The following is a 56,066-nucleotide window of genomic DNA, read 5'->3' as shown; positions in this document are numbered from 1 at the left end:
AACCGCCGGGCGACATGAGATCGGCCACGGCCTTCAGGCAATATGTCACCGGATCATACCAATCGCAGTCGATGTGGACGAGCGCCGCAGAGGTCACCGTGGCAAGCGGCCAGCTGTCCTCAAAGAGGCCCTTGTGGAGGGCCACCGTCTTTCCATCGAGCGGAACCCCGAACCGCTCAAAAGCGGCCGACACCTCGCCAAACAAATCGTCCTTATAGCCATAATATTCGTCGCCGCGGATGCCCCGCGATGCCCCGGACGTGATCGTCTCATAACGCCGCCGCGACTTGTCATCGTCCTTGGTCGACGTAGGCGGCGGAATGGTCGCGAACACGTCGAAGCCGTGAAAGCGCCGGCCGAAATCGCGGGCGTGTCGGGCAAGCAAGATCGAGGACCCGCCGAGCGCCACTCCGAATTCGATGAAATCTCCAACCACCTTACGGTCTTCCACTTGCCGCATGGCCTTTTCCATACGCCGGAGCTTCAGCGGATTAAGGTAGGTGAGCCGTTGCTGACGGACCTGCCGAGCGAGCGGCGACAAGCCTACCTCGAGCACCCCGGCAATCAATTGAACTGCTTTCTGCATCATATCCCCCCGGGACGACCTTCGAACGATCGCCTGATCAACCAGTCACTCTGATAGCCGCTGCCGAAGATCGAACACCATTCGCTCCCACGCTTCCGTCAGGCGCGGTCCAGCCACCTCGATTCTCCGCCAGAAGGCGGAGCTGTTGGTCGCTAGTCCCCGGACCTGTTCCGCTACCATCGCCGGATCAAAGCTTCGCGCATCGTGCACATACTCGCCAAGACCAAGGTCCTGGTAAGCGCCCCACCCCTTGCGTTCGTACGCCAGATGGATGGCCGGCCTGCCTTCCAGCAGCGCGCCTAAAGCTCCATGCAGGCGAACCGATACCACCGGGCCACCCGGTTCGGCGAGCAGAGACCCTAGTGGGCCGGCGTCGGCATAGCCCTGCCGGAGGTAAAAGGCGCGGTCGCTACGCGGACCAGCCGTGTCGGCCTGGTAAGCCCACCTGGCGCCGGGCAGCGCATCCGCGAGCGCGCGCAACCGACGGTGATAGTCCCCACGATTGGGAAGGTCGCGCCCCACCAGCACGGGCGGTTCCGACAGATGTTGAGGCCTGATGGTGCCGAGTTCGCGGCCGAGTTTCATCACGGCCAGATCCGGACATCTGCACTGGTTGCGCAGCTCAAGCTCCTGCGCGGACACATCATCGCGCAGCCAGACTCGATCCATTCGGGCCAGCGCCTTGCGCGTCCAATGGCCGACGATTCCGTTCAAGGGACCGATGCTCTGCGGAAGATACACGGTCGGCCCGGGATGCCGTGCGGCCGCGTGCAGTTGCGTAAGGTGGTTTGCGAACACTCCGCCTTTACGGACCACCCCGTCGGCCACCAGATAGCCGCCGCCGACCGCGACCACGGCGTCGGCCTCAGCAAGTTCGTTGCGTAATCGCCCCTTGCCGGCAAAGCTCAACAATGTCTCGATTCCCGCGCTGACCAGCTTCGCGCTCGGGCGAGCGGCCGGCTCACCGGGTGCGCGCCGAACGTTGGGCATGTCGGGAAAGCTGTCCGGATCGAGGGCCAGCAGCATGCATTCTTCGCTGCGGACGCCGGCCTCGCGCAACGCCTCGTACGTCAGGTCGACCAGCAGCCCGTCGCCCGAATTCGCGCGGCTGAAGGCATGGATGATGGCGACGCGGTATCTAGCCAAGATCGGTGCCGTTGTTCTTCGGTGCAGTGCCGGTCAGGACATAGCCGAACGCCATCAGGAGGTTCATGCCGAAGCCGACCAGGCGGCTGAGGGCGGCGGCAAGAAAGGCGGCCGCGGGAGCAACGCCGGCCGGTTGCGCGATGAGCGCTGACAACGCTTCGCTGACGCCTAGCCCGGCCGGAATCAGGCTGGCCGCGCTGCCCAGGATGACCGCAAAGCCGAACGACATGGTATCGACCCACGGCATCAGGACGCCGATGACCGCGAAGGCCAGCACGAAGCGCCAGGCTACCAGCAGCACGCCGGCGATCCGAAGCAACAGGGCGGCGGACGCGATCAGCCCTCCGAACCGGACGCCAAGCCAGATGCACAGGCCAAGTGAAGCGGCGCCGCCGCCAAGGGCCAGCAGATGGGCCGGCAAGCCGACCTCGCGCAGCGCTATCCCGGCACCGGTCGCACCGCAGGCGATCCACAGCAAGGAGAAGGCAATGACCAGTTCGGCGCTCGTACCCGTGGAACTGCCCGCCCGCATGAGCGCCGCGCCCCTGACGATGGCGCCGCCGGGTATCGGCAGGATTTCTGCCAACTGGGCGAAGACACTGACCTTGATGCCTTGGGCGAAACCCATCGGCACCCGCGCGGCGCGGCCCATCAGCATCATGTTGAGGGCGCTGTAGGCAACCGACAGCGGAACCACGATCGCTGAGATCACCAGCAAGGGCAACAGGTGGAGGTCGGACCATCGAAGGTCCAGCCTGGCAAACGAAAAAACGCAACCGGCGATGACCGCCAGCAGCGCGATCAGCAGCAGCGGCCGCTGCCACCGGCTACGAAAGGCGCGCGTCCGGACCGCCAGAGCCAGCAGCCGGTTGCCATGAGCCTCAGTCTCGACAGGGCCTGTCCTCGACGCGATCATGACGCTTTCTCTGGAGTGCCTGGAAGGCCCGGTAAAGATCATGGTTAAGCACGGTTGAACTTAACGCGCGGTAAAACGCGATTACGATCGAGCGGTTTGCCGGCGCATCGGCAGCTACAGCAATCGCATCTGGGCGCCGTCGGGCGGGCGGAAGAGGTCTCGGCGGAGGACGGTCTTGCTCGTTCCCAGGCCATAGCGCTTCACCGCTTTGTCGAACCGCGTCTTCAACAGGTCCGCCCAAGGGCCGCTGCCCCGCATTCGAGTGAAGTAATCCGGATCGTTGTCACGGCCGCCGCGCATGCTTTGGATGGTGGCCATCACCTTGGCGGCGCGTTCGGGATAATGCTCGTCGAGCCAGGCCCGGAACAGCGGAGCGACTTCGTGCGGCAAACGGACCGGCAGGAAGAAGCCGGCCCGCGCCCCGGCGTTGGCGCCGGCCTCCACAATCGTCTCGAGTTCGTGATCAGTGATCTGCGGCACGATCGGTGCGACGGCGAGAAGGGTGGGAACGCCTGCCTCATTGAGCTGGCGAATTGCTTCCAATCGCTTTCGGCCCGCGGGGGCCCGCGGTTCGAGTGTTCGGCTGATGCCAGGATCCAGAGATGTCACCGATAGCGCAACCGCTGCCAACCCTTCGTGCGCGGCAGGGGCGATGAGGTCGAGATCGCGCAGCACGCGATTGCTTTTGGTAGTGATGGTGAAGGGATGTTTGGTCTCTACCAGGACTTCCAGCACCGACCGGGTGATCTGCCAGTGTTCCTCGATCGGCTGATAGGGATCGGTATTGGTTCCAAGCGCGATCGGGGCGCAATCATAGCCCGGGCGCGACAGCGCGGCGTGAAGCAGCTTGGCCGCATCGGGCTTGGCGAACAGCCGGCTTTCAAAATCCACCCCCGGCGACAGGTCATGATAGGCATGGGTCGGGCGTGCAAAGCAATAGATGCAGCCATGCTCGCACCCGCGATACGGGTTGACCGAGCGATCGAAGCCGATGTCCGGCGACGTGTTGCGGGTCAGGATGGACTTGGGTTTCTCAATCGTGACTACCGTCCGGCGGACGGATCGCCCATCGAGCGCATCGACCTGGTCCAGCCAGTCGCCCTCGACCAGCTTCTCCTGGAGGTTGAAGCGGGTCGGGCTATTGTTGCGGGTAGCTCCGCGTCCTGATGTCGACTCGACAGGCACCTGGCGCTTTTACGCGTAACCCAAGAACATAACAAGAACGGCAAGCTGGGCTGCGGTCGTTGAAGCGGTTGCGGACGGCCTGCCGCCTCATCTCCGCGCAGGGACCGCCGGCCACTTGTGCTGCGCCATTTGGGTGAGGGTCGGCGTCTGCGCACCGTTCATGCCCTGGTACACCCACATGTTCCGAAGAACGATCGGCACATAAAACCGCGTTTCCCAGTAGGGTACGCTTTCGATCCACAGCAGCGGATCCCCACGGTCGTTGATGTTCCACCGTCCGACCGGAAGAGGGCCGGCGTTGTAGCTGGCGATGACCTTGGGCAGATGCCCCTGAGTGTATTGATTGGTTCGCATCAGCTCGATCCAGCGCTGGCCGAATTCCATGTTGGTTGCAGGATCACGCAGGTCGCCGACCGGAACGCCCCCATTGCGCGCCAGCAGGTTCATGGTGCTTGGCAACACCTGCATCAGCCCGACCGCGCCCGCCGGGCTCACCGCTTCCGCCCGAAAATTCGATTCTTGCAGCGCATGGGCAAGACCCAAAGCGGGGTCGATCCGCCAACCTTGGCGAGGACCCCAGCTCGGCTTGGGGTAACGGGCGGCCGCCGGCAACTGAACCCCCCGCTGCCCGAAGTGAGCGAGGTAATGTTGCGTCGCGGACAGCTCGAGCCTCGCCGCCAACTGAATGAGCGCCAGATGGTCCGCCGCGTTTCCAACCCGGGCCTGGTGGCGAAGATACTGGCCGGCAAGGTCGCGCTCGCCGATCCGGAAGAGCTCCAACGCCCGCTGGACGTTCGGCAATTGCTCGACCCGCGCTGTGGACGAAGCCGGCAACGGAGCGATCCGCGTATCCATGCCCAGCGTCCGGCGGGCAAGCATGCCGTAGAATGTCTCGGGCAGGCTGGCCGCATTGCGGAGAAGTCCGTTGACCGCTTCCGGGCGGCGGCAGGCCATTTCCGCCCGGGCCGCCCAGTACCAGCCAGCAGCCCGGGTCGATTGGTCGTACACGCCTTGCGCCGTCTGTTTGAAGGCGGGGGCCGCCGCACGGCAATCATTCTGCCGCCACGAGGCCATTCCCACGACCCATGCCAGGTGCGACGCCCATTCTCCCGTCGCGCCCACACGCGCATATTCTGCGACCCGCCGCGCGTTGGCATCGTCACCCCGCACGTAATAGATCCACGCGACCCGATATGCCGCCTCCAGCCGAGCATCCGGTGTCAGCAGCAACGGCAGCCGCTCCAGCATCAGCAGTTCCGCCGCGGCAGCATCGTCGGCCTTGATGGAGGCGTCCATGTCGGTCCGCAGCCGATCGGCTTCCGGGTCGCCCGTCACCGGTCGCGGGCGACCGCGGCGGGGAGAGGCAGCCAGCGGAACCAATGGATAACGCGGCGTGATCCGGATCGGGGAAAGCTGACCGCGACTTTGCGCCAGACGGGCCAGCTGATCCGCTTCAGGGATCTCGGGGGCCTCGTTCAGCAGCCCGAGAATGGCATCGAGGCCAACCGCCGGCGATCCTTTGGCCGTATAAAGTTCGGCCTGTGCGACCGCCCTCAGTGGGGACGCCGGCAGCGCTGCGATCCCTGCCTGGGCGCTTGCCCATTGACCAGCCCGAATGGCGTCGAATACGCCGCGCCAGTCGCGCGGAACCCGGACCACGGCGGTCGGCTGAGGCGGTTGGGCGGGTGGCTGGGACGTGGTTTCCACCGGCTCGCTGTCCGATACCGGCGCAAGCGGATCGACCGGTTGGGATTGAGCAACAAGAGCGGCAACCAAGCCAACGTAAACGCTCATGAAACCTCTTCACTCATCAACAGCAACAGATCGCGCCAGGCATGCGCCTTGTCGGCCGGCCGGTCGAGCAGCTTGCGCGGATGAAATGTCGCCACCGCGGGAACCTGCCCAATGCGGTGGATCCGGCCGCGTGCCTGAACCAAAGATTGACCAAGCATCGCCCGGGTGGTGCCGTCGCCTAGCAGCAACAGGCGCTTGGGCGCGACCAGTTCGATGTGCTCACGCATAGTGTCGGCGCAGCGCCGAAGGTCCTCGAGCGCGAGCCGCGCACCAAGGGCCGGAAAGCAAGCGAGCGAGGCAACATAGGCCTCGTCGGGCCTGAGGCCGATGGCGGCCAGCATCCGCACCGTAAGCTCCCATGCCTGCGCACCGATTGGACGGCCTTCCTCGGCATGCTCCCGGTCCGGCAGATCGCTGACCAGCATGATCGGCGCCTGGGCTGGCCCGTGGGGCAGGGCGCGGTTGGTGCCGGCTTTGAAGAGCGGCAGGTCGACCGTTTCGCGCAGCCAAGCATGAAATGCCTCGAGCGTGGCCGCTTTTTCCCGGTCAATCGGTGCAGATGGCGCAGGGTCGTGGTGCACCGAAGCGGGCGGCGCGGATGTCTTCAGCCAGTTCCGCGGGTCGTCGGCGACGGATACGTCGACACCCGCGTCGACCCACCAGCCGAGCAGGCTGGCGACCTCCGCCGGGTTCAACTGCCGTTCGTCCCCTCCCATATCCGCTCTTCATACCCGCTGCTGCCATTGACGCCAGAGGCGATGGGAGGGCAGGGACTTTGCACACATCTGAATAAGGCCGAGCGAGAAGTATGAGCGACCGGGAGTCGATGGAATATGATGTCGTGGTCGTCGGTGCCGGCCCGGCCGGACTGTCTGCAGCAATCCGGCTCAAACAATTGGCGAACGAAGCCGGCCGCGACCTGTCGGTTTGCATCCTGGAAAAGGGGTCCGAGGTCGGCGCGCACATCCTGTCGGGGGCGGTGATCGATCCCAAGGGCCTCGACGAGTTGCTGCCCGACTGGCGCGAGGACAGCAGCTGCCTCCTGAACCGAGTACCGGTGACGTCGAACCAGCACTGGGTGCTTACGAAGAACAGGCATTTTAACTTTCCGCACCTGATGATGCCCAGTTTCATGGACAACAAGGGCACGTTCACCGGCAGCCTCGGCAACCTGTGCCGCTGGCTGGCCGGCAAGGCCGAGGAGCTTGGGGTCGAGATCTTTCCCGGCTTCCCGGCAGCCGAAGTGCTCTACCATGCGGATGGCTCGGTGAAGGGCGTCGCCACGGGCGATATGGGTATCGCCCGCGATGGATCGCACCGGGCCGACTACCAGCCGGGAATGGAAATCCATGCCCGCTACACCTTCTTCGCCGAAGGCGCGCGCGGCAGCCTGACAAAGCAACTGAAAAAGCAGTTCGACCTGGAGAAGGACTGCCAGCCGCAAGTCTACGGCATCGGCATCAAGGAACTATGGGATATCGATCCGAAGAAGCATCAGCCCGGGACCGTGATCCATACCCAGGGCTGGCCGCTGGACGATGCCTGGGGCGGCGGCTGGATCTACCACCAGGACAACAACCAGCTGTCGATCGGCTTCGTGGTCGCGCTCTCGTACAAGAACCCTCATCTGTCTCCCTTCAGCGAGATGCAGCGCTGGAAGCATCACCCGGCGATCGCTTCACTGCTCGAAGGCGGACGACGCGTGTCGTACGGCGCACGGGCGATCAACGAGGGCGGCTATCAGTCGATTCCTCGGCTTGCCTTCCCTGGCGGCGCGCTGATCGGCTGCTCGGCCGGCTTCGTGAACGTGCCGCGTATCAAGGGCACGCACACCGCGATGAAAAGCGGCATGCTGGCCGCGGAAGCCGCATTCGAGGCGGTCGCGGCCGATCGCAAGGGCGACGTACTGGAGGGATATGAACCGTCCGTCCGCAACGGCTGGATCGGCGAGGAGCTTCGCAAGGTGAAAAATGTCGAGCCGGCGGTCGCCAAGCTCGGCTCGACCATCGGCACGCTGGTTGCCGGGACCGACATGTGGATGCGGCAGCTGGGGATCGGGTTGCCTTTCACGATGAAGCACCATGCGGACCACACGACCCTGTGGCGCCGGGATATTGCCCCGCCGATTGACTACCCGAAACCCGACGGCGTCATCAGCTTCGACAAGCTGTCCTCGGTGTTCATCTCGAACACCAATCATGAGGAGGATCAGCCAAGTCACCTGACACTTAAGGATCCGACCATCCCGACCCGGGTGAACCTCCCCGAATATGACGGGCCGGAGCAGCGCTATTGCCCGGCCGGCGTGTACGAATATGTCGAGGAGAATGGCGCGCCCCGACTGCAGATCAACGCGCAGAACTGCGTCCACTGCAAGACCTGCGACATCAAGGACCCGTGCCAGAACATCAACTGGGTGACTCCGGAGGGCGGCGGTGGGCCAAACTACCCCAACATGTAGCCTGGTCCTTGCTGCCGGCGCGGCAGTATTCGCCGCCATGCCGGCGGATGCCTCGACCCGATTGCAGGCGGGTCCGAGCAGCGCGACCACGTTTGTTGGCGCGCGGGCGGCGGAACTTACCGGCGATGCCCGGCGCGCAGCGTTATTGTACGCGACCCTGTCGCAAGCCTACCCCGCCAACGCGCTGATTGCCAACCGCGCCATCAGTCAGGCGATTGCGGCCGGCAATATCGGACTGGCCCTGCGGCTGTCCGCCAGCCGTCCCGTTCCGACGCTGTTGGTGGATGCGCGCCTGCTGCTGGCGGCGGATCGGCTTGCAAGGCGCGAGGGTGGAAAAGCGCTCGAATTCCTTCGCTCTGACTCCGACAGCGGCACGCTCTCCTTCATGGCCCCGCTGGTCCAGGCTTGGCTGCTGGCGGAACGTCGCGACGCCCGCGCGCTGGACGTTTTGGCGCAGATTCCCGCAGGCAGCATGGTCGCCCCCTATGCGGAAGATCACCGAGGTCTTATCCTGCTCCGCTTGGGCCGGACCGCGGAAGCCATGCCGCTGCTCCAAAAGGCGCTTGCCCGCGCCGGCGGGCGCCAGGCCCGCTTGAAGATCGCGTTCGCCGACGGTCTCATGCGGGTGGGAGACCGCAGTGCGGCCTTGGCCATGGTTGCCGGCAAGGAACCCGCGCTCAGCCAGGCCCGCCTCCTTATCGAGCAAAATCGGCGCCCCGGCGGTGGTATCGAGAGCGCGGCGGCGGCATATGCCGAGCTGCTGAGTGGCATCGCCATCGACCTTAGCCGGTCGGACTCGCGCGCCCTGCCCGTCGCGATGGTGCAGGTCGCGCGGGTCGCCGACCCGTCCCACCCGACCTTGCCGCTGCTGCTGGGCTTGCTGTTGGGCGAAGGCGAACGGCAGGACGATGCGGTCTCCGTGCTTCGGGCCGTGCCGGAAACCAGCCTGTTCGCCGACTCCGCGCGTGAAGCCGAGATCCGGGTACTGACGAGGGCCGGCCGGCTCGACGAGGCGCTGGCGCGTGCGCAGGCATTCGCCGCGTCGTCACAAGCGTCTGCGGGGGACTGGGCGCGGCTGGGCGACTTGCTTGACGAAATGGACCGCTTTGGTCCGGCCGCCGACGCCTTTGCCCGTGCTATCTCCTTGGTTGATGCGGGACGACCGGGACCCGAGGCGTGGCAGCTTCACCTCCTTCGCGGGGCGATGCTGGAGCGGGCGGACCGCTGGGACGACGCCAAGACTGCGTTGGCGAAGGCCCGCGCGCTGGCCCCGGACAACGCCCTGGTGCTGAACTTCTTAGGCTATGCTCAACTGGAACGGGGCGAAAACCTCGATACCGCCGAAGCCCTCATCGGCGAGGCGAGCCGACGCGCGCCGGACGACGCTTCGATCACCGATTCCCTCGGTTGGGCGCAGTTCAAGCGAGGCCGGGTCGAGCAAGCGATCGAAACGCTTCAGCGCGCCGCCGCCAGCGATCCCAGCCAGGCCGAAATCCACGAACACCTCGGCGACGCGCTGTACACCGCCGGCCGCAAGTTCGAGGCGCGCCACGCCTGGAACGCGGCGTTGATCACTGCCGAGGACGACGCCAAGCGCCGGGTCGAGGCCAAGATCAAGGGCGGGCTCCAGCCGGCCAACGCCGCGCCTTGAGCGGATCCCACACACGGCACGCAATCGAAATCGCGCCGGCCAAGCTCAACCTGGCGCTTCATGTGCGCGGCCGTTTGCCAGACGGACGGCATGCGCTGGAAACGATCTTCGCCTTCTGCGTCGACGGCGACCGGCTGGAAGGCTGGTGGGCACCCGAGGGCGAAGGCATGTCACTTGAGGTCGGGGGTCCGTTTGCCGAGGACTTGGGTGACGGGACCAATCTGGTCGAGCGCGCCTGGGAGGTCATGCAGGCGCGGGCCGGCGGTGGCGGGCATACGATTTTCCGCCTCACCAAGAATCTGCCGGTCGCATCGGGGATCGGCGGGGGATCGGCCGACGCGGCCGCGGCGTTGCGCCTGATGACCACCTTGTGGAGGATCGATCCCGACAATGCTTCCGCCGTCGCGCCGTCGCTCGGATCCGACGTGCCTGTCTGCCTGCTCAGCATGACTGCGCGTGGCACGGATGCCGGCGACCGGCTGGAGTTTGTCGACGCGGGTGTGTCGGGATCGCCGGTGCTGCTGGTGAATCCCCGCCTGCCACTTTCGACGCGGGCGGTGTTTGCCGGTTGGGATGGGACCGACCGTGGGCCACTTGGTGACTGGCGAGACGGCCGCAACGACCTGCAGGACCCGGCGGTCGCGCAAGTGCCCGAAATCGCCGAGGTGCTCGATTGGCTGAGGGGCTGTGCCGATGTCGGCCTCGTGCGGATGTCGGGCTCCGGCGCGACCTGCTTTGCGCTGTTCGACAATGAAAGAGCGCGAGACCAGGCCGCCGCCTGCTGCCCGTCACGTTGGTGGCACCTCGCGACCAGCCTGCGCTAGGGGGTCGCGATGCGTCCCATCCTGACTGCTGCGCAAATGCGTCGTGCCGAAGAGGAAGCAATCGCTGGCGGCACCAGTGTCGAAACGTTGATGGAGCGCGCAGGGGCCAGCCTTGCGGAAGCCGCCTTGCGTTACGCCGGTCCGCTCGACGCCCTCATGTTATGCGGTCCGGGCAATAATGGCGGAGATGGCTATGTTGCAGCGCGCCACCTTCGTCGGATGGGCTCCTCGGTTCGTGTCGCAGCGTTCGGCGAGCCCGCGAGCGTCGCCTGTCGCTGGGCCCGGGGTGAGTGGGACGGTCCGGTGGAACGGCTGGACGAGGTCGCTTCAGCGCCGCTGCTTGTCGATTGTCTGTTCGGTACCGGTCTCAAGCGTGGGCTGGAAGCCACGGTATCGACAAGACTTTGTGAGCTCGTGGACGCCGCACGTGTCGCGGTGGCCTGCGATCTTCCCAGCGGGGCCGACAGTGATACTGGCGCTCTTCTGTCGCCCGTTCCCGGCTTCGATCTGACGGTAACCTTCGGCGCCTTGAAGCCATCGCATCGCCTGATGCCTTCGTTGCCACTCATGGGGCGGCTGATCCTTGCCGACATCGGGGTCGAGGCCGAGGCGAACTGGAACGAAATCGGCCGCCCCGACCTCCCGCCGCTCGATCCTGCCGGGCACAAGTACAGTCGCGGGCTGGTGCTTGCACTGGCCGGTGAGATGCCGGGAGCAATTGCGCTGTCGGCTACGGCGGCGGCCCGCAGCGGAGCAGGTTATATTCGGGTCAGCAGTTCCACGGCGATCGCGGGCCTGCCACTGTCGGTCGTCCGGACCGATCGCGCGGCCCTGAACGATCAGCGGATCGGTTGCCTGCTGGTGGGGCCCGGCCTCGGAAATTTGCCGCAATTGCTCACCCTGGCGCTGACCAGTAGCGCGCCCAAGGTTCTGGACGCTGACGCCATCGGTCACGTCGGCGAACCGGAGCGCCTTCGCGGTCAGGACGCGATCATTACTCCTCACGAAGGCGAATTTGCCAAGCTCTTCGGCAAACCGCCCGGGAGCAAGCCGGACCGCGCCCTGGAGGCTGCGCGTCGTTCGGGCGCGGTGGTCGTCTACAAGGGGCCGGACACGCTGGTCGCCGCACCCGATGGACGCCTGGGCTTCGCGCCACCCGCGCCCGCATGGTTGGCGAGCGCTGGCACCGGCGACGTTCTTGCCGGGATCATTGCCGCGCTCCGCGCGCGCGGCATGCCGGCGTTCGAAGCGGCGTGCGCCGGTGTGTGGCTGCATGGCCGCGCCGCCGAAGCGGCTGGACCGTCCATGATAGCCGACGATCTGCTCGACGCGCTTCCGGTTGTCCGATGAGCGAACCGATCGTTCGCATTGCCGCCCGCGGCGACGGGGTCACTGCGACCGGCCGCCACGCGCCACTCGCCGCGCCGGGCGATCTGCTGCTCGAGGACGGCAGCGTGACGCGCGGGCCGCACTACCAGCAAGCGCCGTGCCGCCATTTCCCGGAGTGCGGCGGCTGCCAACTTCAGCATCTGGATGATGCGGCATACCGGCAATATCTGGTCGACCGGGTGAGGGGTGCGCTGGATCAGCATGGTCTGACGACCGATGTGCGGGATCCCCATCTGTCGCCTCCGCGCAGCCGCCGCCGCGCTACCCTGCGCGCACTTCGGGTCGGGAAGGGAGTTGCCCTCGGCTTCAACGAGGAACGATCGCACCGCATCGTGGACATGCGCGAATGCCACGTGCTGCGGCCTGAGCTGTTCGCGCTGGTGGCTCCGCTGCGGACGTTGCTGACCGTGCTGCTCGCGCCCCGGCGACCGGGCGAGGTCCGGATGACCCTATGCGATCAAGGTGTCGACGTCGGGCTAAGTGGCATCACGGTGGACGGCCTCGAAGCCACGGAGGCGTTGACGGCGTTTGCCGAACGGTATCGGCTCGCCCGGCTGAGCGTCGACGAAGGGTTCGGCGCGGAGGTCCGCTACGAACCGCGGCCTGCGACCATCTCCCTGTCCGGGACCGCCGTACCGCTGCCTCCCGGCGCCTTCCTCCAAGCGACGGCTGACGGCGAGCAAGCGTTGCTCGGCGGGGTTGGGGAAGCGGTTGGCGGCGCGGAAAGGACCGTTGACCTGTTCGCAGGGCTGGGCACCTTCGCTCTTGGACTGACGGGTGATGTCGTCGCGGCTGAAGCAGCGCGCGACGCCGTGCTGTCGCTGAAGCGCGCGCGACCGAACCTGACGGTCGAACATCGCGACCTTTATCGGCGGCCGTTCAACAGCGCGGAGTTGGCCCGGTTCGATGCCGTAGTGCTGGATCCGCCCCGCTCGGGCGCGGCCGAGCAGATTCAGGAGATCGCTACCTCGTCCGTGGGGCGGGTCGCCTACGTCAGCTGCAATCCCGCCACCTTCGCACGCGATGCGCGAGTTCTAGCCGACGGCGGGTACAGCCTAGAATGGGTCCGGCCGGTTGGCCAGTTCCGCTGGTCGACCCACATCGAATTGGTATCGGCCCTCGTCCGCTAGTGCCACAGCCGGACGGCGGCATGGATGGTGAGCGCGAGAAGGCACAGGGTCGACAGTGCGAACCACAGCCCGCGTGACTTGCCCAGGATCTGCGCAATGCTGTGGAAAACGCGTAGCGCGACATAGGCCCAGGCCAGCCAGAGGTTCATGTCGAATCGATCGCCCATTGCCACCAGCGCCAGCACGATCGCGTAAAAGACCGTCGGCTGTTCCACCAGATGCTCGTAGTTGCGGCGCGGATAGGCGTGTGCGTCTGGCAGGCGCCCCTCGAAATCGCGGCCTCGCGGGTTGGGTGGCAGGCCCTCCAGCTTGCCAGCTCGCCGGGCGCCGCTGACGATCCGGAATACGGACAGGAACAGCATGGCGATGGTCCAGCCGACCAGCGCGATCAGCGGCCCGAGAAGCGGATTGTGATCCATGTCAGATCCTCGCGTTCAGGATGAAGGCGAGCGCATGCACCGTGAGGCCGAGCAGGCAGAAGCTGGACAGCAAGAACAGCCCGAAACGCACTGCCACGACGTTCACCGTCGCCTGCCAGATCGAATGCAGGATGCGGAAGATGACATAGCCCCAGGCCAGTGCCCATGTGATCGGCATGCTGGCGCCCATCAGGATCAGGCAGACGACGAGCGCATAGAAAATCGTCGGCTGCTCCATGAGGTGCTGGTAATTGTGCGCCTTCCAGCTGACCTCGTCCGGCAGCACGCCTTCAAGATTCTGGCCGCGCCCGCCGCGCTGGCCTTTCAGCGGAATTCCGTGCCTTCTCATGGCACCGAAGCGCGTGGCCGCCATCCAGAACATGACGAATAACGTCCAGGCGACCAGAACGACCACCGGGACGATCAGTGGATCGATCCCCATTCGACTTCCCCCCACATATCAGCGGCGGGACAGTGCCTCACCTTCGGGACACCCACAAGCGTTCCGCGCGTTCGTTTGGCGAACCGGTCCGGCGCGGGAGATCGATATGAAGATGAGCGGCAATACCATCCTGATTACCGGGGGTGGTTCGGGGATCGGCCAGGCGCTTGCTCACCGCTTTCATGATGCGGGCAACGAGGTCATCATTTCCGGGCGGCGGCGGGACGCGCTCGAACAAACGGCGGCGGGCCGTCCAGCGATCCACGCCATGCCGCTGGACGTGGGAGATCCCGCGGACGTGGAGCGGTTCACGGCCGAACTGCTCGCCAGGCATCCGGGACTCAACATACTCATCAACAATGCCGGCGTGATGCGGTTCGAGGAACTCGATCAGCGGCGCGACCTCCGCGATGCGGACATCACTGTAGCGACCAATCTGCTGGGACCCATCCGCCTGATCGATGCGCTGGTCGAGCAGCTGATTTCACAGCCCGATGGGATGATCGTCAACGTAAGTTCGGGACTGGCGTTCGTCCCGCTGGTCGCGACCCCGACCTACGCGGCGACGAAGGCCGCGATCCACGCCTATACGGTTGCCCTGCGGCAAGCACTGAAGGGCAGGGTAGAAGTGCTTGAACTGGTACCGCCGGCGGTTCAGACGGAGCTAACGCCGGGGCAGTCGACCCGCCCCGGCTACCAGCCGCTTAACGAATTCATCGACGAGGTGATGACGCTGCTAGCTGCAGACCCATCGCCCGCGGAGATACTCGTGGATCGGGTCAAGTTCCTGCGGAATGCAGAACGCGAGGACCGGTTCGAGCAAACCCTTGCGCAGCTGAACGAAATGGCAACCAAGGCGCGCGCGGCCCAGTAGTGATTTGCCTTCCGACACGAACGGCGCCCGGCGTGGGCCGAGCGCCGCCTGTGGTCTATTCGAACAGCTTGGCGAAGCGGCGCTTCTCGCGGTTCTTCCAGGCGCCCTTGTGGTAGGCGGCCGACGCCATCAGCGGCAGCACCGAAGTCGCCTCGGCAAACACCATCTGCTCGAGGGCAGTACTCACCTTGCCCCAGCTTGCCGCCTCCTGCAGCGTCGAGGAGGAGCAGGCGCCGTCGCGCACGTCGGCGACGGTGATTTGGACCGCGTACTTGTGCACCTCGACATCCTCGTGGCCCAGGATCTCGGCGCAGACCACCGTGTCCTGCGTGAAGTTCTTGGGCACGCCGCCACCAATCATCAGCAGACCAGTGGTGCCGGCCTTGATCTTGATGTCGGTCAGCTCACGGAAGTCGGCGATCGAGTCCATCGTCATGTAGCGCCGGCCGGCCTTCATGGCATCGACCTGGTGTTTGACGAGGCCGAAGCCGGCCGAACTGTCGGTGAACGCCGGGCAGAAGATCGGCACGTCATGCTCGTAGGCGAGCTTGACCAGGCTGTTGTCCTTCTTGCCATTCTCCAGCAGCCACTTGCCCATCTCCTTGATGAACTCGCGGCTGGAATAGGGGCGCGGCTCCAGCATGTCGGCGATCTTGCCGATGGTGAAATCGGTATCCTGAAGCTGCTGCTCGTCGATGTAGGTGTCGTAGATGCGGTCGATGTAGAGCGACCGCAGCGTGTCGTCGTCCGGGATTTCCAACGCCTGATAGTGCTTGTGGCCAAGCGCCTCGAAGAAATCCATGTCGACGATGCTGGCGCCGGTCGCCACGATCGCGTCGACCATGTTGGAGCGGACCAACTCGGCATAAAGGTCCATGCAACCGCCAGCCGAGGTCGAGCCGGCAATCACCAGGATGACCGAGCAGTCCGGATCCTCCAGCATCTGATTGTAGATGCCGGTCGCGCGCGCGAGGTCGCGGCTGGTAAAGCTCATCTTGCCCATCGCATCAATGATCGGACGGGCATCGAAACTGGTGATGTCGATATGCTCGACGGTGGTGGACAGCAGTTCGGCCTTGCGGGAATCGTTGATCCGCGTGGGCTCCTGAACCTTGGTCAGCGTATCGGTGGTCATTTCTCAACTCCAATGGCCGCCGGCCCCGACGAGCGGGGGCGCCAGCACAAAAGGCGTGTCATTGCTTGGGAGGGGACAGCCTCACCCTCCGGCCGCTTGCCGCCTTAGCGGCAAGCGGAAGGGAGTTACAGCTTCACGACGTTGGAGCGGCGCTCTTCCGTCGCGTGGTAGAGGCTGGCCATCGGCTCGTCCTCCACGACCACGCGCCATTCGGAACCGAACCCGTTGAAACCGGTCCGCATGGCACAACCATAGGCGCCCAGCATGCCGATCTCGACATAGTCGCCGGCGTGCACATCGCCGGGCAACTCGAACGGTCCCGTCATGTGATCGAGATCATCGCAAGTCGGCCCGTAGAAGCTGAAGGGCATGTCGCGGACGTCGGATTCCGGCTCACGGACCAGACTAACCGGATAGCGCCAGCCGATGTGCGCCGCGTCGAACAGCGCGCCGTAGGCACCATCGTTGATGTAAAGCTCATCACCACGGCGCTTCTCGACCCGAACCAGCACGGAGGCATATTCCGCACACAGCGCCCTGCCGGGCTCGCACCACAGTTCCGCCGAATAGCTGATCGGCAGCTTCTCGAACGCGTCGTGAATAACCGCGAAGTAAGCTTCCAGGGGAGGCGGCTCCATGCCCGGATAGGACGAAGGGAAACCTCCGCCGACGTCGACGATATCGACGGTGACCGCGGCCTCGACGATCGCGTCGCGGACGCGGGTCATGGCTTCGGCATAGGCCGCCGGGGTCATCGCCTGGCTGCCGACATGGAAGCAGACGCCCATTGCATCGGCCGCCTGGCGGGTGGCGAACAACAACTGCTTGAGTTCGTCGGCCGCCGCGCCGAACTTGGAGGCAAGGCTCAGTTTCGCATGTTCCGACGACACGCGCAGACGGACCAGCAGGTTGAGGTCGCTCGCTGCAACGCCACCAGTCGCCGTCGCGCGGACGATCTTCTCCAACTCGTCGAGCGTATCGAGGCTGAAGGTGCGCACACCATGCTCGAAATACGCCTCGGCAATCGCTTCCTCGGCCTTCACCGGGTGCATGAAGCACAGGGTCGCGCCGGGAAGAGTTTGCGCGACCAACCGCACCTCTCCGATCGACGCCACGTCATAATGCGTGACTCCGCCATCCCACAGCACCTTCAGCAGGTCGGGGGAAGGATTCGCCTTGACCGCATAGAGCGACCGGCCCGGAAACTTCTCCACAAAGAAGCGGGCGGCACGGCGGGCGGCATGCGGACGAAGAAGCGTAACCGGCTGAACCGGCTTCAGCTTCGCGATCTCGGCAGCACTAGAAACAGGGGTGCCGGACGGGGCGGTCGCTAGCCCCAGCGCGCGATGATGCTTGTGCAACTCAAGGGACCTCCAAGTGCCTGACGGCAAACATTGACGAAAGCTGCCTTGCGGTTGGAAGTCCCATGGGGCAGCGGAGGCGCATATATGAACGAGGGGGCGTTAACGCAACATTTTTTGGACCACCGGCAGCAGACGATTTTTCAACTCGCCGCTGACCTGCAACAGTTGAGCTAAGCCTATGGCCTTCCACGAAAAGTCTGATGTTTCATCGTTGACGATCGACGACGTGCGCGCCGCGGCCGAGCGGATCGCGGGTCATGTGATCCGCACGCCTCTCATCGAAGCGACCTTGCCGGGGGGCCGAGTCTGGCTGAAAGCCGAGTGCCTCCAGTCCGGCGGCGCATTCAAGCTGCGCGGTGCGACCAACCGGCTGCTGCAGCTCGACGAGGCGGAGCAACGGGCGGGGGTTGTTGCCTTCTCCTCCGGCAATCACGCCCAAGGGGTGGCAATCGCGGCCCGTCGGCTCGGTATCCCCGCGGCGATCGTCATGCCCAGGGACGCGCCTGCACTGAAAGTCGAGGGGACGCGCGCGGAAGGCGCCGAGATACTGTTCTATGATCGTGCGACCGAAGACCGGGTGGAACTGGCCGCGTCCCTTGCCGCCGAGCGCGGCGCGGTGCTCGTGCCGAGCTTCGATGATCCCCACATCGTGGCCGGCCAGGGAACGGTCGGGCTGGAGATCGTCGAGCACTGCCCCGAACCGGTCCGGCACATTCTGGTCTGTACCGGCGGAGGCGGGCTCGCGGCAGGCATCGCTCTCGCCGCTCCCGAGGCGGAGATCATCTGCGTTGAGCCCCAGGGCTGGGACGACATGGGCCGGTCCCTGCAGTTGGGCCATATCGTGCCGGTGGAAATGCCAGCACCGCCCACACTCTGCGATGCGCTCCAGACACCGCGTGTATCCCCAATCACCTTCGGCATCCTGGCGAGACGGGACGCGCGCGGCGTGTCGGTCAGCGAGAACGAGGTCCGGGAGGCGATCCGCTGGGCATGGCGGGAGCTTCAGCTGACGCTCGAGCCGGGCGGCGCGGTCGCCCTTGCCGCGCTATTGTCCGCTAAAGTGCCGATAAGCCCGGGTACCGTCGCGACCCTGTCCGGTGGCAATATCGATCCGGCGTTACACGCCCGACTGGTCGCTTAAGCCGCGACCGTCCGATACTGGCCAGGTCCCAGATGCACCGGCGAGGAGCGCTCGACCGCACGGGTCAGCTCTTCAAGCTCCGCTGCAAGGATCTGCAATTCGGCGGCAAGGGCCTTCGGGTCAGTTTCGGCAAGGTTCGCGGACGCATCGAGCAGCGTGTCCAGCATCATGGCGATGCAGGGCAGGATCGTTTCCTCGATCCGGTCAAAGGCTTCACATAGCTTTTGCTGCTGCTCATCCGGGCTCATAGGGGCACGTCATTAAACGAGACCGGTTAAGTTAGTCTGAAAGGCAGATCATGACGGGCATCGCCGCACTCACTTTTTCGATCGCGATGCTGGCGGCCGCCGTCCTGATCGGCTTCGGTATCCGCTTCGCCCGGACCCGCGAGCACCCCAGGAACGGCTGGCTGATGATCGCCGTCGGCGCGATCATTGTCGGCAATGTCCTGATCTGGACGACCTGACCGCTTAGCGCTTGCCCGGAGGACTCGCCGGCAGCGGTTGCGACAGCCGCATGTCGAGATATTCGTCCACGCTCTTCATCAGCAGGTCGAGCTCGTTCGCGAAGAAGTGGTTCGCGCCCGGAATCGAGTCGTGGTGGATGGTGATGTGCCGCTGGGTCCGAAGCTTGTCGACCAGCTTCTGCACCGCGCCGGGCGTCACAACTTCATCAGCCTCGCCCTGGATGATGATGCCCGATGAGGGGCAGGGGGCCAGGAAGCTGAAATCATACATGTTGGCCGGCGGGGCGATCGAGATGAAGCCGCGGATCTCCGGTCGACGCATCAATAGCTGCATGCCGATCCAGGCGCCGAAGCTGACGCCGGCGACCCAGGTCTGCTCCGCTTCCGGATGGATCTGCTGCACCCAATCGAGCGCGCTTGCCGCATCGGACAACTCGCCGATGCCGTTGTCGAACGTCCCCTGGCTCTTGCCGACCCCGCGGAAGTTGAAGCGCAAGGTGGCAAAGCCGCGCTTCACGAACGTCTGGTAGAGCAGCTGCACGATCTTATTGTTCATCGTGCCACCCGCCTGCGGGTGCGAATGGAGAATCAGCGCAACAGGCGCCCGCGGACGCGAGCCCGGATGAAAGCGGCCTTCAAGACGGCCCTCGGGACCGGGAAAGATGACTTCGGGCATGGGCCCCCTTGCGGGTAGTGTTGGTCGACGAACGAGGCGCCTATATAGGCCAGGGTGGACAACAGGCAATCGGCGCAATCGCAGGGCTGGCAGTGAAGCAGCGTATCTATCTCGATCATGCGGCGACCACGCCCGTGCTTCCGCAAGCGCGCGCCGCGGTCATGGAGGCGCTGGATGGCTGGGCCAATCCTTCCTCGCCCCATGCCGAGGGCCGGGCGGCGCGGCAGCGATTGGAAGACGCGCGCCGTCGGGTCGGCGAAGCGCTGAACTGGCGGCATGACGTCATTTTCACCTCCGGCGCCAGCGAAGCCATCGGCATCGTCGCGAACAGGGCAAAAGTCGGCGGCCGGCTCGTAGGCGCCACGGAACATGAGGTTGTCCCTGCAGCAATGGGCGCGGCCGCAGCGGTCCTGTCGGTCGACGGCGGCGGGTTGATCGACTTCGACGACCTCGACCGCAAACTGGAGAGGGGCCCCGCGCTGGTCGCTGTTCAGCACGTCAACAACGAGACCGGCGTTATCCAACCGATCGCGGACATCGCCGTCCGAGTGTGCAGCGCAGGGTCACTGCTATTAGTCGACTGCGCCCAAAGCGCCGGCAAACTTCCGCTGCCCGACGCAGACTTCATCGCGATTTCAGGACATAAATTCGGCGGCCCGCCCGGTATCGGCGCGCTGCTCGTCAAGGATTTGGCCACGCTCTCGCCCACCGGGGGACAGGAGAAGGGCTATCGTCGCGGCACGCAGGACCTGGCCGGTGCGGCCGGGATGGCGGCTGCACTGACGTCCGGGGTCTTTCGCGAGGCGATGCCGCGGCTGGAGGAATTGCGCCGCCGGCTTGACCGCGGAGTGTGCGAGCGCGGCGGAACCATCGTCGCGGCCGGTACGCACCGGATCCCCAACATCGGTTCGCTCGCACTGCCCGGCATCGCTGCTTCGAGCATGCTGATCCATTTGGACCTGGCCGGCATCGCAGTCAGCGCCGGGGCGGCTTGCTCCAGTGGAACGATGAAGGAAAGTCGTGTTCTGAAGGCGATGGAAGTCGATCCTGAGATCGCATCGGCAACGATTCGGGTCAGCTTCGGGCCAGGCACAACAGTAGGGCAGGTCGAGATTTTTCTGACCGAGTTCGGCCGGATCGCCGAAAAAAGGCGGGCGGCATGATCTACCTGGACTATCAGGCGACAACCCCGCTTGCGCCGGAAGTTCGGGCAGCGATGGAGCCGTGGCTCGACAAATATGCGAACCCGCATTCGCCGAGCCGCTGGGGCCGGGAAGCCGCCGCCGCGATCGAGGTCGCGCGCGAACATCTGGCGTCGTGCCATCCGGCAGGCGGTGACCTCGTCTTCACCTCCGGGGCAACCGAGGCGATCAATCTCGCGATCAAAGGTTCGGCGGCGCTTGCTCCGGGCCGGATCGTGACGATCGCGACAGAACATGCCGCGGTGCTGGACAGCTGCGCCTGGTTGCAGACCCAGGGGCATGAAGTGATGACCCTTCCGGTCGGAGCCGACGGCGTCGTTTCCCTAGATGACGTCAAGGTAGCCGTGACGCAGGGCACGACGCTGGTTGCCGCAATGCTTGTCAACAATGAGATCGGGGTCGTTCAACCCATCTCAGAGATTGCGGCGATCGCGCACGAGGCCGGCGCGTTGATGCTGTGCGACGCGGTGCAGGGATTTGGCCGGATACCCATGCCAGACGGCCCTGATATGATCGCGGTCTGCGCCCACAAGATCCATGGCCCCAAGATGATCGGTGCCTTGTGGATTCGGACCGGAACCCGCCTGCAGCCGCTGATCCATGGGGGTGGTCAGGAAAAAGAGCTTCGGTCCGGCACGCTGTCACCGATGCTTTGCGTCGGCTTCGGCGCAGCGGCGACCTTGGCGGCACGATCGCGCGATGCCGACATTGCGCATGTCGATCGACTCTGGAAAGTCGCACTTGAGGCTTTGGGACCGGGCTGGACCGTGAACGGCAGCATCAACCGGCGCTACCGGGGGAACCTCAATGTCCGCAAGGACGGTCTCGACGGGGCGCGGCTGATCTCGGACCTGCGTGACATCGCGTTCAGCCTCGGCAGCGCCTGTGCCAGCGGCTCGGGCCGACCGAGCCATGTCCTTCGGGCCCTGGGCCTCACCGACCGCGAAGCGCGCTCATCGATCCGTCTTGGCTTCGGGCGTTATACGGCGGAAGCGGAACTGGTCGACGCGTGCCGACGGATCGCTGCGGCTGCCGAGGCGCAGAAGCGGTTTGCGGCGTGATCACCGTGCGCTTCCTGAAGTCCGACGGTTCAGTGGACCGGGTGGTCGAGGTCGAGGCTGGTGCCCGGCTGCTTGACGTCGCGCAGGCGGCCGGTCAGCCGCTCGAAGGCACTTGCGAGGGGCAGATGAGCTGCTCGACCTGCCATGTCGTAGTCGCCTCGGACGACTTTCCGCGCCTCCCGCGAGCATCGGATGAGGAGGACGACCTGCTCGATCTCGCCTGGAAGGTGACTCGCACCAGCCGCCTGGCCTGTCAGATCGTCCTGACCGACGAGGTCGGCGAACTGACGGTCAGCATGCCGGGTGGATCGGTCGACTGGAGCTGACCAGGCTTCACGGACATAAGCGCCGTGTCGTACATTCTCACGCACGGGTCGCAGACCGGCAGCCGTTTCGCATCGCGCCGCTGCGCATGGTCCTTTAGGGGTGGGAGCCGGGACGACCCGGGACGAAATCGTTGTGGCTGCTTCCTTCCGGACCTGACCAGGTTGGCGACAGCCCCGTCCGCCCGACTCCCGCGGCGCATATGGCGGCGACCTCCGGCGAGCGCAAGCATGGCTTGCCCAAGCTTGATACTCGAGATGCTCCCTGCTCGCAAAGCAAAGCAGCCCGGCCTAAACCGTCGCTAATGACCGACGACGAATCGCCCGCAGAGGAGCCGACCCTCGGCCTCGACCTACCCGCGCAGCCCTTGGAACAGAGCGCCGCCGCGTCGCCCTACCGGGTGCTGGCCCGCAAATACCGGCCGCAGAGCTTTGCCGAACTGATCGGCCAGGATGCGATGGTGCGGACGCTGGGCAACGCCATTGCCAGCGGGCGGCTCGCTCATGCCTTCCTGCTGACCGGGGTTCGCGGGGTGGGCAAGACGTCGACGGCAAGGCTTGTTGCCAAGGCCCTCAATTGCATCGGTCCGGACGGGCAGGGCGGCCCGACGATCGATCCCTGTGGGGTGTGCGAACCGTGCCGGGCGATCGCCGAGGGCCGGCATATCGACGTGGTCGAGATGGACGCCGCCAGCCACACGGGCGTCGACGACGTGCGGGAGATCATCGACGCAGTCCGCTACTCCGCCGTCAGCGCGCGCTTCAAGATCTACATCATCGACGAAGTCCACATGCTGTCGAAGAACGCTTTCAACGCGCTCTTGAAGACGCTGGAAGAGCCGCCGGCGCATGTGAAGTTCCTGTTCGCAACCACCGAAGTCAACAAGGTTCCGGTGACGGTCCTGTCCCGCTGCCAGCGCTTCGACCTGCGCCGGATCCCGGCCGAGAAGCTGGCCGAACATTTCGCCCGCGTGGCTCAGGCGGAACAGGTCGAGGTGGACGAGGAAGCGCTCGCGGTGATTGCCCGAGCGGCCGAGGGTTCGGCGCGCGACGGCCTGTCGCTGCTCGACCAGGCGATTGCGCATGGCGAGGGCAGGGTCGATGCGGCGCAGGTTCGCGAAATGCTTGGCCTCGCCGATCGCGGACGGGTGCGGCAATTGCTCACCACCTTGCTCGGCGGGGACGCGACAGCCGCCTTGGCGCAGCTGGACGAAGCTCACGCGCTCGGAATTGAGCCCGCCGCGCTACTTCGCGGACTCATGGAATCGATTCATGCCGTCACCCGTGCAAAGGCAGGGGCAGGCAGCGATATCCTCGCCTCTGTCGAAGAGCGCGAGGCCGCGGCGGGCCTCGCCGAGAAACTTGGCTGGGGTAACCTGCATCGTTTGTGGCAATTACTGGTGAAGGGACTGTCCGACGTCGGCCAGGCGCCCGACCCGCATGAGGCGGCCACCATGGCGCTGCTGCGGATTGTCCACGCCGCCGAACTGCCGGATCCGGCAGTTGTCATCGCGCAACTGCGGAACGGCGGCGCTGTGACGATCGGTGCATCAGCCCCGAATGCCCCCCCCCCACCGCCGCCGGGGGCCGCTGCCGCCACGGCCTCGACCCAGCCGCCGACCTTCCCGGACCTGCTCCAGGCCTTGCAGGCTGGCGGCAAGGCGTTGCTTGCGCACCAGCTGCACGATCAGGTCGGCCTCGTCCGCTACGAGCCCGGCACGCTGGTCATCCGGCCGCTTCAACCGCTGGGCACGGACTTCCCGCGCGAACTTGCCGCGCATTTAAAGGCGGTCACTGGCGCGACCTGGAACGTGACCCTGTCCGACGAGGACGCTCAGCCCTCGCTCAAGCAACAGGAGGAAATGGCGGAGGAGCGCGCTCGTGCGGCGGTGCTGGCGGACCCGAACGTCGCCGCCGTGCTTTCCGCCTTTCCAAACGCCGAACTTCAATCCGTCTCCGCAAAGGAAGCCTGATATGCCCGAAATGCCCGATCTCAATGCTATCCTCGAGATGGCTCAGAACGCTCAGGCGGAGCTGCAGAAAGCCCAGGACAAGCTCGACACGATCGAGGTCGAGGGTCTCGCCGGTGGCGGTCTGGTCAAGGTGCGCGCCTCCGCGAAGGGCCGGATCATCGGGGTCGACATCGATGAAAGCCTCCTCCAGCCGTCGGAAAAGACGATGGTCGAGGACCTCGTCGCCGCAGCGCTGAACGACGCGCGCAGCAAGGCCGATCAGGCCGCCGCTGTCGAGATGCAGAAGATGCAATCCAGCCTGCCGTTGCCGCCGGGTTTCCAGATGCCGATGTAAGCGCCTGCATTCCCTTGCAGGACCGAGGTAAAACCGCCAATCTCGCACATAGCTTTTCCAAGAGGAGGCGACGATGAAGCTCGGCGCGATGCAGGACTGGGATCTGCTGGTCACGAAGCTGGTGGATCATGCGGAGCGCGAGCATGGCGGACGCGAGATCGTCTCCGCCTGGAGCGACGGCTCGGTCACCCGGACCTGCTGGCGCGACGTTGCAGCCAATGCCCGCCGAATGGCCAAGGCGCTGGAAAGGCTCGGCATCGGCAAGGGCGAGCGGGTGGCTACGCTGGCGATGAACCACGCCAATCACCTGACGTCATGGTACGGGGCCATCGGCATGGGCGGCGTGCTTCACACCATCAACCCGCGCCTGTTCGCCGATCAGCTCGCCTATATCGCCAACCATGCCGAGGATCGGGTCCTCTTCTATGACAAGGCGTTCGCGCCGCTGGTCGAGAAGCTGAAGCCCGAGTGGAATACGATCGAGCATTATGTGTGCTTCGATGACGGCGAATTCGCGCAATGGCTATCGGCCGAAGACGATGACTACCGCTGGGCCGACGCTGACGAGCGTGATCCGGTCGGCCTTTGCTATACCAGCGGCACCACCGGCAATCCCAAGGGCGTGCTCTACGAACATCGCTCGACCATGCTCCATGCGATGATGGAGGTGTCGCCCGATATCTTCGACCTGTCCGCCAAGTCGGTGGTGCTGCCGATCGTCCCGATGTTCCATGCCAACGCCTGGGGCGTGCCCTGGGCAGCGCCTCTGGTTGGCTGCAAGCTCGTGCTGTCCGCCGACTACCGCCCGCAGCAGATGTGCGACCTGTTCCGCGAGGAAGGAGTCACGCACTCGGCCGGCGTACCGACCATCTGGCTCGGCATGATCGAATATATCGAGCGCACCGGCGCGAGCCTTGGCGAGCTGGAAAGCGTGACCATCGGCGGTTCCGCCGCGCCCCGGGCGATGATCGAATGGTTCCGCAAGCGGGGCATCAAGGTCGGTCACGCCTGGGGCATGACCGAAACCTCCCCGATCGGCACGGTCGGCGCACCGCCCTTCGGCTGGGAGAAGATGACCGATACGGAACAGGTCGACTTCATCGCCCGGCAGGGGCGGGTGCCGTTCGGGGTCGAGCTCCGGACCGTCGACGATGAAGACCGCGAGCTGCCGCGCGACGGCATGGCGTCGGGCCGCCTGCAGGCGCGCGGTCCCTGGGTGGTGAAGCGCTACTTCAAGGAAACGACGGACGCCGTCGACCAGGACAATTGGTTCGACACCGGCGACGTCGCCGCGCTTCATCCCGACGGAACCATGCAGATCACCGATCGCGCCAAGGACGTGATCAAGTCGGGCGGCGAGTGGATCAGCTCCATCGACCTCGAAAACTGCGCGGTCGGGGTGCCGGGGGTGGCGGAGGCGGCGGCCATCGGCATTCCCCATCCGAAATGGGACGAACGGCCGCTGCTGCTCGTCGTGCGCGGCGAGGGCTCATCCGTCGGCGAAGACGACATCCGCGCGCACCTGTCGCAGCATATCGCCAAATGGTGGCAGCCCGACGCGATCGAGTTCGTCGATGAGCTGCCTCATACCGCGACCGGCAAGCTCAGCAAAAAGACGCTCCGCGAGCAATTCAAGGACTATCGGCTGCCGACAGCGGTCGAGATGGTCGGGCGCGACTAGCCAGCGCCCAGCATCGCACCGCTGGAAATCGGCCGCGCCATCCCCTAAGTGGCGCGGCAACTCTCCATACTGCTAGCGATAAGGACCCGCGACCCGATGGCCGCTCAATACGCGTTCGTGATGAAGAACCTCACGAAGACCTTCCCCGGCGCCGCCAAACCGACGCTTAACAACATCAACCTGCAATTCTACCAGGGCGCCAAGATCGGCATCGTCGGCCCCAACGGCGCGGGCAAGTCCACGCTCATCAAGATCATGGCCGGCCTCGACACGGAATATACCGGCGAGGCCTGGCCGGGCGAGAATATCACGGTCGGCTACCTCCCGCAGGAGCCGGAGCTGGATTCGACCAAGACGGTGCTGGAAAACGTCAAGGACGGCGCGCGCGAAGTTGCCGACATGGTCGACCGCTTCAACGCGATCAGCGCGGAAATGGGCGATCCCAAGGACGACACCGACTTCGACGCCTTGATGGCCGAGATGGGCGAGCTTCAGGAAAAGATTGACGCGGTCGATGGCTGGACGCTCGACAACCAGCTCGAGATCGCGATGGAAGCGCTCCGCTGCCCGCCGAGCGACTGGGGCGTTGCCGAACTTTCGGGCGGTGAAAAGCGCCGCGTCGCGCTCACCCGCCTGCTGATCCAGAAGCCCAGCATCCTGCTGCTGGACGAGCCGACCAACCATCTGGACGCCGAAAGCGTGCAGTGGCTGGAAAACCATCTCAAGGAATATGCCGGCGCGGTGCTGATGATCACCCACGACCGCTACTTCCTCGACAATGTGGTGGAATGGATCCTGGAGCTCGATCGCGGAAGCTATTATCCGTACGAAGGAAACTACTCCACCTATCTGGAAAAGAAGGCAAAACGCCTCGAACAGGAGTCGCGGGAGGAAAGCGGCAAGCAGAAGGCGCTTCAGCGCGAACTGGAATGGATCCGGCAGACGCCGGCCGCTCGCCAGTCCAAGTCCAAGGCCCGTATCCGCAAATTCGAACAGCTTCAGGACGCGCAGGACGACCGTCGCATCGGCAAGGCGCAGATCGTCATCCAGGTACCGGAGCGCCTCGGCGGCAAGGTGATCGAGGTCGAGGGGCTGACCAAGGCTTATGGCGACAAGCTGCTGTTCGAGGATCTGAGCTTCACCCTGCCGCCCGGTGGCATTGTCGGCGTCATCGGCCCCAACGGCGCCGGCAAGTCGACGCTGTTCAAGCTGCTGACCGGCAAGGAGCAGCCCGACGCCGGCAAGATCGAAGTCGGTGAAACCGTCCGGCTCGGCTTCGTCGACCAAAGCCGCGATCATCTCGATCCCAAGAAGAATGTCTGGGAAGAGATTTCCGACGGCCTCGATTACATGAAGGTCAATGGCCAGGACGCCTCGACCCGCGCCTACGTCGGTGCGTTCAACTTTAAGGGCCAGGACCAGCAGAAGAACGTCGGCAAGCTGTCCGGTGGTGAGCGCAACCGCGTGCACATGGCCAAGATGCTCAAGACCGGTGGCAACGTCCTGCTACTCGACGAACCGACCAACGACCTCGACGTCGAAACATTGGGCGCGCTTGAAGAAGCGATCGAGAATTTCGCCGGTTGCGCCGTGGTCATCAGCCACGACCGCTTCTTCCTCGACCGCCTGGCGACGCACATCCTGGCATTCGAGGGCGACAGCCACGTCGAATGGTTCGAGGGCAATTTCGAAGCCTACGAGGAAGACAAGCGGCGGCGGCTTGGCCCCGAAGCGGACCGCCCGCACCGGACGAGCTACAAGAAGCTGGCGCGGTAGGGCATTCCCTGCGCCTAATCGTCACCCCGGCCTTGCGCCGGGGTCCGCCTTCTTTCTGGTCGTTCTCATGCGTGAGCCATGCGTGTCCATAATGGCCGGCGGGTTCGGCCGGTTGGCTGGCGACCCGCCTGAAAGGTTCAGTTCGTTGTCGCCATTAATCCGATGGGAAACGATTTAGCAGAAACGTTGGATCTGAGGCGGTGATCGGTCGAAACGTGGATCCTGCCGCAAGGCCGGGATGACAATCGTCTACTCCGCCGCCTCGCTCCTCACATCACCGACACGCCGGCCCTCGAAATAGCTGTCCGGCCCCTCGGCCGCCCGCCGCCGCCGCATCCAGCAATCGACACTCCACACGCCAGGCCCGCGGACCATCACGTAGAGGAAGATGAAGCAGAACAGGATGGCGGCCTCGCCATTGTTCAGCACCGGCCAGAAATTGTCGGGGGCGTGGACCATCCAATAGGCGACGGCCATTTCGCCCGCGAGGACGAAGGCAACAGGGCGGCTCCACAGGCCGATCAGCAGCAGCAAGCCACCGATCAGTTCCAGCATTCCGGCGATCCACAGCAGCGTCCAGGGGGTCGGAAAGCTGGCCGAGCTCATCGGAATGCCGACGATCTTGCTTAGCCCGTGCGACAGGAACAGCAGGGCGGTCACGATGCGGAGCACGCTCAGCATCTGTGGCGCATGGCGGTCCGACCAGCCGCCTTCTTCGAAGAGAGGGTTATCCACCGTCCGTCTCCTTCGCGCAGGCTTGTGAACCCCTTCTACCATGCGCCGCGAGTCGGCCCAACCCACCGGTTTTGCTTGCTAAGTAGGATCCGGTTTGCTGCACCGGGAAGGTGATGATCGTTTCGGCTGCGTCAGGCGACTCCGACAACTCCGACAACCCCCCGATGGCGACTTTCTCACCTGTCGGTTTCGCTCCCTTCCGCACTGCAGCAAGTGCGTGTTACAGGCCCGCGCCATGACCTCGACGAACGATATCCGCCGCTCCTTCCTCGACTATTTCGAGGCCCAAGGCCATTCGCGCCAGCCGTCCGCGCCGCTGGTGCCGCAGAACGACCCGACGCTGATGTTCGTCAACGCGGGCATGGTGCCGTTCAAGAATGTCTTCACCGGCCTTGAGACCCGTCCCTATTCGACCGCCGTCAGCAGCCAGAAGTGCGTGCGCGCCGGCGGGAAGCACAATGATCTGGACAATGTGGGCTACACCGCCCGGCATCACACCTTCTTCGAAATGCTCGGCAACTTCTCGTTCGGCGATTATTTCAAGGATCGCGCGATCGAGCTCGCATGGAACCTGGTCACGAAGGAATGGGGCCTGTCCCCCGACCGGCTGACCGTCACCGTCTATCATACGGACGACGAAGCATTCGACCTGTGGAAACGCATCGCGGGTCTGCCGGACAGCCGCATCATCCGCATTCCGACCAAGGACAATTTCTGGGCCATGGGTCCGGACGGCCCGAGCGGACCCTGCTCCGAAATCTTCTACGATCACGGCGATCATATCCCCGGCGGACCTCCCGGCAGCCCGAACGAGGACGGCGATCGCTTCGTCGAGATCTGGAATCTCGTCTTCATGCAGCACCTGCAGGAAAATGACGTCATCGTCTCGGACCTGCCCAGCCCGTCCATCGACACCGGCATGGGCCTCGAACGCATCGCCGCGGTGATGCAGGGCGTCCACGACAACTACGACACGGACACCTTCAAGGCGCTGATCCACGCTTCGGAGGAATTCAGCAAGACGAGGGCGGACGGCGATCGCATGGCCTCGCACCGGGTCATCGCCGATCACCTGCGCACCTCCGGCTTCCTGGTCGCGGACGGCGTGCTCCCGGCCAACGAGGGGCGCGGCTATGTGCTGCGCCGGATCATGCGCCGCGCGATGCGCCATGCCCATCTGCTGGGCACGACCGAACCCCTGATGCACCGACTGGTGCCGGAGCTGGTGGCCGAAATGGGCGCTGCTTACCCTGAACTGGTCCGGGCGCAGCCGCTGATCGAAGCGACCCTTCAACAAGAGGAAACCCGCTTCCGCCAGACACTCGATCGAGGATTGAAGCTGCTCGAGTTGCAAATAGTCCGGAAGAAAATGGAATTTGACGAGTACCATTATTTTCAGGGTGAGGGTCGAAATGATCCAGGCGCCATTCGGCGTTTCGAGCCGCCGTCGACCATACTGCCCGGTTCAATCGCATTTGAACTTTATGATACCTATGGCTTTCCGTTCGATCTGACGGAGGACGCGCTCCGCTCTGAAGGAATGACTGTTGATCGAGCCGGCTTCGACGCCGCCATGGCCGAACAGAAGGCCAAGGCCCGCGCCGCGTGGAAGGGCTCGGGTGAAAAAGCCTCGGACGAGCTGTGGTTCGACCTTGCGGAAGAATTCGGTTCGACCGAGTTCACCGGCTATTCCGGTCACGAGGGCGAGGGCGTGGTACTGGCCATCGTCAAGGACGGTCAGCGCGTGGACCGTGCGAGCGAAGGCGACACCGTCCAGATCCTGCTCAACCAGACGCCCTTCTATGGCGAGAGCGGTGGGCAGGTCGGCGACGCCGGGCGGCTGAGCAGTCTCAAGGGCTTCGACGGTGAGGTGACCGACACGGCCAAACCGCTTGGCCGTCTCCATGTTCTCACCACCAAAATCCTCAAGGGTGACGTCAGCGCTGGCGAGACGCTGCACCAGAATGTCGATGAGGAGCGCCGCCGCGCCACCCGCGCCAACCACTCGGCCACCCATCTGCTGCACGCGGCACTGCGCCACCGGCTTGGCGGCCACGTCACCCAAAAAGGCAGCCTGGTCGCGCCGGACCGCCTGCGCTTCGACTTCTCGCATCCATCGGCCCTTACCGCCGACGATATCGCCGCGATCGAGGCCGAGGTGAACTGGCACATCCGCCACAATCAGCCGGTCAGCACCCGCTTGATGACCCCCGATGAAGCGATCGCCGAAGGTGCGATGGCCTTATTCGGCGAAAAATATGGTGACGAGGTCCGCGTCCTCTCGATGGGGTCGGCGGACGAGAAAACCTATTCGGTCGAATTGTGCGGCGGCACCCACGTCAATGCGCTGGGCGACATCGCGCTTTTCAAGATCGTCTCCGAAAGCGCCGTCAGTTCGGGCGTGCGCCGGATCGAGGCGCTGACCGGGGAGGGGGCCCGCCTATGGCTGCTCGCCCGCGACCAGCGCCTGCGCGAGATTGCCGCCAGCCTCAAGGCCGCACCGGATGAAGCGCCCGTCCGGGTTGCCGCGCTGGTGGAGACGACCCGCAAGCTGGAGCGTGAACTCGCCGAAGCGCGCAAGCAGCTCGCCATGGGCGGCGGCGGCTCGGCCTCGGTTGGTGGTCCGGAGGAAATCGCCGGCATCGCCTTCGTCGGCCGCGTCGTCGAGGGGCTGGATCCCAAGGCGCTTCGCCCGGAGATCGACGGCCTGAAGAAGCAAGTTGGCTCCGGTGTTGCCGCTCTGGTCGCGGTCAACGACGGTCGCGCCAGCGTCGCTGCGGGCGTAACCGACGACCTCGCCGGACAGGTCAGCGCCGTCGAGCTCGTAAAAGCGGCGGTGGCGGCGCTCGGCGGGCAGGGCGGCGGTGGCCGGCCCGACATGGCCCAGGGCGGCGGACCGGACGGTGCCAAGGCCGGCGAAGCGTTGACCGCCATCCGTGAGGCCTTGGCGAAGGTAAACGCCTAACGCAGCCGGTCTCTGATCCGCCGGCGGCCGAGCGCGGGCTCCTCGGCCAGCTCGCCTTGCTCCCGGATCCGCGCCCGCAGCTCCGATCGCTTTTCGTGGATCGATGCGATGACCGGCCCCATCGCCACGCCGATGTCGACCAGCACCGCCTCGCTCATCTGCAGGCTGCCTTCCATGGTTTCGGGTACCGCATCAGTTGCGCCGGCCTTGTAAAGCTGGGCTGCATGTTCAGCATCCCGGGCCCTGGCGACGATGGTGAGCGTCGGGCAGGCGGCATGGATGGCCTTGGTCAGTCGGACGGTCAGGACCGGATCGTCCATGGTGAGAACCAGCGCCGCTGCGTCCCGCAGGTCGAATCGGTCCACGACATCGCCGCGTGCGACGTCACCGAAGATCACCCGCTTGCCCGCCTCCCGGGCATCGGCCACGCAATCGATATCGCCGTCGACTGCGAGGTAGGGCCGGTCATGGGTTTCCAGCATCTCCGCCACGAGTCGGCCCACGCGCCCGAAGCCGAACACCAGAGTGAGCCCCGTCGTATCGCCCGACCGACTGCTCAGGGCATCCGGGTCGATCCGCCGGGACCACCGCCGGCCGACCACCGCCAAGACTGGGGTCAGGGTCAGTCCAAGCGCGGTCACGATGGTCCAGAAACCGGCCTGCTCGGCGCTGACCGCCCCCGCCGCCAGGGCGCTGCCGAGCACGATCAGGGTCAGTTCCGACGGGCTTGCCATCAGGAGGCCGGTCTCGACGGCCGTGCTGATCCGCGATCCGCGCCAGCGGAGGAGCAGGTAGATGATAAAGCTTTTCGCGATCAGAACCACGGACGTCGCGGCGAGGAGGGCGGGCCATTCGGCCAGCAAGGCGGCAAGGTCCAGCCGCATGCCGACGGTAATCAGGAAGATACCCAGCGCCAGCCCTCGCAAGGGCGCGGTGATGACTTCGACCTCCGCATGGTAATCGGTCTCGGCAATCAGCAATCCGGCAATCAGCGCCCCCATCACCGCGCCGAGACCGACAGCGCCGGTCGCCAGGCTGGACAGCATGACTACCAGCAACGCGGTTGCCAGGAACAGCTCCGGACTCTTGGTCCGCGCTGCTTGAGCGAACAGGCCCGGCAAGAGAAAGCGTCCGATGATCAGCAGGCCGGCGACCACCGCGATTCCGCCCAGAGCCACCTGCAGCAACGCGTCCGAGCCCTTGGCGTCCAGCCAGAAAAGGATCGGCACCAGCATCAGGTCCTGCAACAGCAGCATCGCGAGGGCAGCTTTTCCGGTCGGGCTGGTCGTTCCGGCGATCGGCATGACCAGGGCAGTCGAGGACATCGCAAGCGCGAGTCCCAGGACCGCGGAACTCAGTGGTGAGCCGCCAAGCGCGGACAGGGCCGTGAAAATCAAAGCCGCCGTGGCCAGCATTTGCGCGGCACCAAGCGTCACGATGTTGTGCTTCATTGCCCACAATCGCCGGAAACTCAGCTCGAGCCCGATAGCGAACAGCAGCAGCAGGATGCCGAACTCGGCAAACGGGTCGATCTGTCCCGCCTCCGTGATGGTCAGCGAAGCAAGCCAGGGGTGCTCGCCGACCAATGCCCCCAGTCCGGACGGCCCGACGGCGGCCCCGACCAGGATGAAGCCGATCACCGGTGACACCTTGATCCGTGCAAAGGCCGGGATGACAACCCCCGCCGCGCCAAGGATCACCAGCGCATCGTGAAGTCCTGATCCGCCTAATTCCCCTGCCATCTCCTCATTAAGCAGGCGTCACGCTGGGAGCCAAGCGGAGCTTTGCTCGTTCGGTCCCCAAGGTTCCGGGAGAAGATGGATGACGGAGAAGAGCTTCAAGGCTGGTGACAAGGTCAGCTGGAAGAGCAGCGGCGGCACGGCGCATGGCAAGGTGGTTAAGAAACTCACCTCGCCGATGGACATCAAGGGCCATCATGTTGCCGCCTCCAAGGAGAATCCGGAATATCTGGTCGAAACGGAGGACGGCAAGCAGGCAGCCCACAAGCCAGCTTCCCTGACCAAGGCCTGAGGCCGCCTCTTACCGGTCGGCCTCACCGCAACGTATCTGGGGCGCGGCATAGATGAGCTGAACAGACTGCTTCCATAACAGGAATTCGCCTGTCAGCATGACGGGATGATCACGCGTTCGGCCTGACGCTCCGCCATGCCGCCCGTGCGGCCGGCCACCACGGTAAGGTGAAGAAGGGGGACGCAGTGTCCATGTTGTCCAAATTGGGCCGAACGGTTCGGTGAAGGCGGATCGTGACCTGATCGTCGTTGGCGGCGGTCCCGCCGGGATCATGACGGGCCTGCTCTTCGCCCGTGCCGGCTGTACGGTGACCGTGCTTGAGAAGCATGCCGATTTCTTTCGGGATTTCCGCGGCGACACCGTTCACCCTTCGACCATGGAGATCCTCGACCAGCTCGGGCTGCTCGAGCGCTTCCTTCGGCGTCCGCACAACCGGCTCGATCGCGCGGAGTTACGAATTGCGGGACGCGACTGGCTGATTGGTGACTTGTCGCACCTCGATACGCCGGCACCCTTCATCGCCATGATGCCGCAATGGGATTTCCTGGACTTCCTGCGCGATCGAGCCGCCACCTACCCGGGTTTCTCGCTCGAGTTGAACGCCGAGGTCGATGACTTCCGTGAAGAAGGCGGGCGTATTGTTGGCGTTCGCTTGCAAGACGGGGAGGAACGGCGGGCCCGATTAGTGATCGCCGCGGACGGGCGCTTGTCCATCGTTCGGCGGCGGGGCATGTTTCCGCTCGAGGTGCTGGGTGCGCCCATCGACGTGTTCTGGTTCCGGCTGACGAAAAAGACTGGGGGCTCGGCGCTGCGCGGTTCGGCCGAGCGTGGCCGTATCCTGGTGATGATCGATCGCGGCGACTATTGGCAGTGCGCCTTCGTCATTCCCAAAGGCAAGGCCGAAGATCTGTTGGCGGGCGGGGTCGAGCCGATCCGCGATGCGGTCGTCGCGGCCGCTCCCGATGTCGATGTGTCCGATCTGGACTCCGTGGATGACTTCAAGCTGCTTAGCGTTGAGCTCGACCGATTGACCCGTTGGTCCAGGCCGGGCCTGCTCGCGATCGGCGATGCCGCTCATGCGATGAGCCCGATCGGGGGCGTCGGCATCAATCTAGCCGTCCAGGACGCGGTCGCGGCCGCGAACATTCTCGCCGCTCCGCTCAAGGCGGGCCAACCGATCGACGACCAGCTTGCCGCGGTGCAGCAGCGGCGGCTGCTGCCCACCCGCCTGGTCCAGGCCGCGCAGAAAGCGGCTCAGGAACGAATCATCGGGCGCTTGCTTCAGCCCGGCCCTCCGCTGGAGGATGCCCCTTGGGTGATCAAGCTGTTGAACCGTGCGCCGCGCCTCCGCCGCATCCCGGGCCGGATGATCGGCCTCGGGATACGGCGGGAACGCGTGCAAAGCCCTGACGCTTACGCCGGCTGAGCGACTTTCAGCTCGGCCATGGCCGTCTCGAGGTTCTGGCGGATTGCTTCGAAGAACTGCTCGGTGGTCATCCAAGGCTGGTCGGGTCCGACCAGGATCGCGAGGTCCTTCGTCATCTTGCCGTCCTCGACCGTCTCGACGCAAACCCGCTCGAGCGTTTCGGCGAACTGCACCACTTCCGGCGTATCGTCGATACGGCCGCGGAACTTCAGGCCCCCGGTCCATGCGAAGATGGAGGCGATCGGGTTGGTCGAGGTCGCCTTGCCCTGTTGGTGCATGCGGTAGTGACGGGTCACCGTGCCGTGCGCAGCTTCCGCTTCGACGGTCTGGCCGTCCGGCGTCATCAACACGGAGGTCATGAGACCGAGCGATCCGAAGCCCTGGGCCACTTGATCCGACTGGACGTCCCCGTCGTAATTCTTGCAGGCCCAAACGAACTTGCCGCTCCACTTGAGCGCGGAGGCGACCATGTCGTCGATCAGCCGGTGCTGGTACTCGATCCCCGCCTTCTCGAAATCAGCTTTGAAGTCGGCCTCGTAGATTTCCTGGAAGATGTCCTTGAAGCGGCCGTCATAAGCCTTCAGGATGGTGTTCTTGGTCGACAGGTACACCGGCCAGCCGCGCTGCAGGCCGTAATTGAGGCAGGCGCGGGCAAAGTCGCGGATGCTTTCGTCGACGTTGTACATGCCCATGGCGACGCCCGAGCTTTCGAACTCGAAGACCTCATGCTCGATGACTTGGCCGTCCTCGCCCGTGAACTTCATCGTCAGCTTGCCTGGGCCCGGCACGCGGAAATCGGTCGCCTTGTACTGGTCGCCAAAGGCATGACGGCCCACCACGATCGGGTCGGTCCAGCCGGGGATCAGGCGCGGCACGTTGGCGATCACGATGGGCTCGCGGAAGACGACGCCGCCCAGGATGTTGCGGATGGTGCCGTTGGGCGACTTCCACATCTTCTTGAGGCCGAATTCCCCGACCCGGGCCTCGTCCGGCGTGATGGTGGCGCACTTCACGCCGACGCCATGCTGCTTGATCGCGTTCGCCGCATCGATCGTGACCTTGTCATCGGTCGCGTCGCGGTTCTCGATCGACAGGTCGTAGTAATGAAGGTCGACATCCAGGTACGGCAGGATCAGCCGCTCACGGATCCACTGCCATATGATGCGGGTCATCTCGTCGCCGTCGAGTTCGACGACCGGGTTCTTCACCTTGATCTTAGTCATTTCGCGCCTGTCCTGAGGGATGCAGAAAGTCGCGGCGCGGATAGCGGGGGCGAAGCGCTCTGGCAACTTGATGGCAGGTTGGGCTAGGGGCTTGCGCTATGGCAGAACTCCCCAATCCCGACAGTCAGCTGACCGCGGTCAAGTGGCGCTTCCCCTCTGTTCATCCGGAAGGGCGCAAATATCTGTTGATCGCTGGCGGCGTGACGCTGGTGACCTATCTGGCAATCAGCCATTTCCTGGGCTGGCTGCTGGTTGGCCTGACGATCTGGGTCGCCGCCTTCTTTCGCGATCCCGTGCGGACGACGCCGGTCAGCCCCAGGCTGATCGTCAGCCCGGCCGACGGTCTCGTGACCCAGATCAAGCGAACGCAGGCCCCGCCTGAGCTGCGGGCGACACTGGGGGAGGGGGAGTTCACCCGCGTTTCCATTTTCATGAGCGTGTTCGACGTGCACATCAACCGCTCGCCGATCGCCGGCACCATTCGCAAGATCGCCTATGTGCCAGGCAAATTCGTCAACGCCGACCTCGACAAGGCGAGCGAAGACAATGAGCGGCAGCATTTCGTTGTCGAGGGCGCCGACGGTACGCAGATCGGCTTCACGCAGATCGCGGGTTTGGTCGCCCGTCGCATTCTCGCTTTTGTCGCTGAGGGCGACCGGGTGACCGCTGGTGAGCGCATCGGTCTCATCCGCTTCGGCAGCCGGGTCGACGTCTTTCTTCCGGCCGGGACTGGCTCTCGCCTGCTGCTGGGTCAACGCGCGATTGCCGGCGAGACGGTGGTCGGGGAGATCGGCGTCGATCCTGGCTTGACTGGGTCTGCCCAGTGAGCCTCGCGCCCCAGGCCCCGGGAGGAATCACCTTTCGGGCCATGATTCCCAATGCGATCACGGCGGTGGCGTTATGCCTGGGTTTGACCGGCGTTCGGTTCGCGATCGGCGGGGAGTGGGACAAAGCCTTGGGCGCTATCGTGCTGGCAGGTGTGCTGGACGGCTTCGACGGCCGCATCGCACGCCTGCTCCGGGCGCAGAGCAAATTTGGGGCGGAGCTCGATAGCCTGGCGGACAATATCGCATTTGGAACAGCGCCCGCGCTGGTGTTGTTTCTGTGGTCGTTGAATGATGCGCCGCGCTTCGGCTGGATCGCCGCACTCGCGCTGGCCGTCTGTTGCGCGCTTCGGCTTGCCCGTTACAATTCTCGGATCGAAGTGTCGGAACAGCCGCACAAATCGGCCGGCTTCAACACGGGTGTGCCGGCACCGGCTGGAGCGGGTCTGGCCTTTGTACCGATCTATCTATGGCTGGTCGGTTTCGAGCAGTTTCGCGCCTGGCCCATTGTCATGGGGTGGACGCTGTTCATCGCGCTATTGATGATCTCCAACCTGCCGACCTACAGCTGGACGTCCATTCGAATCCGGCGCTCGGTTCGATTGCTGGCGCTGGCCGCAGTAGCGCTCCTCTTCGCGGCGCTAATCGTCGAGCCGTGGTGGACGCTGCTGGCGATCAGCGGCCTATACCTCGTCTGCCTTCCACTTGCGCTGGCAAGTTACGCCAAGGTCAAGCGGCGGCGCGCCACCGAGGCTGAACGGCGGCGGTCCGCAGCGGAACTGCCCGCTGGGTAAACCGAACAGTCGTCGGTCGGGTCATCAGAACAGGCTCTGCAAGGGGTGAGCGCCCCTTCAATGCCAGCACCACCTTGTTGCCGCTTTCGGTCAGGGTCGCTGCGATTGCAACGCCGGCCAAAAGCAACGCGGCAAAGAATGGGAGAGTAGCGAGAACGGTCAGCAACATTGGCGGTTTTCCTTCGCTTTGTCCGGTAACCCAGCCGATTCGTTTCGGTTCCACAGTGGACCCGTAATCATCGGTATCGGGCCAATGTTCACTGTCTGTTCTCGCCTGTCAATAGGCAAGGCCCTACGAACTGCGCTTGTGCCAATGCAAAGCCTGCGCTAACGGCGCGCACCTCAACCCCGCATGGGAAGCAACATAACCCGGTGCACCGGCGAGCTTCGGCTCTTCGCTGTTACCGCTTCCCAGAGGAATAACCGGAAGGAGTTTATCCCTATGGCGACCACCGTCGTCACCATGCAGCAATTGCTTGAGGCTGGCGCCCACTTCGGCCACCAGACCCACCGCTGGAACCCGCGGATGAAGCCGTACATCTTCGGCGACCGCAACGGCGTTCACATTATTGACCTTTCGCAGAGCGTTCCCCTGTTCGCCCGTGCGCTCGATTTCGTTCAGCAAAGCGTCGCCCGTGGCGGCAAGGTGCTGTTCGTCGGGACCAAGCGCCAGGCGCAGGACGCTGTGGCCGAGGCGGCCCGTCAGTCGGGTCAGCATTTCGTCAATCACCGCTGGCTGGGCGGCATGCTCACCAACTGGAAGACGATCAGCAACTCGATCAAGCGTCTCAAGAGCCTTGAGGAGCAGCTGTCGGGCGACACCGCCGGTCTGACCAAGAAGGAAGTTCTTCAGCTCACCCGTGAGCGCGACAAGCTCGAAAAGAGCCTCGGCGGTATTCGTGACATGGGTGGCCTGCCGGACGTCATGTTCGTGGTCGACACCAACAAGGAAGAGCTGGCGATCAAGGAAGCCAACGTCCTCGGCATTCCGGTCGTGGCGATCCTCGATTCGAACTCGAATCCGAACGGCATCGCCTTTCCGGTTCCGGGCAACGACGACGCCAGCCGCGCCATTCGCCTTTACTGCGAGGCGGTCGCTTCGGCTGCCAGCAGCGGCAAGTCCGGCGGCGCCCAGGCGCGCGGCGAGGACATCGGTGAGATGGCAGAGCCGCCAGTCGAAGCGGCCATCGCTTAATCCAAGTCTGCGGCGTCCCTCTGCGTTCGTTTCGAGCGTGAGCGAGGGGCGCCGCATAACGCATCCCGGTTTCGATCGTTGCGAACGGGATTGTCTGAAGAGGATCACAGAAAATGGCTGAAGTAACGGCCGCTACCGTCAAGGAACTGCGCGAGCGCACGGGCGCCGGCATGATGGACTGCAAGAAGGCGCTGGCTGAGACCGGCGGCGACATGGAAGCGGCGATCGATTGGCTGCGCGCCAAGGGTCTTGCCGCGGCCGCCAAGAAGGCCGGTCGCCAGGCCGCCGAAGGGCTGGTCGGCGTTGCTGTCGAAGGCGCCAAGGGCGCGGTGGTTGAGGTCAATTCCGAAACGGACTTCGTTGCCAAGAACGAGACTTTCCAGGAATTCGTCCGCAACGTAGCTGAGCTTGCCCTCCAGAGCGGCGGCGACGTCGATGCGCTGGGCAACGCCGCTTATCCGGGTGGTGGCACCGTCGCGGAAAAGCTGACCGCCAACATCGCCACCATCGGCGAGAATCAGTCGCTGCGTCGCGCGCAGCTGCTGGAGGTCGGCCAGGGCGTGGTCGTGAGCTATGTCCACAATGCCGCCGCACCGAATCTGGGCAAAATCGGTGTCCTGGTCGCATTGGAAAGCACGGCCCCGGCCGACGTTCTGCAACCGCTCGGCAAGCAGATCGCCATGCATATCGCGGCGGCCAACCCGTTGGCGCTCAATGCCGAGGATCTGGATCCGGCGATGGTCGAGCGCGAGCGCGCGATCGCTACCGAGAAGGCCAACGAAAGCGGCAAGCCGGCCAATATCATCGAAAAGATGGTCGAAGGCGGCATCGCCAAGTTCCGCAAGGAGAACGCACTTCTGAGCCAGTTGTTCGTGATGGACAACAAGACCCCGGTCGCCGACGTCGTCGCGCAGGCCGGCAAGGACGCTGGCGCGCCTGTGACTTTGAAGCAGTTCGTCCGCTTCCAGTTGGGCGAAGGCATCGAGAAGCAGCAGAGCGACTTTGCGGCGGAGGTGGCTGCTGCCGCAGGCCAGAACAAGGTCGAGCCGGTCGCCTAAGCACCCTTGTTGTCGCATCGCGGCAAAGAAGGTTGGCAACGGGGCGGGTGCGCCATAGAAGCGCGTCCGCCTCGTCTTACGTTCAGGATACCCGCACCCGCATGGCTCGCCCCCGCTTCAATCGCATACTTCTGAAGCTGTCGGGCGAGGCGTTGATGGGCCCGGGTCAGTTCGGCATCGACCCCGCCACCGTTGCCGGCATCGCTGCCGAAGTGAAAGCGGCCAAGGACCAGGGCTTCGAGTTGTGCCTTGTTATCGGCGGCGGCAATATCTTTCGCGGCATGGCTGGCGCGGCCCAGGGCATGGACCGGGCCCAAGCCGATTACATGGGCATGCTTGCGACCGTGATGAACGCCCTCGCAATGCAGAATGCGCTTGAACAGATGGGTGTCGAAACCCGCGTACAATCCGCCATCAAGATGGATCAGGTGTGCGAGCCGGTGATCCGCCGCCGTGCCGAGCGACACCTCGCCAAGGGCCGTGTCGTGATCTTCGCCGCCGGCGTTGGCAGCCCTTACTTCACTACCGATACCGGCGCGGCCCTTCGCGCGGCCGAAATGAAGTGTCACGCCCTGTTCAAGGGCACCAGTGTCGATGGCGTCTATAGCGCGGACCCCAAGAAGGTCGCTGACGCCCGCCGCTACGACAGTATCGGCTTCGACCAAGTGCTGGCTGAAGACCTCAAGATCATGGACGCGGCTGCGGTCGCGCTGTGCCGTGACAACCAGATTCCGATCGTCATCTTCAACATCCGGCAGCCCGGCAATCTTGCCCAGGTGCTGGCGGGCGAGGGGACTGCGACGATCGTCCACAACGAAGGAGCTTGAACCCATGCCCGCCTACAACAAGGCCGACGTCAGCCGCCGCATGCACGGCGCGGTGGAAGCATTGAAGCACGATCTTGCCGGCCTGCGTACCGGCCGTGCCTCGACCGCGCTGCTCGATCCGATCCAGGTCGAGGTCTACGGCGCCAACATGCCCTTGAATCAGGTCGCGACCGTGTCCGCGCCGGAGCCCCGGCTTTTGTCCGTCCAGGTGTGGGACCGGTCCAACATCAACGCAGTGGAAAAGGCTATTCGCAGCGCCGGCCTAGGCATCAACCCGATCACCGACGGACAGAATATCCGTTTGCCGATCCCCGACCTGACCGAAGAGCGCCGCAAGGAACTGGCCAAGCTCGCCGGACAATATGCGGAGAAGGCCCGAATCGCCGTGCGCAACGTGCGCCGCGACGCGATGGACCAGCTGAAGCAGGACGAGAAGAAGAAGGAGATTTCCGAGGACGAGCACAAGCGGCTCGATACGGAAGTCCAGAAGTTGACGGACGACACCATCAAGGAGGTCGACGCCGCCTTCCATGCGAAGGAAAAGGAAATCCTCGGCAAGTGACGGCGGCGTCCACTCCGGTCCTACCGGCGGAAGCGACGGCCTCCGTCGATCAGGCCAAGGTTCCGCGGCACGTCGCCATCATCATGGATGGCAACGGGCGCTGGGCGGAGCGCCGCCATCTGCCGCGCGTCGCGGGTCATCGCGCCGGGGCGGAGGCCGTGCGGCGTGCCATGCAGGCCGCGGTCGATGCCGGAGTGGAATGCCTCACAGTCTATGCGTTTTCCTCGGAAAATTGGCGCCGGTCCGAAGAAGAAGTCACCGACCTCAAGGGATTGATGCGCTTCTATGTCGAGCGCGAATTGCAGACGCTACAGAAAGAGGGGGTTCGGCTCCGGCTGATCGGCGACCCCGACCGCTTCGGCAGTGACCTGTTGGCCAAGCTTCGCCATTCGGTCGAGGAAACGAAGACCAATGAGCGCCTTACGCTTGTGGTGGCGCTCAGCTACGGGTCCCAGGCGGAGATTGCAGCGGCTGCGCGTGAATTGGCCCGCCGCGTCGAGGCCGGCCAGATGTCGCCGGAAGAGGTCGACGAGCAAGCGATTTCCGCTTTGCTGCAGACATGCGACCTGCCGCCTCTCGACCTGCTGATCCGCACATCGGGCGAAGTGCGCTTGTCGAACTTCCTCCTGTGGCAGGCCGCTTATGCGGAGCTGGTCTTTACCGATACGCTGTGGCCGGACTTCGACGAGGCAGCATTCAATGGCGCCCTTGCCGAATATGCCCGGCGCCAACGCCGGTTCGGCGGCCGATGAGCGAAATCGGCCTGCGCTCCGTCGCGGGCGTCATCATGATCCTGGTCGCATTGACTGCCGAGTGGTTCGGCGGGACGGCGTTCGCCATCCTGGTCGCGGCCGCCGCGACCCTGATGTATTATGAATGGTCACGCCTGGTGCGCGGCTGGGGGCTCGGCTGGAATATCGCCGGCTTTTTCTATGCGCTCATCCCGGCTTTGGCACTGTTATGGGTTCGGGAGCGGGCCGGCGCGGACCCTTCCGATCACGTCGGCTTCTCGCTCGTGCTTTGGGCTTTCATCGTGACCTGGGCCTCGGACATCGGGGCATTTTTCGTCGGACGGTCGGTCGGCGGACCCAAGCTTGCGCCGACCATCAGCCCGAACAAGACCATCAGCGGCCTGCTCGGAGGGATTGCCGCCGCGACCCTGCTGGCCGGCCTGTGGGTCTGGCACCGTGACCTTCATTGGGTCTGGCTGTTGCTTGCAGCGCCCTTCGCACTGGCCGCCGCGGCTGGCGACCTGTTCGAGAGCTGGCTGAAGCGAAAGGCCGGGGTCAAAGATGCTGGCGCCATCATACCCGGGCACGGTGGGGTTCTCGACCGGCTGGATGGGTTGGTTCCGGTCGCGGTCCTGACGGGGGTCGGGGTCATGGCGGGGCTGGCATGACGAGGCGACGGGTCGCCGTACTTGGTGCGACTGGTTCGGTTGGGCAATCAACGCTCGATCTGATCGCAGCCGCCCCGGACCGCTTCGAGGTAACGGCGCTGACTGCCGCCAAAAACGTCACCCAGCTGGCCGGAGATGCAAGGCGGTTCGACGCGCGCCTTGCAGTCATTGCCGACGAAACACTCCTTCCGGACCTTCGGGCGGCGCTATCCGGGACGAACATTCAGGCCGCGGCCGGCGGTGCGGGCCTGAACGAGGCCGCGACGGGGGAGGCCGATTTCGTCATGGCGGCGATCGTCGGCTGCGCCGGCCTGGAACCAGTAATGGCGGCGGTGGACGCGGGGAAGACGGTCGCTCTCGCGAACAAGGAAGCGCTCGTCACCGCCGGCGCCCTCATGACCGAGGCAGCGAGCAGATCAGGCGCGACGTTGCTGCCGGTGGACTCAGAACATAACGCCATTTTCCAGTGCCTTGCCGGACAGGATAGAGAGTCGGTGAGAAGGCTGATCCTCACGGCAAGCGGGGGCCCGTTTCGTTCCTGGCCAGCTGCCGAGATGGCAAGGGCGACACCAAAGCAGGCTATCGCGCATCCCAACTGGTCGATGGGCGCAAAGATTTCCGTCGACAGCGCAACGATGATGAACAAGGGGCTTGAGCTTATCGAGGCCCATTACCTGTTCGGCCTTTCGGAAGAGCGGATCGACATTCTGGTTCATCCGCAATCGATCATCCATTCGCTCGTCGAATATTCCGACGGATCGATGCTCGCCCAATTGGGGCCGTCCGACATGCGGGTGCCCATCGCACACACACTTGCCTGGCCGGAACGGATGGCAACGAACGTCGAGCGCCTGGATCTGCTGTCCGTCGCCCGTCTCGATTTCGAGGCCCCTGACGAGCTTCGCTTCCCAGCCTTGCGTCTGGCGCGCGCGGCGTTGCGGGACGGAGGAGGCGCACCAGTCATTCTCAATGCGGCGAACGAGGCCGCAGTGGAGGCTTTCCTGGCCGGCCGTATTCACTTCGCAGACATCGCCGCGACCGTAGAGCGCACCCTTGAAAGCATGAGTGAGCCCTTGCCTGCCACCATCCGGGACGTGATCGCGCTGGATCAGCGGGCGCGAGCGCTCGCCGGCCATTTGATCGGCGGAACCGCCCAATGATCCTCGACCAGCCGTCCATCGGCCTCATCCTTGTGGCTTTTCTGGCGGCGCTGGGGCCGCTGATCTTCATCCACGAATATGGCCATTACATCGTCGGCCGCTGGTTCGGGGTCGGAGCCGAAACCTTTTCGATCGGCTTCGGTCGTGAAGTGGCCGGTTGGACGGATAAGCGGGGCACGCGCTGGAAGATCGGGTGGATGCCGCTTGGTGGCTACGTCAAATTCGCCGGCGACATGGATCCCGCCAGCATGGGCAAGGATCTCGACAAGCTGTCGCCCGAGGACCGGGCGCGGAGTTTCCATGCCAAGCCGGTCTGGCAGCGCTTCCTCATCGTACTCGCTGGTCCCGCCGCGAACTTTCTGGTGGCGATCCTCATTTTCGCGGCCTTTTTCGCAGCCTTTGGCGCCCCGCGGACGCCCACGCTCGTCAGCGCGGTCGAGCCGGGGATGGTCGCTGCACAGGCCGGCTTGCAGCCGGGCGACCGGATCGTCGCCGTCGACGGTGAGGCGATGGACGACTTCGAGGAAGTTGGCCGGTACATCAACCTTCGGCCCGACGAGCAGGTACGGCTGACCTTCGAGCGGGCAGGCACCGTGCGCACCGCCGACCTGCAGGTTCAGTCGGTCGAGCTGATCGATCGCTTCGGCGGGCGCTCACGCATCGGGCGCGTCGGAATTGCGGGTTCGCAACCCGAATATGTAAAACTTGGCTTGCTGGAAATCATTCCTGCCGCGGTTGAACATACGATCGAGACCACTCGGGCCATGATGACCGGCCTGTGGCAACTCATTACCGGCAAGAGGCCGGTCAGCGAACTTCACGGCCCAATGAAGATGGCGCAGATCGCCGGACAATTTGCATCGCTCGGCTTCTTTGAGTTCGTTCAGCTGGTCGCGCTCTTTTCGATAAGCCTCGGGTTCATCAATCTCTTGCCAGTCCCCATGCTCGACGGCGGGCACCTTGCACTCTACACGGTGGAGGCGGTTCGTCGCCGACCACTGGGTGAGCGGGCGCAGGAGTGGGCTTTTCGCGGCGGGCTTGCCGCATTGCTGACACTCTTCCTGTTCACCACGCTGAACGATCTCCACTCGTTCGGCCTGTGGGAGAGTATCGGGCGGTTGATGGGCTAGACGCTTGATCGCGGTGATCGTCTGGGGCAGGGGCAGGCGGCACTTTTTTCCAAGGGGCTGCTGCAATGCGGCGGCCGGAATTCACCAAGGGCGGGGACGCGCGTGATTGCCAATCCACATCTGACTACTTCCCGGCGCTTCAGTGCTGCTTTGCTGATGGGCACCATCCTTGGGGGATGGGCCGCTCCTGCCTTTGCGCAGGAAGCAGTCGCGCAGCCTCGGCCCGCCACGCAGCAGCAGGCTCAGCCCGGGGCGGCCGCGCCACAGGCGACCACGCCCACCTCGGTCACGCCGACCGCCGTCGCTCCTGCGCAGCGGGTGATCCGCTCCATTTCCGTTCGCGGAGCGGAGCGGTTGGAGCCGGAAACGGTGCGCGCTTATTCCAATCTCAACCCGGGCGAACCCTATGACGGGGAAAAGCTCGATCAGGCGATCAAGGACCTGTACGCGACCGAGCTGTTCGCTGACGCGCAGATCGAGGGCGCCGATACCGGCAGCCTGGTAATCGTAGTCCGTGAAAACCCGGTCATCAACCGTATCGTGCTCGAGGGCAACCGCCGGCTGAAGGACGACAAGATCCTGCCGGAAATCCGGCTGGCACCACGACAGATCTTCACCCGCTCCAAGGTTCGGGCGGATGTCGAGCGGATCATCGAGCTTTACAAGCGCCAGGGCCGGTTCGCCGCGCGGGTCGAGCCGAAGGTCGTGCAGCTCGACCAGAATCGCGTCGATCTCGTGTTCGAAGTGAATGAAGGTGCGCTGTCCAAGGTTCGCGCCATCAATATCATCGGCAACGAGCAATATGACGACGATCGTCTTCGCAAGGAGATGTTCACGCGTGAAGCGGGTGGCGTTCTCGGCTTCCTCAAGTCCAACGACACCTACGACCCCGATCGTCTTGCTGCCGACCAGCAGAAGCTCCGGGCCTTCTATCTGACGGAAGGCTATGCCGATTTTCGAGTAGTGTCGGCACTTGCAGAATTGACCCCCGACCGCCGGGACTTCGTCATTACCTACGTGGTCGAGGAAGGCGAGCGCTACAAGTTCGGCGAGGTCAAGAGTGAGAGCGAGCTGCGCGATCTCAAGACCGAGAGCATCGATGCGGTCGTCGGGATCAAGTCGGGTGACTGGTTCAACGCCAAGGCGATCGAGGATGCCGTGACCCGGCTGAGCGAAGTCGCCGGGACATTGGGTTACGCCTTTTCCGACATCGAGCCGGAGTATAATCGGAACTCCGAGACCCGGACCATGGACATCACGTTCAAGGTCGCCGAGACGCCGCGCGTTTACGTCGAGCGGATCGACATCAACGGCAACACCGTCACCCGCGACAAGGTTATCCGCCGCGAATTCCGGCTGAACGAGGGCGACGCGTTCAACGCGATCCGCCTGAAGCGCAGCCAGGACCGTATCCAGAGCCTGGGTTTCTTCCAGGAGAACCTGGAGATCAAGCAGACGCAGGTGGCGCCGGACCGTGTCGCGCTCTCCGTCGACGTGGAGGAGAAACCGACGGGTCAGCTATCGCTTTCGGCCGGCTACTCCAGCCTCGAGCGCTTCATCCTCAGCCTGGCGGTGGAGCAGAGCAACTTCCGCGGCATGGGGCAGATCCTGAACGCCGGGATTAACTATTCCCGCTATTCCAAGTCGATCAATCTCGGCTTCACCGAGCCCTATTTCCTCGATCGCCAGATCCTGTTTGGCGGCGAGGTGTACCGGCAGGACTACAACAGCTTCAATTACGTGAACAACGAACGCAACACCACCTACGCCCAGGTTCGCACCGGCGGCGGATTGCGGCTCGGGTTTCCGATCAATGAGTTCCTCACGTTGGGGACGCGTTACACGCTGAACAACGACAAGCTGACCCTCGATCGGGATACGTTCTTCCGCGACATCGACGGGGATGGCGACGACGATTGCACCGCCGGCCGTTATATCTGCGACGAGCTTGGCCGCACCTTGACGTCGCAGCTTGGCTACACGCTGGTTTACGACAACACGAACGGTATCCGCGCCACTCGCGGGCAGCGAGTGATCCTGGGCCAGGATTTCGCCGGCCTGGGTGGTGACGTGCGCTTCGTGCGAACCCGGATCGACGGCACAAAGTACTGGAATCCGTTTGGCGGCTTCATTCTCTCCGCCCATGCCGAGGGCGGCTATATTCATCCGCTTCAGAAATCGCCGGGCGTGGGCCGCGACGCCATTCGAATCACCGACCGCTTCTTCGGACCTCAGCTACGCGGGTTCGATCTGCGAGGGATTGGGCCGCGGGTGATCCGTCGTCCATATGAAGACGAAACCACGGTCTCGGACAGCGACGAGACGACCGATGCTTTGGGCGGCAGGGCCTATTACATGGGTCGGATCGAGCTGGAGGTGCCCGTCTCCTCCGGTCTTCGCAACCTCGGGCTTCGCCCGTCGGCCTTTATCGACGTCGGGTCGGTGTTTGCGCTAAAGCGGCCCGTCCTTCAGGACAGCCCCGGCTTTTGCGCTTACACGCTGATTCCGACAACGCCGCCCACGACTCCTGCTCCGACGACGCCGAACCCCGTTCGGCTTGATGCGGGCGAGACATGCGCTACCGCTGCTCCGAATGTCTCGGGCTTCAACGTCGATTACATCGGCGGTGGCTTCAAGGAGTTCTTCGCCGGTAATTCGGCCAAGCCCCGCTTGTCGGTCGGTGTCGGCGTGAACTGGCGTTCGCCCTTCGGCCCGTTGCGGATTGATATCGCAAAGGCGTTGCTGAAGCAGGACGGCGACGACACAAAGCTCTTTTCATTCAACGTAGGAACCCAATTCTGATGACCAATAAGTTCTTGGCTGCCGCTGTTGTGGCTACTGCTCTCGTCCCGGCCAGCGCACAGGCGCAGCGGGTCCCGGCTGCCGCGGTTGCAGTGGTCGATGTCGACCGGATCGGTCGCGAGTGCACCGCGTGTCGCGCTGCCGCGACCCAGCTTCAGAGCCAGGAGACCGCGCTGCGCAACCGCGCGCAGGCACTGCAGACCCAGCTTCAGACTGCTGGCCAGCCCATTCAGACTGCGGTCAACGCCCTGAACGGCCGGCAGCCTGATGCCGCCCTGCAGCAGCGGATCACTGCTTTTGAAACGCAACAGCGTAATGCCCAGACCGAATTGGCGACCGCGCAGCGCAACCTGCAGTCGACGCAGGCCAATGTGAATCAGCAGATCGGCGCGCGTCTGAACACGATCACAGGTTCGGTTGCAGCTGCCCGCGGCGCCAACCTGGCGATTGCCCGCGACCAGGCGATCTACGCCGCGACGACCATCGACATCACCAACGAGGTGCTGGCGCAGCTCAATCAGCAGCTGCCGTCGGTCAGCGTCACTCCGCTTCCGCAGACCCAGCAACAGCGTCCGCAGGGCCGCTAAGGCTCGATATGACGGACGGCAGCGCTCAGCCCTCGGCGGAGGTAATCAGCCTCGACATCCGCCGTGTCATGGCGGCGCTGCCGCACCGTTATCCGATGCTTCTAGTTGACCGGGTCGCCCGGTTGGAACGCGATCGTTCGATCACGGCGATCAAGGCCGTGACAATGAACGAGAGCTTTTTCCAGGGTCATTTCCCTGGGCGGCCGATCATGCCCGGCGTCCTGATTGTCGAAGCATTGGCTCAGGCCGCTGGCGTGTTGGCGGTGGAAAGCCTGGATCTCGCTGGCTCGGGCAAGCTGGTCTACTTCATGGCGATCGAAAGCGCGAAATTCAGGACGCCCGTCGAACCAGGCTGTTTGCTCACGCTGGATGTCGAGTTTGTCCAGAAGCGAAGCAGCGTGTGCAAGTTTTCCGGCCGGGCGTCGGTCGACGGAAAGCTGGCAGCGGAAGCCAGCTTCACAGCGATGATCGCGGACCCGCCGGCCGGCTAATCGGCCAATTGCCAGCCTGCGCCCGCAGGGCGGACCCGGAACGCTGACCGGAATTCGCGGCTTGTCAGAATGTCTCGCCCCGTCTCCCCCGGGATGGCCTTTCCCCGCGACATCAAAAGGACGTGGTCGAACGCGCTGAGCGTTGAAAGGTCATGGACGGAGACCAACGCGGCCGCGCCTTCGCTGGTCGCCTGACGCAGCACCCGCAGTGTGTTTAGAACATGATACGGGTCGAGATTCGACAAGGGTTCATCGAGCAGCAGCACGCGCGAACGCCCTGCGAGCGCGCGGGCCAGTAACGCGCGCGCGCGCTCGCCGGTCGACAATCGATCAATTGCCCGATTTCGCAATTGGTCCAAGTCCAACTCATGCATTAGCTTCGAGGCACGTGCGGCGTCGGGCGCCGGTAGGCCAAGAGCAATGATGTCCTCGACCGCTATCGGCCAGACGACCTCGCGACTGGCAGGCAGGAAGGAGACGAGCTGACGCCGTCTGGCCGGCTGCGCGCGATAAATATCTTCACCGGCGACCAGAACCTTTCCAGAGGAACACTCGACCCCGGCGAGCGCACGAAGCAAACTGGTCTTCCCGCTTCCGTTCGGTCCGATCACCGCCGTCATCGAGCCGGCGCTTACCTCAAAGCTGGTGCGCTCCAAGCGACCTTGTAATGCAACGTCGCGGACTGAAAGCAGGACGGTCAAGCTGCAAGCCTCCAGCGCATCCGAAGCAAAACCCACAGGAAGATCGGCACGCCGACCGTTGCGGTGATTACTCCGAGCGGCACGCTGCGTCCCAATGGTGCGATGCGGGTCAGCAGATCTGCCAACAGCAGAAACGCGCCGCCCATCGCGCCGGCAAGCACGAGCGCACGTCCCGGATGCCCGGAGGTGAAGCTTCGTGCGATCACTGGCGCCACCAGACCAACGAAACCCACTGCGCCGCACACCGACACGCACGCGCCGACCGCGATGGCGCTGGCTATGATGATCTCCAGCCTCAATCGCTCTGGGCGAACACCCATGGATGCGGCGACATCTTCCCCAAGCACCAGCAGATCGATGGTCCGACTGCGAGCAACCAACAGAAGGGATGCCGCCAGCGCCGGAACAAGGGCAACGGCGGCCTGCGCAAGGCTGCGATCGACCAGGCTGCCCATCAACCACTCGAAGCTGTCGTAGAATGCAAAGGGGGAGGGGGCGAGGGCAAGGGCCAGGCTGGTTGCCGCACCTGCCGCCAGACTGATGCCAAGGCCAGCAAGAAGCAGGGTCGGAGTGTCCGCGCGACGCCCGGCAAGGAGCAATAGCAAGCCCAATGCAATGATCGCTCCGGCCGAACCGCAGGCGGCCAGGGCCAGTGGCTGGGTAAAGCCGAGCCAGTATCCGCCCAGGACCGCCCCCAGCGCCGCCCCGCTGCTTCCTCCAGTAATGTCGGGCGAAGCCAAGGGATTGGCGAACAAACCTTGAAGCGCGGCCCCGGTGATCCCCAGCGTCGCCCCGTAACCGAGAGCAAGAAGCACCCGCGGCAGCCGCAACTGCACGACCACGTCACGGGCCAGTACCGGATCGACTTCGTAGATTTCGACCAGCGAAGTCAGGGGCAGGGTCAACATTAATAGCGCGAGGGCCATGGCGGCAGCGAATGAGATGAAAACAATGGGTCTCACGACCCAGCCCCGCGCAATCGGTTTGCCTCGGCTATCATCGGCAGACCTCCACAGGTCCAACGGCGGCCGTCGGTGGATATCGTGCGCTGGGCCAGCCGCCGGACGAATGGATGTGCCAACCAGGCTTGGCCGCGATCGAATTGCTGGCTGCGATAATCACTGCGGATCAGCCATTTGGGCGGGGCTGTTGCGAGCGTCTCGAGATCAAGTCGGCCATTGGGCAGCGACCGTTGCCGAAATCCGGCTAAGGCCATCCATTGTGCGCCGAGCGATTGCGGCGACAGGGACAAACCGCGCCCGGAAATAAAGGCGGCGTCCTTCAGTCGTAAAGGACGTTGCCGGCGCATCCTGTCGAGCTGCTGCTGATAGTTTTTCGCCCGCTTCGATTGCCTAAGCAAAGCGGCGACCTGAAATGCTTGCCGCTGCACTTCGGCGATGCTGCCGGGGTATGGCAGATCGACGACCTGGATTCCTAACCGGCGCGCAATCGCCAGCGTGTCGCGACCACTCCCCCCCATTGTCAGCACCAGAGTAGGCCGGTGCCGAAGCACGGACTCGACCGATCCATTGTTTCCGGAGATGCCACGCGCCTGCCGCCAAAGCGCGGACTCGTTGGGATCGCGAGATAGATGGCTGACGCTGACGACCATCTCCCTGTCTGCCAACATGAGCAAATATTCATCCGTGCACAGGTTGAGCGAGGCAGCCCGGACGGCAGCGTTAGCCGCCAAAGCCAAGCCGAAGGCCGGCATAGGCGCTCCTCCCTTCCGTGCGATAACCGACCACGTCCCGCGCATCTTGATCAAGCGCGTTCGTCAGTCTGGCGAATATCTGAATGCCGTCGCTGACCTGGTAAGCGACCCGTCCGCCAGCCAACCAATAGCGCGCCAGGCGTACGGTCGGGGCGGGGAAGATATCGAAGTCCTGATCAGACCGGTCGCCGGTGAAAGTGAGTGCGGCGCCATAGCTGAACTTTCCCATCGCCCCATCGGCGGCGACGCTGCCGCTGTGCCGGGGTCGTCGCAGCTCTTTGATCGCCCGACCAAGGCGGTCCGTCCGCTCACTCGCACGCAGAAAAGCGTATGTTGCCGACAACCTTAATAGATCCGAGCGAAACCAGTGGGCTTCAAGTTCGATGCCGCTACGCTTGCTGGCCCCACCGCCGTTGGCAGTGGTTGAGTTAAAGCTGACCGGATCAAACACCGTGATGATCTCATCCGACAGCCGCTGACGATAGAATACGGCGGACCCGCGAAAGGCTCTGGCGGCGTAGCGAATGCCTGCTTCGAAACCGCGCGAGCGCTCAGGACGAAGTGCGGGATTTCCTTCGAAGCTGCCGGGAAGAAAGCCATAGAGGTCGAAGAAACTCGGCTGCGCGATGCCCTCGCCATAGGAAACAGTGGCCGACCACCCGTGGTCCAGCTTCACCAGCAGAGCGCCCCTTCGGGTCGTGGCATCGCGGAACCGATTGAACCGGTCGCGGCGAAGGGTGAAGTCGGCGATTAGTGATCCTGCCTCGGCCCGCCATTCCGCGGTGATGGCCGCTTGTCCCCGATCTCGACTTTGATCGGACAAGCCGCCGTAGACCGTGTCGCGCGCAACGAAACGCTCGCCCGATGCTTCGCCGGCGACGATCAATTTGTGGTGGATGGCGCCGGTGCTGAACGATCGTTCGACCTGCAATTGACCGACGGTCCGGCTGGCCGAGGTTCTGTTCTGCTCCTCATCTGGCAGACGATTGCGATTGCGGGAATGAAGGGCGGAGAGGGCAGCCGTGATGCGCCAGCCATCTTCTTCGTAGCGGGCCGAAAGCCGACCGGCGCCAAGGCTATTCGAACTTTCGTCCCGCGTATCGGCTCGCCGGAAGCTCAGCGGATCGATGCCGTCGAACTCCGATCGACTGAAAACCGCAAAGCCGCTGGCATCGAGTTCCAGCCCTGGCGCGGGCCGGTAGGCTGCGCTGATCCGACCTGCCCGGTTCAAGTAGCCATCTCTGTCGCCTGGGCCGCTGGCAAAAGCATTGATGCCGGGGGCGCGTTGGGTGCCGGCGGCGATGTTCACGTCGATGTCGTTGTTGGCGAGGCCGGCTTTGGCGGACAGCCGGTAATATCCGTGCGAGCCGCCCTCCAATGACGCCTGCATGCCACGAAATCTGCCCGAGCGGACGGCGACGACGCCGCCAATCGCATCCGCACCCCACAACGCCGACTGCGGCCCGCGCACGACCTCAAGGCTGTCGCCCAGGTCGGCATTGAGCAGCTCGAGCCGAGGCTCGTTTCCGGCGGCAGGATCGTTGGCCCTGATCCCATCGACAAACAGAAGGGTATGATTTGCCTCCGCACCGCGGATGCGGAGTTGCGACTGGGAGCCCGCTGGCCCGGAGACCGCCAGCGAGGCGGAGGGAACCAACCGTAGGGCCGAGCTCAACAAAGGCTCACCCAAACGCTCGATGCGCTTGTCGTCGACCAGGGTGACGCTGGCGGCGCTGTCGTCCTGAGCCTGGGGTGCGCGCGATGCGGTGACGATCACCGACTGTTCGATCGGAGGCGGGGGAGGGTGGTCTGCGAAAAACATAAAATCTGCTCCGTTACGACTTCAACCGTCGTCACGGAGGTGCGTCCGGCGCACCTGCAAGGTTGCCGGACAGCCACGTCGTTCGCCTGGACCCGGGCGAATGAACGGACGACGAGCCGGGGCAAGTGTCTGACTCCCACCCACGAAAAGGGTGGTTACAGTTGCGGGCACAGCGCCGGCTTCGCACCGGCTTCCTTTTTGCTCCGACAGCCTTGACCGTCGGACCCTGGCTCTGGACCGCCTGTCGTCCCACCACCCGTACCTTGTCAAGCGGAGGCGTCTCCGCTAGGGGCGCGCGACACCTTCAGGCTGGTCGGAACCAGCCATTTTTTAAAGGATACGGCCATGAAGAGCGGGACTCACCCGGACTACCATTTCATCACCGTCGAGATGACCGACGGGACCAAGTTCCAGACCCGTTCGACCTGGGGCAAGGAAGGCGACTCGCTGCACCTCGACATCGATCCGACCGCCCACCCGGCGTGGACCGGCGGCAACAGCAAGCTGCTCGACGCGGGCGGCCAGGTCGCGCGCTTCAACAAGCGTTTCGGTGGGCTGACCCTCGGCAAGAAGTAAGCTCATTTCCTTCAGCGAAGTGCATACTGGCCGCCCGGCTCCGACCCTGGAGACCGGGCGGCTTCGTTTGCGCGGCTGGCGGCGCGAGGACTTTCGTCCCTACCACGCCATTTTGCAGGAGCCTGCTGTCCATCGCCACTTCGGACCGGAGCCGATGGGACAGGAGGAATGCTGGCGGCGAATGTGCGCGGCCGTCGGCAACTGGACGATGAACGGCTTCGGCGGATGGGCGGTGGAGCGATCGGAGGACGGCAAGCTGATCGGCAACGTCGGCCTGTTCACTGCCTGGCGCAACTTCGAACCGCAGTTCGGCGATGATCCCGAGATGGGCTGGATCTTCGCGAGCGAAACCCACGGTCAGGGCATGGCACAGGAAGCTTGCCAGGCTGCTTTGCGATGGGCCGAGACCACCCTTTCGCCGACCGTCATCTGGGCGATCATTGCGGCCGCGAACGCGCCCAGTTTCCGCCTGGCGGAAAGGCTGGGCTTTGAACGGGTCGGTGAAGTGGATTACGGCGGCCCGACCATCGTGCTTCGGCGGCCTGCCTGGACCTAATTCGCGCTAGCGATCAGAAGGCGGCCAGACCCGTGATGGCTCGCCCAAGGATCAGGGCATGCACATCATGCGTGCCTTCATAGGTGTTCACCGTTTCCAGGTTCAGTGCGTGCCGCATGACCTGGAATTCGGCACTAATGCCATTCCCGCCATGCATGTCGCGCGCCATCCGCGCGATATCGAGCGCTTTGCCGACGTTGTTCCGCTTGATGAGGCTGATCGTCTCGGGAACCAACTCGCCGTCCTCCAGGCGCCGGCCGACGCGCAGCGCCGCCTGCAGCCCAAGAGTGATCTCCGTCACCATGTTGGCAAGCTTCAGCTGCACGAGCTGGGTGGCGGCGAGGGGGCGACCGAACTGTTTCCGGTCAAGCGTATATTGACGCGCTGCATGAAAACAGGCCTCTGCCGCGCCCATCGCGCCCCAGCCGATGCCATAGCGGGCGCGATTGAGGCAGCCGAAGGGGCCTTTCAGGCCTTCCACATTTGGTAGCAGCGCATCTCCACCGACTTCCACCCCGTCCATCACGATTTCGCCGGTGATCGAAGCTCGCAGCGACAGCTTCTGCTTTACCTGCGGAGCCGTCAGGCCCTTCATGCCCTTTTCGAGCACGAACCCACGAATCTTGCCGCCGTGCGCTTCCGACTTGGCCCAAACGACGAACACATCCGCGATCGGAGAATTGGTGATCCACATCTTGGCTCCGGAAATCCGGTAGCCGCCGTCGATCTTGTCTGCTCGCGTCCGCATTCCGCCCGGATCGGAGCCGGCATCCGGCTCGGTCAGACCGAAGCAGCCGACCAACTCGCCCGAGGCAAGCCCGGGAAGATACTTGCGCCGCTGCTCCTCCGAACCATAGGCATGGATCGGGTACATGACGAGCGAGCTCTGCACCGACATGGCCGACCGGTAGCCGCTGTCGACCCGCTCCACTGCCCGACCGATCAGACCGTAGCTGACGTAGCCAAGGCCGGCGCCGCCATATTCGGTCGGAATGGTTGCGCCCAGCAGGCCAAGCTGGCCCATCTCACGCATGATCTCGCGATCGAAGCTTTCGTTGAGGTAAGCCTCGGTCACACGCGGCTGGAGACTTTCCTGCGCATAGCCTTCGGCCGTGTCCCGGACCATCCGCTCGTCTTCGGTCAGCTGCTCGTCAAGACCGAAGGGGTCCTTCCAATCGAATGGCAGCAAGGTGGGCTCATGGCCCTTGGCATGATCCGGCGTCTTAAGCATGCCGTGCATTTAGCGTTGGTCAGCTTATTCCGCCACCCCCGCCGCCGTCCGTCTTCGTGCCACCACTCGCCCCGCCGAACGTCTGCTTGAGGGTTACGCCAAAGCTGACATGCCGGTTTCTTACGCGCCGCTCGAACTCGTTCGGTTGCGAATTCGAGCGATTGGGAAAGTAGAATGTCCGTTCGCGCTCGCCGGTCGTATCGAACAGGTTGTCGATATCGAAGGTCAGGGACGTTCGAGCCGACGGTCGGTATTCGACGAATGCGGTGCCGTAAGGACCGCCGTTGAAGTTTTCATCGATCTCGTTC

At 64.3% G+C, this 56,066-nt stretch carries 54 protein-coding genes, 1 other RNA gene and 1 riboswitch (2 of these 56 cut by a window edge); of the genes, 33 read left to right on the top strand and 22 right to left on the bottom strand.

The features are described 5' to 3' along the window. The 6 genes from AC4GYS_RS09760 to AC4GYS_RS09735 form a co-directional block, all read right to left on the bottom strand. Positions 1 to 589, bottom strand: partial view of a TylF/MycF/NovP-related O-methyltransferase gene (locus tag AC4GYS_RS09760; protein WP_491108888.1) — the 5' portion only. 122 nt of this gene lie to the left of the window's left edge; only the first 589 of its 711 coding nucleotides appear in the window; its start codon is at positions 587 to 589; its stop codon lies off the left edge, out of view. Between the two features lie 42 nt (positions 590 to 631). Further along, positions 632 to 1,732, bottom strand: a complete 1,101-nt coding sequence (locus AC4GYS_RS09755) for a polysaccharide pyruvyl transferase family protein (protein ID WP_491108887.1) — start codon at positions 1,730 to 1,732, stop codon at positions 632 to 634. Continuing rightward, positions 1,725 to 2,648, bottom strand: coding sequence for a hypothetical protein (locus AC4GYS_RS09750; protein ID WP_491108886.1), 924 nt, complete (start codon positions 2,646 to 2,648; stop codon positions 1,725 to 1,727). Before AC4GYS_RS09750 ends, AC4GYS_RS09755 begins: the two co-directional genes overlap by 8 nt. 114 nt (positions 2,649 to 2,762) lie before the next feature. Then, complete coding sequence (locus AC4GYS_RS09745) at positions 2,763 to 3,833, bottom strand: PA0069 family radical SAM protein (protein WP_491108885.1); 1,071 nt, start codon at positions 3,831 to 3,833, stop codon at positions 2,763 to 2,765. Positions 3,834 to 3,920: 87 nt separating this feature from the next. Next, complete coding sequence (locus tag AC4GYS_RS09740) at positions 3,921 to 5,627, bottom strand: lytic transglycosylase domain-containing protein (protein ID WP_491108884.1); 1,707 nt, start codon at positions 5,625 to 5,627, stop codon at positions 3,921 to 3,923. Then, the gene (locus AC4GYS_RS09735) at positions 5,624 to 6,343 is read right to left on the bottom strand and encodes a uracil-DNA glycosylase (protein WP_491108883.1); all 720 of its coding nucleotides are present in this window, start codon (positions 6,341 to 6,343) and stop codon (positions 5,624 to 5,626) included. Before AC4GYS_RS09735 ends, AC4GYS_RS09740 begins: the two co-directional genes overlap by 4 nt. Before the next feature lie 92 nt (positions 6,344 to 6,435). Between AC4GYS_RS09735 and AC4GYS_RS09730 the strand changes: the two genes are divergently transcribed. Genes AC4GYS_RS09730 through AC4GYS_RS09710 form a run of 5 tightly spaced genes read left to right on the top strand, consistent with a single transcriptional unit; the run spans position 6,436 to position 13,082 of the window. Next, complete coding sequence (locus tag AC4GYS_RS09730; RefSeq protein ID WP_491108882.1) at positions 6,436 to 8,088, top strand: electron transfer flavoprotein-ubiquinone oxidoreductase; 1,653 nt, start codon at positions 6,436 to 6,438, stop codon at positions 8,086 to 8,088. A 37-nt stretch (positions 8,089 to 8,125) separates the two neighbouring features. Then, positions 8,126 to 9,739: a tetratricopeptide repeat protein gene (locus AC4GYS_RS09725; protein ID WP_491108881.1), complete on the top strand. Its 1,614-nt coding sequence runs from the start codon at positions 8,126 to 8,128 to the stop codon at positions 9,737 to 9,739. After that, entirely contained in the window at positions 9,736 to 10,563 is an 828-nt protein-coding gene (locus AC4GYS_RS09720) for a 4-(cytidine 5'-diphospho)-2-C-methyl-D-erythritol kinase (protein WP_491108880.1), read from the top strand. The genes AC4GYS_RS09725 and AC4GYS_RS09720 overlap by 4 nt, the downstream gene beginning before the upstream one ends. Before the next feature lie 9 nt (positions 10,564 to 10,572). Next, the gene (locus AC4GYS_RS09715) at positions 10,573 to 11,913 is read left to right on the top strand and encodes an NAD(P)H-hydrate dehydratase (protein ID WP_491108879.1); all 1,341 of its coding nucleotides are present in this window, start codon (positions 10,573 to 10,575) and stop codon (positions 11,911 to 11,913) included. Further along, positions 11,910 to 13,082 (top strand): class I SAM-dependent RNA methyltransferase, encoded by a 1,173-nt coding sequence (locus AC4GYS_RS09710; protein ID WP_491108878.1) that lies wholly within the window; start codon positions 11,910 to 11,912, stop codon positions 13,080 to 13,082. The genes AC4GYS_RS09715 and AC4GYS_RS09710 overlap by 4 nt, the downstream gene beginning before the upstream one ends. Here AC4GYS_RS09710 and AC4GYS_RS09705 read toward each other — a convergent pair. Together AC4GYS_RS09705 and AC4GYS_RS09700 are read right to left on the bottom strand one after the other, a co-directional pair. Next, on the bottom strand, positions 13,079 to 13,501 hold the full coding sequence (locus tag AC4GYS_RS09705) for an MAPEG family protein (RefSeq protein ID WP_491108877.1): 423 nt from the start codon (positions 13,499 to 13,501) through the stop codon (positions 13,079 to 13,081). The genes AC4GYS_RS09710 and AC4GYS_RS09705 overlap by 4 nt on opposite strands. Position 13,502: 1 nt before the next feature. Then, on the bottom strand, positions 13,503 to 13,943 hold the full coding sequence (locus AC4GYS_RS09700) for an MAPEG family protein (RefSeq protein ID WP_491108876.1): 441 nt from the start codon (positions 13,941 to 13,943) through the stop codon (positions 13,503 to 13,505). Between the two features lie 106 nt (positions 13,944 to 14,049). Here AC4GYS_RS09700 and AC4GYS_RS09695 point away from each other — a divergent pair, with 106 nt between their 5' ends. Continuing rightward, entirely contained in the window at positions 14,050 to 14,817 is a 768-nt protein-coding gene (locus AC4GYS_RS09695) for an SDR family oxidoreductase (protein WP_491108875.1), read from the top strand. 55 nt (positions 14,818 to 14,872) lie between these two features. Here AC4GYS_RS09695 and AC4GYS_RS09690 read toward each other — a convergent pair whose 3' ends face one another. Together AC4GYS_RS09690 and AC4GYS_RS09685 are read right to left on the bottom strand one after the other, a co-directional pair. Next, the gene (locus AC4GYS_RS09690) at positions 14,873 to 15,952 is read right to left on the bottom strand and encodes a 1,9-bis(guanidino)-5-aza-nonane synthase (RefSeq protein WP_491108874.1); all 1,080 of its coding nucleotides are present in this window, start codon (positions 15,950 to 15,952) and stop codon (positions 14,873 to 14,875) included. 125 nt (positions 15,953 to 16,077) lie between these two features. After that, positions 16,078 to 17,313: a type III PLP-dependent enzyme gene (locus AC4GYS_RS09685; protein WP_491108873.1), complete on the bottom strand. Its 1,236-nt coding sequence runs from the start codon at positions 17,311 to 17,313 to the stop codon at positions 16,078 to 16,080. Between the two features lie 181 nt (positions 17,314 to 17,494). Between AC4GYS_RS09685 and AC4GYS_RS09680 the strand changes: the two genes are divergently transcribed. Further along, the gene (locus AC4GYS_RS09680) at positions 17,495 to 18,457 is read left to right on the top strand and encodes a threonine ammonia-lyase (RefSeq protein WP_491108872.1); all 963 of its coding nucleotides are present in this window, start codon (positions 17,495 to 17,497) and stop codon (positions 18,455 to 18,457) included. Here AC4GYS_RS09680 and AC4GYS_RS09675 read toward each other — a convergent pair. After that, positions 18,454 to 18,705: a hypothetical protein gene (locus AC4GYS_RS09675; RefSeq protein WP_491108871.1), complete on the bottom strand. Its 252-nt coding sequence runs from the start codon at positions 18,703 to 18,705 to the stop codon at positions 18,454 to 18,456. The genes AC4GYS_RS09680 and AC4GYS_RS09675 overlap by 4 nt on opposite strands. Before the next feature lie 50 nt (positions 18,706 to 18,755). Here AC4GYS_RS09675 and AC4GYS_RS09670 point away from each other — a divergent pair, with 50 nt between their 5' ends. After that, entirely contained in the window at positions 18,756 to 18,923 is a 168-nt protein-coding gene (locus tag AC4GYS_RS09670; protein WP_491108870.1) for a hypothetical protein, read from the top strand. Positions 18,924 to 18,927: 4 nt separating this feature from the next. On the opposite strand, the gene AC4GYS_RS09665 is transcribed toward AC4GYS_RS09670, so the two are convergent. Next, positions 18,928 to 19,599 carry an alpha/beta hydrolase gene (locus tag AC4GYS_RS09665; RefSeq protein WP_491108869.1) on the bottom strand — a complete coding sequence of 224 codons (672 nt, stop codon included), beginning with the start codon at positions 19,597 to 19,599 and terminating at the stop codon, positions 18,928 to 18,930. Positions 19,600 to 19,691: 92 nt separating this feature from the next. Between AC4GYS_RS09665 and AC4GYS_RS09660 the strand changes: the two genes are divergently transcribed. The 3 genes from AC4GYS_RS09660 to AC4GYS_RS09650 are packed head-to-tail and all read left to right on the top strand — an operon-like array spanning position 19,692 to position 22,188. Then, positions 19,692 to 20,762, top strand: a complete 1,071-nt coding sequence (locus AC4GYS_RS09660; RefSeq protein ID WP_491108868.1) for a cysteine desulfurase family protein — start codon at positions 19,692 to 19,694, stop codon at positions 20,760 to 20,762. Next, positions 20,759 to 21,862 (top strand): cysteine desulfurase family protein, encoded by a 1,104-nt coding sequence (locus AC4GYS_RS09655; RefSeq protein WP_491108867.1) that lies wholly within the window; start codon positions 20,759 to 20,761, stop codon positions 21,860 to 21,862. Before AC4GYS_RS09660 ends, AC4GYS_RS09655 begins: the two co-directional genes overlap by 4 nt. Further along, on the top strand, positions 21,859 to 22,188 hold the full coding sequence (locus tag AC4GYS_RS09650) for a 2Fe-2S iron-sulfur cluster-binding protein (RefSeq protein ID WP_491108866.1): 330 nt from the start codon (positions 21,859 to 21,861) through the stop codon (positions 22,186 to 22,188). The genes AC4GYS_RS09655 and AC4GYS_RS09650 overlap by 4 nt, the downstream gene beginning before the upstream one ends. A 96-nt stretch (positions 22,189 to 22,284) precedes the next feature. Here AC4GYS_RS09650 and ffs read toward each other — a convergent pair. Then, positions 22,285 to 22,382, bottom strand: an RNA gene (ffs, locus tag AC4GYS_RS09645) — signal recognition particle sRNA small type. A gap of 108 nt (positions 22,383 to 22,490) precedes the next feature. Here ffs and AC4GYS_RS09640 point away from each other — a divergent pair. From AC4GYS_RS09640 to ettA, 4 genes are all read left to right on the top strand, one after another. Next, positions 22,491 to 24,158 carry a DNA polymerase III subunit gamma/tau gene (locus AC4GYS_RS09640; protein WP_491108865.1) on the top strand — a complete coding sequence of 556 codons (1,668 nt, stop codon included), beginning with the start codon at positions 22,491 to 22,493 and terminating at the stop codon, positions 24,156 to 24,158. 10 nt (positions 24,159 to 24,168) lie between these two features. After that, positions 24,169 to 24,492, top strand: a complete 324-nt coding sequence (locus AC4GYS_RS09635) for a YbaB/EbfC family nucleoid-associated protein (protein WP_491109397.1) — start codon at positions 24,169 to 24,171, stop codon at positions 24,490 to 24,492. A 73-nt stretch (positions 24,493 to 24,565) separates the two neighbouring features. After that, the gene (locus AC4GYS_RS09630; protein ID WP_491108864.1) at positions 24,566 to 26,173 is read left to right on the top strand and encodes a long-chain fatty acid--CoA ligase; all 1,608 of its coding nucleotides are present in this window, start codon (positions 24,566 to 24,568) and stop codon (positions 26,171 to 26,173) included. A 96-nt stretch (positions 26,174 to 26,269) separates the two neighbouring features. Continuing rightward, positions 26,270 to 27,949: an energy-dependent translational throttle protein EttA gene (ettA, locus tag AC4GYS_RS09625; protein WP_491108863.1), complete on the top strand. Its 1,680-nt coding sequence runs from the start codon at positions 26,270 to 26,272 to the stop codon at positions 27,947 to 27,949. Positions 27,950 to 28,198: 249 nt separating this feature from the next. On the opposite strand, the gene AC4GYS_RS09620 is transcribed toward ettA, so the two are convergent. After that, entirely contained in the window at positions 28,199 to 28,684 is a 486-nt protein-coding gene (locus tag AC4GYS_RS09620) for a DoxX family protein (RefSeq protein WP_491108862.1), read from the bottom strand. 235 nt (positions 28,685 to 28,919) lie between these two features. On the opposite strand from AC4GYS_RS09620, the gene alaS reads away from it, so the two are divergent. Further along, positions 28,920 to 31,649 carry an alanine--tRNA ligase gene (alaS, locus tag AC4GYS_RS09615; RefSeq protein WP_491108861.1) on the top strand — a complete coding sequence of 910 codons (2,730 nt, stop codon included), beginning with the start codon at positions 28,920 to 28,922 and terminating at the stop codon, positions 31,647 to 31,649. Here alaS and AC4GYS_RS09610 read toward each other — a convergent pair. Continuing rightward, positions 31,646 to 33,391, bottom strand: coding sequence for a cation:proton antiporter domain-containing protein (locus tag AC4GYS_RS09610; protein ID WP_491108860.1), 1,746 nt, complete (start codon positions 33,389 to 33,391; stop codon positions 31,646 to 31,648). The genes alaS and AC4GYS_RS09610 overlap by 4 nt on opposite strands. Before the next feature lie 79 nt (positions 33,392 to 33,470). Here AC4GYS_RS09610 and AC4GYS_RS09605 point away from each other — a divergent pair, with 79 nt between their 5' ends. Next, positions 33,471 to 33,680: a hypervirulence associated TUDOR domain-containing protein gene (locus tag AC4GYS_RS09605; protein WP_491108859.1), complete on the top strand. Its 210-nt coding sequence runs from the start codon at positions 33,471 to 33,473 to the stop codon at positions 33,678 to 33,680. Between the two features lie 220 nt (positions 33,681 to 33,900). Further along, the gene (locus AC4GYS_RS09600; protein WP_491108858.1) at positions 33,901 to 35,106 is read left to right on the top strand and encodes an FAD-dependent oxidoreductase; all 1,206 of its coding nucleotides are present in this window, start codon (positions 33,901 to 33,903) and stop codon (positions 35,104 to 35,106) included. On the opposite strand, the gene AC4GYS_RS09595 is transcribed toward AC4GYS_RS09600, so the two are convergent. Then, a complete protein-coding gene (locus tag AC4GYS_RS09595) occupies positions 35,094 to 36,329 on the bottom strand; it encodes an NADP-dependent isocitrate dehydrogenase (protein WP_491108857.1) in 1,236 nt (411 codons plus the stop codon). The genes AC4GYS_RS09600 and AC4GYS_RS09595 overlap by 13 nt on opposite strands. A 98-nt stretch (positions 36,330 to 36,427) precedes the next feature. On the opposite strand from AC4GYS_RS09595, the gene AC4GYS_RS09590 reads away from it, so the two are divergent. The 13 genes from AC4GYS_RS09590 (at position 36,428) to fabZ (ending at position 49,158) form a co-directional block, all read left to right on the top strand. Further along, entirely contained in the window at positions 36,428 to 37,156 is a 729-nt protein-coding gene (locus AC4GYS_RS09590) for a phosphatidylserine decarboxylase (RefSeq protein WP_491108856.1), read from the top strand. A gap of 41 nt (positions 37,157 to 37,197) precedes the next feature. Then, positions 37,198 to 37,947 carry a CDP-alcohol phosphatidyltransferase family protein gene (locus tag AC4GYS_RS09585; RefSeq protein WP_491109396.1) on the top strand — a complete coding sequence of 250 codons (750 nt, stop codon included), beginning with the start codon at positions 37,198 to 37,200 and terminating at the stop codon, positions 37,945 to 37,947. Between the two features lie 442 nt (positions 37,948 to 38,389). Next, a complete protein-coding gene (rpsB, locus tag AC4GYS_RS09580) occupies positions 38,390 to 39,142 on the top strand; it encodes a 30S ribosomal protein S2 (RefSeq protein WP_491108855.1) in 753 nt (250 codons plus the stop codon). A gap of 113 nt (positions 39,143 to 39,255) precedes the next feature. Next, complete coding sequence (gene tsf / locus AC4GYS_RS09575) at positions 39,256 to 40,200, top strand: translation elongation factor Ts (RefSeq protein ID WP_491108854.1); 945 nt, start codon at positions 39,256 to 39,258, stop codon at positions 40,198 to 40,200. Between the two features lie 101 nt (positions 40,201 to 40,301). Beyond that, the gene (gene pyrH, locus AC4GYS_RS09570; protein WP_491108853.1) at positions 40,302 to 41,027 is read left to right on the top strand and encodes a UMP kinase; all 726 of its coding nucleotides are present in this window, start codon (positions 40,302 to 40,304) and stop codon (positions 41,025 to 41,027) included. A gap of 4 nt (positions 41,028 to 41,031) precedes the next feature. Continuing rightward, on the top strand, positions 41,032 to 41,589 hold the full coding sequence (frr, locus tag AC4GYS_RS09565; protein WP_491108852.1) for a ribosome recycling factor: 558 nt from the start codon (positions 41,032 to 41,034) through the stop codon (positions 41,587 to 41,589). Then, a complete protein-coding gene (locus AC4GYS_RS09560; protein ID WP_491108851.1) occupies positions 41,586 to 42,341 on the top strand; it encodes an isoprenyl transferase in 756 nt (251 codons plus the stop codon). The genes frr and AC4GYS_RS09560 overlap by 4 nt, the downstream gene beginning before the upstream one ends. Further along, entirely contained in the window at positions 42,338 to 42,988 is a 651-nt protein-coding gene (locus AC4GYS_RS09555) for a phosphatidate cytidylyltransferase (protein ID WP_491108850.1), read from the top strand. The genes AC4GYS_RS09560 and AC4GYS_RS09555 overlap by 4 nt, the downstream gene beginning before the upstream one ends. Next, positions 42,985 to 44,148 (top strand): 1-deoxy-D-xylulose-5-phosphate reductoisomerase, encoded by a 1,164-nt coding sequence (locus tag AC4GYS_RS09550; protein WP_491108849.1) that lies wholly within the window; start codon positions 42,985 to 42,987, stop codon positions 44,146 to 44,148. Before AC4GYS_RS09555 ends, AC4GYS_RS09550 begins: the two co-directional genes overlap by 4 nt. After that, on the top strand, positions 44,148 to 45,278 hold the full coding sequence (gene rseP, locus AC4GYS_RS09545) for an RIP metalloprotease RseP (RefSeq protein ID WP_491109395.1): 1,131 nt from the start codon (positions 44,148 to 44,150) through the stop codon (positions 45,276 to 45,278). The genes AC4GYS_RS09550 and rseP overlap by 1 nt, the downstream gene beginning before the upstream one ends. Before the next feature lie 156 nt (positions 45,279 to 45,434). Beyond that, positions 45,435 to 48,080, top strand: coding sequence for an outer membrane protein assembly factor BamA (gene bamA, locus AC4GYS_RS09540; protein ID WP_491108848.1), 2,646 nt, complete (start codon positions 45,435 to 45,437; stop codon positions 48,078 to 48,080). Beyond that, positions 48,080 to 48,667 (top strand): OmpH family outer membrane protein, encoded by a 588-nt coding sequence (locus tag AC4GYS_RS09535; protein WP_491108847.1) that lies wholly within the window; start codon positions 48,080 to 48,082, stop codon positions 48,665 to 48,667. The genes bamA and AC4GYS_RS09535 overlap by 1 nt, the downstream gene beginning before the upstream one ends. 8 nt (positions 48,668 to 48,675) lie before the next feature. Continuing rightward, positions 48,676 to 49,158 (top strand): 3-hydroxyacyl-ACP dehydratase FabZ, encoded by a 483-nt coding sequence (gene fabZ / locus AC4GYS_RS09530; RefSeq protein ID WP_491108846.1) that lies wholly within the window; start codon positions 48,676 to 48,678, stop codon positions 49,156 to 49,158. Here the strand turns inward: fabZ and AC4GYS_RS09525 are convergent. From AC4GYS_RS09525 to AC4GYS_RS09510, 4 genes are read right to left on the bottom strand one after another with little or no spacing between them, the layout of a single operon-like run. Then, the gene (locus AC4GYS_RS09525) at positions 49,155 to 49,859 is read right to left on the bottom strand and encodes an ATP-binding cassette domain-containing protein (protein WP_491108845.1); all 705 of its coding nucleotides are present in this window, start codon (positions 49,857 to 49,859) and stop codon (positions 49,155 to 49,157) included. The genes fabZ and AC4GYS_RS09525 overlap by 4 nt on opposite strands. Continuing rightward, positions 49,856 to 50,821, bottom strand: a complete 966-nt coding sequence (locus AC4GYS_RS09520) for a FecCD family ABC transporter permease (RefSeq protein WP_491108844.1) — start codon at positions 50,819 to 50,821, stop codon at positions 49,856 to 49,858. The genes AC4GYS_RS09525 and AC4GYS_RS09520 overlap by 4 nt, the downstream gene beginning before the upstream one ends. Beyond that, positions 50,818 to 51,573: an ABC transporter substrate-binding protein gene (locus AC4GYS_RS09515; RefSeq protein ID WP_491108843.1), complete on the bottom strand. Its 756-nt coding sequence runs from the start codon at positions 51,571 to 51,573 to the stop codon at positions 50,818 to 50,820. Before AC4GYS_RS09515 ends, AC4GYS_RS09520 begins: the two co-directional genes overlap by 4 nt. Further along, on the bottom strand, positions 51,542 to 53,395 hold the full coding sequence (locus tag AC4GYS_RS09510) for a TonB-dependent receptor plug domain-containing protein (protein ID WP_491108842.1): 1,854 nt from the start codon (positions 53,393 to 53,395) through the stop codon (positions 51,542 to 51,544). Before AC4GYS_RS09510 ends, AC4GYS_RS09515 begins: the two co-directional genes overlap by 32 nt. 103 nt (positions 53,396 to 53,498) lie before the next feature. Next, positions 53,499 to 53,639: riboswitch (cobalamin riboswitch) on the bottom strand. A gap of 101 nt (positions 53,640 to 53,740) precedes the next feature. Here AC4GYS_RS09510 and rpmE point away from each other — a divergent pair. Both rpmE and AC4GYS_RS09500 read left to right on the top strand, forming a co-directional pair. Next, positions 53,741 to 53,971: a 50S ribosomal protein L31 gene (rpmE, locus tag AC4GYS_RS09505; protein ID WP_491108841.1), complete on the top strand. Its 231-nt coding sequence runs from the start codon at positions 53,741 to 53,743 to the stop codon at positions 53,969 to 53,971. A 19-nt stretch (positions 53,972 to 53,990) separates the two neighbouring features. Next, positions 53,991 to 54,527: a GNAT family N-acetyltransferase gene (locus AC4GYS_RS09500; protein WP_491108840.1), complete on the top strand. Its 537-nt coding sequence runs from the start codon at positions 53,991 to 53,993 to the stop codon at positions 54,525 to 54,527. A gap of 13 nt (positions 54,528 to 54,540) precedes the next feature. Here the strand turns inward: AC4GYS_RS09500 and AC4GYS_RS09495 are convergent, their stop codons facing one another. Together AC4GYS_RS09495 and AC4GYS_RS09490 are read right to left on the bottom strand one after the other, a co-directional pair. Continuing rightward, positions 54,541 to 55,758, bottom strand: a complete 1,218-nt coding sequence (locus AC4GYS_RS09495; RefSeq protein ID WP_491108839.1) for an acyl-CoA dehydrogenase — start codon at positions 55,756 to 55,758, stop codon at positions 54,541 to 54,543. Positions 55,759 to 55,777: 19 nt separating this feature from the next. Continuing rightward, positions 55,778 to 56,066, bottom strand: partial view of a TonB-dependent receptor gene (locus tag AC4GYS_RS09490; RefSeq protein ID WP_491108838.1) — the 3' end only. Its footprint extends 1,835 nt past the window's final position; 289 of the gene's 2,124 nt are visible here — the last part of the coding sequence; its start codon lies off the right edge, out of view — the gene reads right to left on this strand; the stop codon is at positions 55,778 to 55,780.

The sequence above is a fragment of the Sphingomonas sp. SP1 genome (assembly GCF_058313395.1).
This window is presented reverse-complemented; position numbering and strand designations above follow the sequence as displayed.

Coding starts and splice junctions, on each gene's coding strand:
- AC4GYS_RS09750 (WP_491108886.1), bottom strand. CDS start 2,648: ATGATCGCGTCGAGGACAGGCCCTGTCGAGACTGAGGCTCATGGCAAC.
- AC4GYS_RS09740 (WP_491108884.1), bottom strand. CDS start 5,627: ATGAGCGTTTACGTTGGCTTGGTTGCCGCTCTTGTTGCTCAATCCCAA.
- AC4GYS_RS09735 (WP_491108883.1), bottom strand. CDS start 6,343: ATGGGAGGGGACGAACGGCAGTTGAACCCGGCGGAGGTCGCCAGCCTG.
- AC4GYS_RS09730 (WP_491108882.1), top strand. CDS start 6,436: ATGAGCGACCGGGAGTCGATGGAATATGATGTCGTGGTCGTCGGTGCC.
- AC4GYS_RS09725 (WP_491108881.1), top strand. CDS start 8,126: ATGCCGGCGGATGCCTCGACCCGATTGCAGGCGGGTCCGAGCAGCGCG.
- AC4GYS_RS09715 (WP_491108879.1), top strand. CDS start 10,573: ATGCGTCCCATCCTGACTGCTGCGCAAATGCGTCGTGCCGAAGAGGAA.
- AC4GYS_RS09710 (WP_491108878.1), top strand. CDS start 11,910: ATGAGCGAACCGATCGTTCGCATTGCCGCCCGCGGCGACGGGGTCACT.
- AC4GYS_RS09705 (WP_491108877.1), bottom strand. CDS start 13,501: ATGGATCACAATCCGCTTCTCGGGCCGCTGATCGCGCTGGTCGGCTGG.
- AC4GYS_RS09700 (WP_491108876.1), bottom strand. CDS start 13,943: ATGGGGATCGATCCACTGATCGTCCCGGTGGTCGTTCTGGTCGCCTGG.
- AC4GYS_RS09695 (WP_491108875.1), top strand. CDS start 14,050: ATGAAGATGAGCGGCAATACCATCCTGATTACCGGGGGTGGTTCGGGG.
- AC4GYS_RS09690 (WP_491108874.1), bottom strand. CDS start 15,952: ATGACCACCGATACGCTGACCAAGGTTCAGGAGCCCACGCGGATCAAC.
- AC4GYS_RS09680 (WP_491108872.1), top strand. CDS start 17,495: ATGGCCTTCCACGAAAAGTCTGATGTTTCATCGTTGACGATCGACGAC.
- AC4GYS_RS09675 (WP_491108871.1), bottom strand. CDS start 18,705: ATGAGCCCGGATGAGCAGCAGCAAAAGCTATGTGAAGCCTTTGACCGG.
- AC4GYS_RS09670 (WP_491108870.1), top strand. CDS start 18,756: ATGACGGGCATCGCCGCACTCACTTTTTCGATCGCGATGCTGGCGGCC.
- AC4GYS_RS09665 (WP_491108869.1), bottom strand. CDS start 19,599: ATGCCCGAAGTCATCTTTCCCGGTCCCGAGGGCCGTCTTGAAGGCCGC.
- AC4GYS_RS09655 (WP_491108867.1), top strand. CDS start 20,759: ATGATCTACCTGGACTATCAGGCGACAACCCCGCTTGCGCCGGAAGTT.
- AC4GYS_RS09640 (WP_491108865.1), top strand. CDS start 22,491: ATGACCGACGACGAATCGCCCGCAGAGGAGCCGACCCTCGGCCTCGAC.
- AC4GYS_RS09635 (WP_491109397.1), top strand. CDS start 24,169: ATGCCCGATCTCAATGCTATCCTCGAGATGGCTCAGAACGCTCAGGCG.
- AC4GYS_RS09630 (WP_491108864.1), top strand. CDS start 24,566: ATGAAGCTCGGCGCGATGCAGGACTGGGATCTGCTGGTCACGAAGCTG.
- ettA (WP_491108863.1), top strand. CDS start 26,270: ATGGCCGCTCAATACGCGTTCGTGATGAAGAACCTCACGAAGACCTTC.
- alaS (WP_491108861.1), top strand. CDS start 28,920: ATGACCTCGACGAACGATATCCGCCGCTCCTTCCTCGACTATTTCGAG.
- AC4GYS_RS09610 (WP_491108860.1), bottom strand. CDS start 33,391: ATGGCAGGGGAATTAGGCGGATCAGGACTTCACGATGCGCTGGTGATC.
- AC4GYS_RS09605 (WP_491108859.1), top strand. CDS start 33,471: ATGACGGAGAAGAGCTTCAAGGCTGGTGACAAGGTCAGCTGGAAGAGC.
- AC4GYS_RS09595 (WP_491108857.1), bottom strand. CDS start 36,329: ATGACTAAGATCAAGGTGAAGAACCCGGTCGTCGAACTCGACGGCGAC.
- AC4GYS_RS09590 (WP_491108856.1), top strand. CDS start 36,428: ATGGCAGAACTCCCCAATCCCGACAGTCAGCTGACCGCGGTCAAGTGG.
- AC4GYS_RS09585 (WP_491109396.1), top strand. CDS start 37,198: ATGATTCCCAATGCGATCACGGCGGTGGCGTTATGCCTGGGTTTGACC.
- rpsB (WP_491108855.1), top strand. CDS start 38,390: ATGGCGACCACCGTCGTCACCATGCAGCAATTGCTTGAGGCTGGCGCC.
- tsf (WP_491108854.1), top strand. CDS start 39,256: ATGGCTGAAGTAACGGCCGCTACCGTCAAGGAACTGCGCGAGCGCACG.
- pyrH (WP_491108853.1), top strand. CDS start 40,302: ATGGCTCGCCCCCGCTTCAATCGCATACTTCTGAAGCTGTCGGGCGAG.
- frr (WP_491108852.1), top strand. CDS start 41,032: ATGCCCGCCTACAACAAGGCCGACGTCAGCCGCCGCATGCACGGCGCG.
- AC4GYS_RS09555 (WP_491108850.1), top strand. CDS start 42,338: ATGAGCGAAATCGGCCTGCGCTCCGTCGCGGGCGTCATCATGATCCTG.
- AC4GYS_RS09550 (WP_491108849.1), top strand. CDS start 42,985: ATGACGAGGCGACGGGTCGCCGTACTTGGTGCGACTGGTTCGGTTGGG.
- bamA (WP_491108848.1), top strand. CDS start 45,435: ATGGGCACCATCCTTGGGGGATGGGCCGCTCCTGCCTTTGCGCAGGAA.
- AC4GYS_RS09535 (WP_491108847.1), top strand. CDS start 48,080: ATGACCAATAAGTTCTTGGCTGCCGCTGTTGTGGCTACTGCTCTCGTC.
- fabZ (WP_491108846.1), top strand. CDS start 48,676: ATGACGGACGGCAGCGCTCAGCCCTCGGCGGAGGTAATCAGCCTCGAC.
- AC4GYS_RS09515 (WP_491108843.1), bottom strand. CDS start 51,573: ATGCCGGCCTTCGGCTTGGCTTTGGCGGCTAACGCTGCCGTCCGGGCT.
- AC4GYS_RS09510 (WP_491108842.1), bottom strand. CDS start 53,395: ATGTTTTTCGCAGACCACCCTCCCCCGCCTCCGATCGAACAGTCGGTG.
- rpmE (WP_491108841.1), top strand. CDS start 53,741: ATGAAGAGCGGGACTCACCCGGACTACCATTTCATCACCGTCGAGATG.
- AC4GYS_RS09495 (WP_491108839.1), bottom strand. CDS start 55,758: ATGCTTAAGACGCCGGATCATGCCAAGGGCCATGAGCCCACCTTGCTG.